The sequence below is a fragment of the Nocardia aurea genome (genome assembly GCF_003123685.1).
Lineage (GTDB): Bacteria > Actinomycetota > Actinomycetes > Mycobacteriales > Mycobacteriaceae > Nocardia > Nocardia aurea.
Map to the genome: position 1 here is coordinate 456876 of NZ_QCYJ01000021.1, position 57671 is coordinate 514546.

Sequence of the window (57671 nt, forward strand, 5' to 3'; positions counted from 1 at the left end):
GACGAGGGGGTCGTTGTCGACGTAGACGACCTTCGATTCGGGTGCGACGCTCTGCGCCACCTGGTGGGTGTTCTGCATGGTCGGCAGTCCGGTGCCGATGTCGAGGAACTGGCGGATGCCCACCTCGCCCGCGAGGTAGGTGACGGCGCGGATGAGGAACTGGCGCGACTGCACCGCCATGGTGGTGATGTCGGGGTCGACCTCGATGCCGGCATCACCTGCGATGCGGTCGATTTCGTAGTAGTCCTTGCCGCCCATCCAGTAGTTCCAGATGCGGGCCGAATGGGGAATATCGGTTCTGATCAAGGGGGCGTTGTCTTCTGGCATTCCTCTAGCTCCTCAGCAAGCGTGTTCGGCGGCACGCCGTGAAGGGTGTCGCGAATGGCTGGTACATCCGATGTGCACTGTGACAGTACAAGATTCGGGTCGCTCTAGCGGCCCGGATCGGTGACCTGAGCACGGGATTCGCGTGGCCGCATCGGAATAGCCCAACAAAGCCGACCGGTAGGTCCAATTTATTCGGTGCGCCGCGGTGAACTCCGTGCTATCGTCCTCGCGTCCGTGCGGATGCAAGAACGTTTGAGCGTGCATCTGCAAGTCCGAAAACATGATTCGTCATTACACCGGTGTGATCCGAGGAGTGGAAAATGCCCGATACATCTGTGCGCAAGATCGAAAGCGCTTGGCGCAAGAGTTCGTTCAGCGGTCCGAACGGTGGGAACTGCGTGGAGGTCGCGGAGGCGTCGGGTGGCTTGGTCGCCATGCGCAACTCGCGTGATCCCGAGGGAAGCGTGCTGTTCTATACCCGGCCGGAGATCGACGCGTTCGTTCGCGGAGCCAAGGCGGGAGAGTTCGACGATTTGACTAGCTGAAAGGTAACATTGCGGTCGGTGCGGTGTGTCCTACAGGGGTGCGTATGTGACACACTGATGGGCAACCTCGAGTATCGGAGACGAACTCCATGATCGCAGAACCCGATGACGACGGTCGTGTGCAATCAGTTGTCGCGGAACGTGGTCCGACAGTGCTTCGGATCGCGCTCGGTGGACAACTACGCAGACTCCGGGAGAGCAAGGGAATCTCCCGGGAGGATGCCGGTGAGTCCATCCGTGGATCGCACGCGAAGATCAGTCGCCTGGAATTGGGCCGCACCGGCTTCAAAGAGCGTGATATCCGCGACCTGCTGACGCTGTACGGCGTCATCGATCCGGAAGAGCGCGAAGCATTCTTGGATCTGGCGCGCAAAGCGAACGAGCCCGGGTGGTGGCACCGCTACAGCGATCTGCTGCCATCCTGGTTCAGTACCTATCTGGGGCTGGAGCAGGCGGCGGGCAAGATCCGTACCTACGAAGCGCATTTGGTGCCCGGCCTGTTGCAGACGCCCGAATACGCCAAGGCGGTTCTCACGCTGGGCACCGACGACGCGGACACCGATCGTCGCGTCGCTGTTCGCCAGCGCAGGCAGCAGCTGCTGTTCCGTCCCATCGAACCGCCCATCGTGTGGGCGGTGATCGACGAGGCGGCGCTGCACCGGCCCGTCGGCGGTGCGGCCGTGCACCGCAAGCAGATGGAACATCTCATCGACCTGGCCGACGTTCCGAATATCACCATCCAGGTACTTCCGTATTCGGCCGGTGAACATGCCGCCGCGGGAAGCTCTTTCAGCATTCTGCGTTTCGCCGAGCCGGAACTTCCGGATATCGTCTACCTGGAACATCTCACCAGCGCCCTGTATCTGGATCGCAGGCAGGATCTCGCCCAGTATCTGTCGGTGATGGATCGGTTGAGTGTGCAGGCATTGCCGCCGGACAAGTCGATCGATATGTTGCGGAAGTACGCGACCGGGCTCTGATAGCGGCCTGAAAGAATTGGGTGTTTGCCGATTGATTCGGCAAACACCCAATTTCTTTTGTCCGGTGACGACCGAGGGGTTCGTGCCACGCGTCGTCTTTCTCGGACCGTGTGGCTGCACATGGCAACGGGGACACACAACGGTCCCGCCGAAATTATCGCGGCGCTGTTCCGCGTGCCTACTGACGCGCCGATATGTCGACACGAAAAGGCTCATCGGCCTCCACGGCGGTGTGGAAGCCCGACGGCGTGCGGCGGCGTCGTTCGACGCTACTGTTTGATGAAACTGGAGGCGATGCGCCAGAACGTGGCCGGCTGCAAGGCCTTCATATCCCAGTCGTCGGCCATCGCATGCGCGATGGAGACGATCCGGTCGATATCGAAATCGTTCCGGGTGGCGGCACCGGTGGATTCGACCGCGTCGATGACGAAGGCGACCGCGGTCTCCCGCGAGTACGCGATATTTCGGTGGCCGTTGCGGGCCGCATATGTGCTCATAGTTGTCATACCGTTCGCTGGCTGGTCGGCCAGTGCGGCGTCGGCGTACCCGAGCCTGCCGCCGGAAAGTGGTCGGTCCATCTGAAAACCCCTGACATGTGGCGGCAGCAAACCATTGGCGACTCGGCCGTCGGTTCGCACACACGGCCTCCCCTGGTTGTCCCCTGTAAAGCTCTGCGGGACTGAGTTTAGGACCGTCGACCATGGGTATGCAAGTGCATCTGCACGATCGATTGCATTCGCACGAACCATTTTTCGGGGCGGATTATGAGGTCTGCTCACCCGAACCGGACGGTTCGTCGAAATATCGACTGTCGATTTGTGACATAACCCTGTCCGGCAGGGCGTGGATCATAAGGTGGGCGCCTCGCCGCCGGTGTCGACGCGACGGTCCGAACCGGACGGTGATAACCGCCCGTCGGGTGAGGTGGCGGCGTGTCACCGATGTCGGGGCATCGGCAATCCGCCGCCATCTCAACGGTTATGGCTATCTTTCAGCTAACGACCGCGGCGATCGCGTCGGCGACGGGGGTGTCGCCGCCGACGAGTTCGAGCGTTGCGCCCGCGGTCGCGGGGGTGTGCAGTAATTCCGCGAGGGTGGCGGCGACATCGGCGCGCGGTACATCGCCACGGCCGATCGGTGGCACGCCGAGCCGGACCAGTCCGGTTCCGGGGGTATCGACCAGGCGGCCGGGCCGCAGTATCGTCCAGTCGAGATCGCGGCGCCGGAGATCGTCCTCGGCCTGCGTTTTCGCGTCGATATAGGCGGCCCACACCTCGTCGGTGCCCGCGGCGGGCGGCTCGCCCGCCCCCATGGACGATATCTGCACGAATCGGCGAACACCCGCCGCCGCCGCGGCGTCCGCGAGCAGAATCGAGCCGTCGCGGTCGACGCCGTACTTACGCGCCACACCGCTGCCCGGACCGGCTCCCGCCGCGAAAACCACTGCGTCGGAACCCTTCACGAGCGCGGCGAGCTCGGGGGGAGTGGTCGATTCCAGATCTACCACGACGGGCCTGGCTCCGGTGGCGAGGACCTCGTCGGCGTGGCGTGGGTCGCGGATGAGACCGTCCACGGTGTCCCCGCGACGTGCGGCCGCCTCGGCCAGCAGCAGTGCGATCTTTCCGTGGCCGCCTGCGATGACGATATGCATCGATCGATCCTTCCTGTCGTAGGTTTCGGTGCGTGAGGTGTCCGGGGATCGACCGCGCCGTCGGGCTCAGCGTTCGGGACCGCCGGGATTGCACGACGCCGCAACGGTGCCCTGGTAACCGACGGCGGGTCGCCACGGTTCGAGATTCCAGCTCGGCTTGTTCGGCTGGACCAGCCTCGCCCAGTCCCAGTGGCAGACGAATTGATCACGCATGCCGGGGGTTTCGGCATCTGGTGATTGCGCGAGCACTTCCTGCCATGCGCGTTCCTCGTTGCCCGCCGACGTGGTGCGCCTGCCCGCGGTGGTCGGGTAGACCAGGAGACGGGGACCGTCCACGCTCTCGGTCCATTCCACGTGATCGACGAGGGGAAGGTCGGCGTACGGGTCGAATGTCGGCAGCGCGACGGTATCGGTGCCGACGGGAGGGGCGGCCGACGAGGTCGCCACGACCGTCGTTGTCGTCGGTTCCGGTGCGGCGACGGAATCGGAGGAATTCCCGGCGCCGCATCCGGCGACGACCGACGACATCGCCAGAGCGGCCGTCATCACGGCGATGGCCCGCGGGGAGCGGGTTCGGGGGGTTCCGGCTCGGTCCCGGGCTCTCGGTGTCACGTCCATCCTCTCGATCCTGGCGGTGCCTACTCGAGCGTAGCCACTCCCCGGCATACCCGTGATCGTCGACGCCGCGCCACAGTATGTGGTGGCTTGCCGAAACGGGTTCGCGGTGGTGATAGTCGATCGATGAGGTGGACTCGGAGAATTTCGGGCACTGCGGCGCTGGCGGTGACGGTCGCGCTGTCCGGCCAGGTGTCGGCGGATCCACCCGACAACCCGGGTTCGGTGGTCGAGGTGGGACCGCTGCCGGACGAGGCGTCGGTGCCGCAGGCGAGTGTCGCGCACCGCCTGATCTACCGGTCGCGCGGTCCGCGCGGTCCCATGCTGAGCGCGGGCGCGGTCTATCTGCCGACAGGAACGCCGCCACCGGGTGGATGGCCGATCGTGGCCTACGCGCACGGCACCGTCGGCATCGCCGATCATTGCGTTTTCACGCTGCGCCCGCGCGACTACTACCTGAAGTCGGTCTATCCGGCGTTGCTGGCGGCGGGATACGCCGTCGTGATCTCCGACTACGTCGGTCTCGGCACGCCGGGTACGCATCCGTACCTGGACGGTCCTTCGCAGGCGCGCAGTGTCATCGACGGGGTGCGGGCCGCCCGCGCGACCGCGCCCGAGTTGAGTACCCGCTGGGCGGTGCTCGGACAATCCCAGGGCGGCCAGACCGCCCTGTTCACCGCGCATTCCGCCGCGTCCGATGCCTCCGAACTCGATTTCCGCGGCGCGGCCGCCACCGGGGCCCCATCGAATCTGGAATTGCTCGCTCCGCTGTTCGGCCCGTGGATACCGCGACTGCCGCTGCGCAATACGACCGCGTATTTCGCCATGATCGTCGCGGGGTTACGGGCGACCGCGCCCGAATTGGATATCGATGGTTATCTGACACCCACCGGTGCCGCGGTGGTGCGCGTGGTGGAGGAGAACTGCGTCGCCGACGCGGACGCGCTGGTCCGCGATATCGCCATCGGCGACATGCTCGCGCGGCCGCTTCGCGATCCTGCCCTGCTCGAGGCGGTGCGGGCGATGCTGGAGATTCCGACGACCGGGTACACGACGCCTTTGTTCGTCGGGCAGGGGCTCACCGACCTCGAGGTCCCCGCCCCGCTCGGAGCCAAATTGATCGCCGAACTGACGGCGGGCGGTGCGGACCTGCGGGTCGGTATCTATCCGGGTGATCATCTGGGCGCGGCGCGCCAGGCCTTTCCCGACGTGCTCGCGTTCCTGCGCGGGTTGTTCGACCGGCTGTGACGCGTTCAGCGCCAGAGCGAACGGCACGGTAGTCGCCGCAGATCGGGGCGGATCATGCCGTCCACGGTGACGGTGAGGCCGGCGTGGACCGCCGCCGTGGTGAACTCCCACGCCTCGGTCCGGGTCGCCGCGTATTCCAGGACGAGGGCGTCCTCGGGGGTCGTGCCGTCGAAGTAGACGGTCACCCGTTGGGTCGGAACTTCCCGCGCGCCGTTCGTCGCCATGCCGTTCGTCGCCTCGGTTGTCGCAGTGCCGTCCATGCCACCGTCTCCCTTCCGACCAGGCGTGATATCGCCCGCTGTCTACGAAGGTAGGTCGACACCATGGTGAGGAACATGTTCCTGTTGGAGCGCTTGATAAGTCACAGCGCGCCTCCGCGAGCGCTGGGAGACTCACCAGCGGCCCTTCTTCGATCCACCCAATCGAACCGGCGGCGTCTTGTGAATTGTCAACACGTACGCGGCGAACACTGGCGTTCGGGTGGTGCCGGTACCGAGGATTGTCCACGACGTCGGCCGATGGGGAGGTACACGTCGTGCGATTCGGTGAGGTGCGCCGCGGTGGCGGTCTGCGAGCTCTGCGCGTATTCGCGCTCGGTGTGCTGCTCGTCATCGTCTCGGCGGCCCCGGGGCACGGTACGCCGTTGTATCCCGCGCCGGATCCGGATCCGTTCTACGCGGTGCCCGCGGATCTCGCGGATCGCAAACCCGGCGACGTGATCGCGGTGCGCCCGATGCCGCCCCTGTCGATCTTCCCCGATACCACCGTGACCGTCGTGCGGTTCCGTTCGACGAATTCCGAGGGCAAGCCGATCGCCGCGACCACGACGGTGCTCACACCACGCGCGCACCGCGGCGACGGTCCGCTGCTGTCGTTCCAGCACATCATCAACGGCCTCGGCGCGGAATGTTCGGTGTCGCGGGTGCTCTACACCGGTGATCCGAATCTGGTCGTCCGCGAGGCGCCCGGGTGGAACGTCCTGCTCGCGCGCGGTTGGAGTGTCGCGCTACCCGACCATCTCGGGCCCCAATTCGCCTACGGCGCGGCCAGACTCGGCGGCCAGATCACCCTCGACGGGATCAGAGCCGTCAAGCAGGTCGCCGAACTCCAGGTCGCGAAGAGTCCGGTCGCCATGGCGGGTTATTCCGGGGGCGGTATGGCGACGGCATGGGCGGCGGCCCTGGCGCCGCGCTACGCGCCGGAGTTGGAGATCGCGGGCGCGGCGATGGGGGGCGTGCCGATGAACCTCGTGAAGATGATGGAAGGTCTCGGGCTCGGCGCGCATCCGGTCTTCGGATTGGCGCTGGCCGCGGGCCTCGGACTGGAACGCGAATATCCCGAACGGTTTCCGCTCAGCGAGCAGCTCAACGAACGCGGTCTGGCCGCGCGTGACGCCATCGCGAACAGTTGCACCAACGACATCATCGCGGCCGGCGCCGGACACGGCGCACTGGATTTCGCGAAGACGACCACGATGATCGGTAACAGCACCGCCCGCGCGGTGGTGGAGGAGAACAGTCTCGAACTCTACGACGGGGTGCCGAGAACCCCGATCTTCGAATGGCATTCGCCGATCGACGCCCTCATCCCGGTCGACTCGGTGGTGAACACCGACCGGCGCTGGTGTGCCGCCGGGGTGCGGGTGCAGTCCGAACAGATTCCGGTGCCGGACCATCTCACCGCCGCCGTCATCGGCATCCCATCGGCGCTGAGCTGGTTGGACGCCAGATTCCGAGGGGAGGCGGCGCCGACCAACTGTTGAGTACGCCGCCGAGTAACTGTTGGGGACACAGATTGCGGGAATTCGGTTCTCCTTGTTGCGATTCGGCGTCGTGACACGCACAACTCGGGAACGGTCGGGCCTGCGCCCGGGCGTGTCGGGTTAGCCTGAGTGCTCTGCGACCGGCACGACAAGGGGGCATTTCGAGGTCGAAATCCGCACACGCCGGGCGCAGCGAACCCGCAATCGCACCCAGAGGCGTGTGCTATGAGATTTCTGCGTGTCCTGTTCCTGACGATGCTGCTCGCCGTCCCGGCCGTGTCCGGTCGAGCTCACGCCGAGCCGCCGCCGCCCGTGATTCCCGGATGGCCCGCGCTGCCCGATCTTTCAGGTCTGCCGCCGCTGATCGACACCTCGGGTTCGGTCCTGCCGGGCCTACAGCAGTGGATCGATGCGGTGATTCCCGCACCGCCCGTCGTCGCGGCCGCGCCACCGAATTCACCACAGCTGGAGGTGGCGGGTGTCCAACCCGAACTGGCGGCCCTGCGGGCGGCGGTGCTGCCGTCCCCGGTGCGCGATCCGATCTTCGACGAATGGCCCGCCGATCTCGACACTTTCACGCCGGGACAGTTGATCGAGGTGCGTGATGTCGGCGCCACCGCGGGCGCGCTCGTTCTGATGCCGTTCGATCGGGCACTGCTGTTGAAATTCCGTACGACCGATGTCTACGGCAGGCCCTCTTTCGCCACCGCGACATTGGTCACGCCCCAGGGCGCGTGGCCGGGGCCGGGGGGTCGACCGGTGCTGGTGAACAATCTGCCCATCAACGGACTGGGCCGGGACTGCACGCCGGGATATACGATGGCCCACGGCTGGGACAGCGATATCAGCGTGACGGACTACATTCCGCCCGCTATCCAACTCGCCCTGCTGCGCGGATACGCGGTCCTGGTTCCCGACCACGAAGGGCCGCGGATGGCCTACGCCGAACCCGTCGTCGCTGGTCACGCCATCCTCGATTCGATTCGCGCGGTACGCGGACTGCTTCCGGACGACTTCGGGGACAGCGGATTCGGACTGATCGGCTACTCCGGCGGCGCGATTGCCACGCACGGCGCGGTGAAAGTGATGCCCGACTACGCACCGGAGTTGGCCGACGTCGTGGTGGGAGCCGTCGTCGGTGGGGTGCCCGCCGACTACGAGATCCTGTCGCGCAGTATGAACGCCAATCTGGCATCGGGTGTGTTCATGGGCGCGGTGCTCGGCATCGCCCGCGAGCGTACCGAGATCCTCGGCCGGATGAACAATCTGGCGCAGTGGATCGCGACCTCCCCGGTGAAGGATCTGTGCGCCGACGTCTTCGGCGCCGCGGGCCTGCTGTTGTTGCCGATCGACGTCGCCGCGAATTTCCCCGATCCGCTGAATTCGGAATTCGCGGCGCAGATCTATCGGGAGACCAGGATGGAGGGCATCAAATCACCGGTGCCGCTGTACATCTACAACGGTGAGCAGGAGTGGTGGATCCCCGCCGAGGGCGCGCGCAACCTCTTCCGAGAGCAGTGCGCACTCGGGGTGAGCGCGGTCTATCGCAGTGTGCTGGGGGAGCACGTCATCGCGGGCGGCCTGGGTTTCCCCGAGGCGATCCTCTGGATGGACGAGCGTCTGCGAGGGGTGCCCGCGCCGAACGAGTGTTGATCGGAACGGCCGATACGGGGTGGATCGTTGCGTTCGAGCGTCGGCGCGCGATCTACCCACGTGAGCGTCTCTACCACCGTCACCCCCGCCATGACCCCGTCCGAGCAGGCCGCAGCCCTGGTCGGACGTCGCTACCGGATGGTCGATCACTACGAGGTGGGCCGGGAGAAGATCCGTGAGTTCGCCAGAGCGGTCCGCGACGAGCATCCGGCGCACCGGGACGAGGGCGCGGCCGCCGCGCTGGGTTACGACGGCCTGATCGCGCCGTTGACGTTTCCGGCGATCCTCTGGATCACCTTGCAGCGCATGTTGTTCGAGTCGGTACTCACCGGCTACGACCTCGGCCAAGTGCTCCACACCGAACAGCGGATACGGATGCGGCGACCGCTCGTCGCGGGTGATCGGCTGCGTTGCGATTCCCACGTCGAGTCGTTCCGGCGATTCGGCGACAAGGATTTCATGGTCGTCGAGAACCTTCTCACCGACCACTACGGTGAACCGGTGCAATCCGCGCACACGACCGTGGTCGCGCAGACCGGGGCGACCGTGGCCGGCGAGTTGGCCCGCGCCGTCGACGGGGTGATCCTGAGCGGCGGATCGTCGAGCGACCGGCGCGAGGCGCGAGCCGATATCGATCCGCTGAGCGCGGCGGGTCTGCTCGAGTATCACGAGCAGGTCGACACGGATCGGCTGTTCACGCTGCCACCCGGTCGCCGCTCACGCAGTGTGCCCACGTTCGAGGATCTCGCCGTCGGCACCGAGTTGCCACCGTTGCGGGTGCGACTCACCCGTGGCGACTTGGTTAACTACGCCGGCGTCTCCGGTGATGCCAACCCGATCCATTTCAGCGACGAGGTCGCCCAGGCGGCCGGACTGCCCGCGGTGATCTCGCACGGTCTGCTCACCATGGGGCTCGGCGCGGGTTACCTCACCTCCTGGCTCGGCGACCCGGCCGCGGTCACCGGGTACGCGGTGCGGTTCGCCGGATTCGTTCCCGTCGAGTCGAACCGGCACAGCACCATCGAATTCGGCGGCAGGGTGAAGGCGGTCGACGTCGGCAGGCGTTCGGCCACCATCGCACTGACGGCGACGTGTGAACAGCGCAAACTGTTCGGGCGTGCCACCGCCGAAGTCCTGCTGCGCTGATCCCGGCCCGATCAGGGCAGGACGGGAACCAGTACCTCGGCGGTCCGCGTCAACAGATCGCAGGCCGGAGCGGCGGTCACCGGATCGGGTCGCACGTCCAGCCGCAACCGGATCTGACCGCCCGCGGCCGTAGTGAAGGCCAGACCGCAGTCCACGGTGGCGTCGGCGTAATCCGGCCGATAGCGCACCCCGGCGCGTCCGGCCACCGTGACGTCGGCGAAGTCGTGCGCGCCGGGCGCCTCGCGGACATCGCGCGCCGACTCGCGGTCGGCCGCGAAGATCCGCAGCGCCGTACTCGCGCCGCTCCAACCGCACCCCGCCCACTTCGGTCCCGGCGCGATGGCGATATCCCTGCGCTCGGAGGCCGGGTCCAGTCCGATCCGACTGATCATCGCGTCGGGGATCTCGGCGCACGGATCCCAGGACAGACCGGCGCCGGAGGCGGCGGTCGGTGCGGTGGCGGCGCCGCAACCGGCGAGCGCGACGCAGCCGATCAGCAGCGCGACGCGAAATACCTGCTGCGCTAAGGAGGTACGCAACCGCACGCCGATCAGGTCATGATCGTGAGCGGCAGTTGCCCGGACCAGCCGCACGGCAGATCGCAGGTGGCCGACACGGTCGCGCGCAGCGGGCCGTCGGTCCGTACGCTCCTGGCGTCGCTCGCTCGCGCGGGATATCCGCACGCCGGGCATTTGCCGAAGAAATTGAGTATCTCGTTGCTCCGGACGATGATGCCCGGTGAACTGTGCGCGTTCATGTTTCGAGCTGTTCGAGGGCTGACATACTTCGAGATTAAGGCCGGTTCCGTCGAATCGGCGCTGTTCGGGACCGCTTTCGTCGTACTCACAGCGACGCCGCCGCAGCGTCATGAAATCTACAGTAGCGCAAGGGATGCCGGGTGCCGTGGCATGCGCGCGTCGGTCCCGTCGCTCAGGGTGTGCCGGGCGCGACCGTGCCGATGACCGGTGGGTCGGTGGCGCCGGGACCGATGAGCAACCGCTTGAGGATCTTGCCGGTCTCCCCGCGCGGCAGCGAACTGAGGAATGTGACATCGCGCGGCACGGAGAATCGGCTCAACCGATGCCGGATGTAACTGCGGACCATATCCGAATCCAGGCCCGAACCCTCGTGTTTGACGACGAACGCGGCCAGGCGTTGGCCGTACTCCTGGTCGGGAACGCCGACCACCGCGACTTCGCTCACCTGGGGCAGGTAGGCGAGCGCTTCCTCCACCGGTCGCGGAAAGACGTTCTCGCCGCCGGAGATGATCATCTCGTCGTCGCGGCCGTCGATGTAGAGCCGACCCGTGGCGTCGAGGTAGCCGAGGTCGCCGGTGTCGATCATGCCGTCCGCCTCGTTCGGCGGCGCCGAGTTGACGTAGCCGTCGAAGAGCATGTGGTTGCTCACGAAGATATGTCCGGTCGCGCCGACCGGGAGCGGCTTCAGATCGGGGCCGAGTACCGCGACCCTGGTGCCGAGCGGCGGTCTGCCCGCCGTGGTCGGGGCGGTGCGCAGATCGGACGGGTCCGCGACGGTAGCCCACGACACCTCGGTGGAGCCGTAGACGTTGTAGAGGATGTCGCCGAAGCCGTCCATGAAACGCAGCACCGTGTTCGCCGCCAGCGGCGCACCGCAACTGGCGACCACCCGCAGACTCGACGTGTCGTAGCGCTCTCGGATGTGCACCGGCAGTTCGAGAATGCGGTGCACCATGATCGGCACCGCGATGAAGGTGGTGACCCGATGTTCGGCGATGAGCCGCAGGCAGTCCTCGGCATCGAACTGGGCGGGCAGGACCACCGTGGCGCGCAACGCGGTACTCAGTTGCAACGCGGCCAGACCCCAGGTGTGGAACAGCGGGGCCGGGATGAGCATGGTGTCGTCGATGCGCATCGGTATGCGCGACAACAGGGCGGCCACCGTGGCGAATCCTTTGGGATGCGGCCTGCGCGCGCCCTTCGGGGTGCCCGATGTACCCGAGGTCAGCACGATCAACTTGCCGGGGTGCGTCGGCCGGGGGAAGGTCTCGTGTCGCTGTTCGATCAGGTCGTCCACGGTGATGTGGCCGGCGCCGGGGGCCCTGATATCGCTGGCGTAGCGCGCGATATCGGAATGCAGGTATTGCACGAGGTGGTCGAATTCGGCGTCGACGAACAGCGCGGACAGTTTGTCGCGTTGAACGACTTCCTCGATGCGGCGGGTGGGCAGACCGGTGTTGAGCAGGGCGACATCGACGCCGAGTTTGCCCGCCGCGACCATCACCTCGACCATGCCGCCGTGATTCCTGGCCAGCAGGCCGATCGCGTCGCCCGCGGCGAGCCCGTTCGCGTGCATGGCGGCGGCGAGCGCGTTCGTGCGACGGTGCATCTCGTCGAAAGTCCTGCTGACATGTCCGTCGACCACCGCGGCACGCGCGGGGGAGTAGGCCGCCGCGGCCGCATAGCCGCCCGCGAGATTGAAACCCCACTCCGACAGTCGCCGCAGCTGTTTGATGCCGCGATCGATCCGGTAGGCGCGCATCACCCCGCTCGACACGATCTGCTTGGCGACCTCGGCACGCCTGCGCACCGGCGAATCCTCGCCGTTGACCACGACGGAGGTGTTCGCGCCGAGCACCAGATCCTCGATCCGCTGCAAGCCGTTGTGGGTCCAGTCGGCGACGACGGCGTTGGACATGTCGGCCAGCGCCGGATGCATGCGGGTCGGCGCGAAGAAGGTGATGATCACGCGGGTGCGCCGGTCATCCCCGAGCAGTCGCACGGAGGCGAAACTGCCCTCGGCGGGGCATTGCAGTTCGAACCCGTCGCGGATGCGGCCGATCACGACCCGCACGGTGTGCGTGCGGATGCCGAGTTCGGCGGTGCCGACCCGGAAGCGCAGCATCGTGTGTCCGTCGACGCTCTCCAGCGGTTCGCACGCTCCGATGCCGGGGAAAATCCTGGGATAGGTCTGCGGCTCCAGCAACAGATCCCATACTGCGGTGCGATCGATCGCGAACTCCGCGACCACGTCGATGACATCGGTAACCACTGGCGTGCAATTCTCGTCGGCCGGTTCGAACAGCTCGGGTCGGCGGAGAATTCATTTGTAACCCTGGATTCAACTGCGGTCAAGCAGCCATGATCGGGGCTGGTGGAAGGCTTGTCGGCGGTCACGACGCGACTCGAATCGAACTGTGCTCGGACACTATTCGCTTTCTCCGGTCGTTCCGCGCCGGGATTTACATCGAACTTTCCTCGGGGGTCGTCGCCCGCATTTCCGCGACAATTCGTGACAACTCACAAACCTCGCGGCGGATCCGTCCGTTTCACCACGATGTCGTGCGGCTATCCGTCCTGTATGAGGGTGCCGGCGGGGCCGGAGCGCGGAGCCGGCGTGATCGTCGTCGGTGACCGCACCGCGAATCAAATGTCTCATTGGGACAATAGTTGTAGGATGGTGGCATGGGTACCGACGATGACGTCGACCATGGGTGACGTCGATCTGGACGGTCGCAGGCTGCGGACCCGCCGCAGCCGCGAGGCCATGTCGCGCGCGGCGTTCGACCTGCTGGCCGAACGCGGCTTCGGTGCGCTCGGTGTCGAGGAGATCGCCGAACGCGCCGGCGTGACCCGGCGGACCTTCAGCAGGCATTTCTGTTCCATCGAGGAAGCCGTCCTCGGCGATGTCGACCAGGACGTGCACCGGCTCAACGCCGCGTTGTCGCGTCGTCCGTCCGCCGAATCGCCCCTGGTCGCCTTCCGCGGCGCGGTCGACGATTGGCTGACCGCGGAGTACGGCGGAGCCAACGCCTCACGGTTGATCCGTCGGTGGGAGCTGTTCCGGCGGATCGAGTCCGAACCCGCGCTGTTCGCGGGCTATCAACGGATCAGGGCAGAGGGCGGGCAGGAGTCGGTGCGCATCATCGCCGCACGTCTCGGTGTCGACGCGGTATCGGATCTGCGTCCTGCCGCCGCGGTCGCCGCGGGATCGGGCATGCTGCTCGCCGCGTCGAGGGCATGGGCGGACGGCGAAGATCCCGCGGCGCTGCCCCGGCTCGTCGACCGATTCTTCGCGACCCTCGACGCGCTGGTCACCGAAATCCGATTCGAGGAGTCGCGGTCATGACGATCGGGTCTGTCGATATCGTCCGCCGGACCTGCCGCCGCGTCGGCCTGGACCGCAATCCGATGCGCAGGCGCGAGGACCGATGGCAAGCGGTCGTCGCCCTGTTGCTCACGGTGGCGGCCGTCGCGGTCGTGCCGCTGGCGGTACTGCTCATCGGGAGGCCGATCTACGACACGGACATCCGCGCGGTGCACCAGGAGACCGCTCGGCTGCATCGGGTCGACGCGACGGTCACCGAGGTCGGCAAGGCGCCGCTGTACGCGCCGATCACCCCGGTGCGGGTGTCGTGGCGCGATCCCGACGGGACCGAACACACCGGTGACCACCACAGCGACGTCATGGTGAAAGTCGGTGCCGTGGTACCGATCTGGTTGAACGATACCGGCCGACCGGTGCAGCCGCCGTCGCCGACGCGACCGTTGAGCCGCGCGGTGCTCACCTGTGGCGCCGTCGTCGCGACGACGGTATTCGCCTGCGCCGCGGCCTATCTGCTGGTGCGTCGCGGTCTGGATCGACGACGGGTCCGGCTCTGGGAAACCGAATGGGAGACCGTCGGAATCAACTGGGGCGGTCGCGGCGCGAACTGATCGCGCGCGACCGGCCGGTCGACGGTCAGACGGGGAAGAGGCTGTGCTTGCGCGGATTGTGCTTGCGCACCGAGTCCTTGTCACGCAGCAACCGCAGTGCCTTACGGATCTCGAGCCGGGTCTGGGACGGCTCGATCACCGCGTCGATGTAGCCACGTTCGGCGGCGATCCACGGGGTGGCCATGGTGGCGTTGTAGAAGTCGATCATCTGCTGACGTACCGCGGGCCGCTGCTCGGCGGGGGCGGCCTCCAGTTGCTTGCGCCCGATGATGCCCACCATGCTCTCGGCGCCCATGACCGCGATGCGGGCCGTCGGCCAGGCCAGGCTGATGTCGGCGCCGAGCTGCTTGCAGCCCATGACCGCGTAGCCGCCGCCGTAGGCCTTTCGGGTCACGATGGTCACGATGGGCACGGTCGCCTCGATGACGGCCCGGAAGAAACGTCCACCGCGCTTGATGACCCCCGCCTTCTCCTCCTCGACACCGGGCAGGACGCCCGGGGTGTCGACGACGAAGATGATCGGCAGGCCGTAGGCGTTGCAGAGCCGGATGAAATGGGTCGCCTTGTCCGAGCACTGCGCGTCGAGCGCGCCGCCGAGCACCTGCGGCTGGTTGGCGACGACGCCGACACTGCGCCCGTCGACGCGAGCGAAACCGGTGATCAGGTTCTGCGCGGTCGCCGCGGCGATCTCGTGGAACGCCCCGTCGTCGAAGATCCGCAGCAGGATCTCGTGCATGTCGTAGCCGACCTTGTCGGCGTCGGGAATGATCGAGTCGAGTTCCAGATCGTGCGCGGTCAGCTCCGGCTCCAGCCCCGGGTTGACGACGGGCGGCTGTTCGAGGCAACTCGACGGCAGGTAGCTCAAGTACGACCGAACCCAGTCGAAGGCCGCCTGCTCGTCGGGCGCGACATGATGGATGGTGCCGATCTCGGCCTGTACGGCGGCGCCGCCGAGTTCCTCGGCGGTGACGGCGTGGCCGGTGACCGCCTTGATGACCTCGGGGCCGGTGACGAACATGTAGGACTTCTCGGTCGCGACCAGCACGTCCATGTTGACCGGGCCGTACACCGAGCCCGCGGCGCATTTGCCGAGCATGACCGCGACCATCGGCACGAAACCCGACAGATCGCCCTGGCGCACGCACATCAGCGCGTACCAGGCCAGCGAAGCCACCGCATCCTGGATGCGGGCGCCGCCCGAATCGTTGATCGCCACCACCGGGCAGGCGTTCTCTTGGGCGAATTCCATCGCGGCGGCGACCTTGCGGCCGAACATCTCGCCGACCGAGCCGCCGTGCACCGTCTGATCGTGGGCGATCACGACCACCGGCCTGCCGTCGATCGATCCCCGGCCGGTCACGACGCCGTCGCCGTACATCGCGCCGGTGGTGCCGGGCATACGCATGAGTGCGCCCATTTCCACGAACGACCCGGGATCCAACAGCGCGCGAACGCGCTCCCGAGCGCTGGGTATGCCCTTGCTCTTGCGTTTCGCGATGCCGGTCTCGCCAGCGGGTTCCTCGGCGAGCTCCAGGATGTCCCGGAGTTCCTCCAGCTTTTCTCGCGTACCGCTCATGTGTTCTGCGTTGTCCTTCGAACTCGGTGTTGCTGCCCGTCCGCCGGCGTGAAGCCGTTTTCGGGTGCGGCGCTCGATGCTAGTCGTGATGACACGCACAGCACAGCTGTACAGGGAAACTGATGCGACAGCTCACGGCGGTGTGCGCTCCACTCACTTCAGGGTAGCGGCGCGTGCCCGCGCCGTTCCGGATGGTCCTTGTGCTCGATCCCGATAGATCGGCCTCCCGCTGGTGACTGTTACAGAGCATGCCGCCGACGCCGGTCCCGAGTTCTACCGTTGCTGCTGCGCGGCGCCGGAATCTGCGCGGCCGGCGCCGCGCACCCGCCGTCTCGGACGCGCTGGAGAAATGTCGCGAGGTCGTGAACGTACCGCGCCGAGGTGGCTGTCGAGTTGCTCGTGAATTCCCGAAAACTATTGCATATTCCGGTATCGGACGATTACCTGAGACAGTTGCGAACGCGATCGGGCGAAACGTCGTGATCTGCTTGTGATTTCGCCCAAGGTCGGGTGTAAAGCCTGATGAGATACCAAGTTCGGGCTGTGCGGAGTGTAATTCGTGGCGATGGTGGCTAGTCTTCGGTAGTCATGGTGGGTATGAAGACCGGGTCCGGAATCAAGACCTTGGAGAGCAGACTCGTCGAACATCTGGCATCTCGTCCACGTGGCGCCGCGCACGGTGATCCGACGGGTGACCTGACAAGAGTCACGCGCAACTGTCTGGCCGCGGCGGTACGGACGCTCGGTCCACGGTCGACCCCGGTCAGGCAACCGGACGAGATAGCCGGATCCGCCGTGCGATGGGCGCGCGAGGGTATCGCGCTCGAATCGGTACTCGGCGCCTATCACGACGGCATTCGCTCCGGCCTCGAATTCCTGGCCGCCGCGGCGGCCGACGGTGACGCGGAACAGGTGGTCGCGGGCACCCGGCTCATCGTGCAGGCGCTGGAAATGGTGACGGTGGCCGCGTCGGCGGCCTATGTCGAGGAGCACCGGCTCGTCGCCAAGGAGCACCAGACCGCGGCCCAGACCCTGGTCTCGGCTCTGCTCGGCGGGCACGGCGTCGCCCAGCTGGCCAGACAGACCGGTATCACGATTGCCCCGGCCTACCAGGTGGTCGCGGTATCGATACCCCGGCATCCGGACGAGAAGCGGCCCGGCAGCGGTCACGCGGCCGCCCGCAGGAAATTGCGCAGGGTCCAGTCGGCCCTCGCGGACCCGTTCGGCTCCCGCGCGCTGGCACTGCTGTCCACCGACGGGGGGACCGTGCTGGTGCCGAGCGAGACCGCGAGCGCGCTGACCCCGCTCGCGATGACGGCCGAAGTACTGGAGTTGGTCAGCTCGGTGGCCGAGGTGCCGCTGACCGCAGCGGTCGTCGCGGGCCGCACCGAGCGCATCCCCGAACTGGCCGCCCGCGCGCACGAGTTGCTCGATCGGGTCAGAAAGGACCGAAGACCGCCAGGACTGTATCCGGTCGAATCCGCCGACGCCGTGGTCGACGCCGACGCCGTGGAGATCGGCGACCGCTGAACCGGCCGGTTGTGACCGGTCGACCCCTCCGAACTCCGCGATTGTGATACCGACCAGCAGCTGGGTAATCGTCTTTCGAGACGGCCTCGGCCGACCTAGTCTCACAGTGTGCCCGGACTCCACGTCAGGCAGAAGGAGTTGCGAGTGAGTACCCCGTCGACCAGCGTCGACGTGCCGTGCGTGCGGAAATCCGACACATGGCGCGGCACGGACGTTTCCTGTCCCGAAGTCCTTACGCCGCACGATGTTCCGCGCCGCGACCGCGAGAATCCCACCGCCGGGACCGGCGCGGTTCGGCACCGGGGAACAGCACGCGTCGCCCGGGTGGCACAACGTCGGCCGGTAGCGCACACTGCCTTCGTGATCACACTGCTCGACGAGGGCGCCGCGCCCTCCTGCCGCCGGGATATCGCGGGTTCCCGCCGCGCGAATCGGACCGCCCGCGTCTCATGAGCACACGAGTACCGATCACCACCGCCGCCGTCATGGCCGCCGCCGTCGCGGCCTCGGTCGCCTTCGTCGGCGCGCAGGTCAGCGATGCCGAACCGACCAATCCGGTCCCCTCGGTCACGCCTCCGCCGCCGGTCGACCCGAAGATGACCCGCACCGGGCTGCTGAGCAGCGAGAACATGGGCGGCAGGCACGAGCGTCTGCATATCGCGTCCGCGGCCATGCGTCGTGTGATCGACGTCGACGTCCTGCGCGGTGCGGGTGATCAGCCGCGACCGACCCTCTACCTGCTCGACGGCGTGGACGGCGATCCCGTCTCCGGGTGGCTCACCAAGGGGGGCGCCGCCGAATTCTTCGCGGACAAACCGGTCGACGTGGTGCTGACCAGCGGCGGCACCGGCAGTATGTACAGCGACTGGGAGCGCCACGACGCCGCGCTCGGGCTCAATCGCTGGGAGACCTTCCTGACCACCGAATTGCCGCCCATCGTGGAATCGCTGCTGCGATCCGACGGGGATCGCGCGATCGCGGGCGTATCGATGGGCGCCCAGGCCGCCATGATGCTGGCGCAGCGCCATCCGGGACAGTACCGCGCGGTCGCGGGGATGAGCGGCTGTTATTCGACGGCGGACCCGCTCGGCCACGCCGTCACCAGTATCACCGTGGCGTCACGCGGCGGGAACGCGGACAACCTGTGGGGTCCGGCCAATTCCCCGGAATGGGTGGCCCACGACACCGTGCTCAACGCCGAGCGGTTGCGCGGGACCGCGGTGTACCTGTCCGCGGCCTCCGGTGCGCCGACCCACGCCGACCTCGTCGCGGTGGCCCAGTCGCCCGATATCGTCGACGCGCTGACCGTCGCTGGTGGTGGCGTCGCGCTCGAGGCGGGTGCGCGGGCGTGTACCGAGCGGCTCGTCGCGCGACTCGGCGAATTGCGTATTCCCGCGACCGTCGACTACTCCGACGCGGGAATGCACACCTGGGTCGATTTCCAGGCGCAGCTGCCGCGCGCGTGGAAGGTGCTCTCGACGGCATTGGGGTTACCGGGAGCACAGTGACCCGTCGCGGCGGAATCAGCCGGGACGCACCGCGTTGACACAGGTATGACCTCGGCACCGCGGGATGTCCGCTTCTCGATACTGGACCGTTCCCGGGTGCGCGGCGGCCAGAGCCATCCCGAGGCGCTGCGCGAGACGGTCGAATTCGCCCGACTCGCGCAGGAATGGGGATACCACCGATTCTGGGTCTCGGAACATCACGGTGTGCCCGGCGTCGCGGGATCGGCGCCCACCGTGCTCGCGGCGGCCGTCGCGGCCGCGACCTCGCGAATCCGGGTGGGCACCGGCGGCGTGATGCTGCCGAACCATCAACCGCTGGTGGTCGCGGAGCAGTTCGGAGTGCTGGAATCGCTGTTTCCGGGCCGGATCGATATGGGTCTGGGCCGCTCGGTCGGCTTCACCGACGGCGTGCGTCGCGCGCTCGGTCACGGAAAGGCCGACGCCGACGATTTCGACGCACGCTTGGCCGAGGTGCTCGAATATTTCACGCGCGGACGGGCGGGTGTGCACGCCTGGCCCGCCGAAGGTCTGCGGGTGCCGACTTTTCTGCTCGCCACCGGTTCCGGTGCGCAGCGTGCCGCCCGCTTCGGTCTGCCCCTGGTGATCGCTCCCGTCGCGGGGACCGCGGCGATGGCGGCGGCGATCGAGGGGTACCGTCGCGACTTTCGTGAAAGTTCTTGGGGCGCGGAGCCGTACGTCGTGATCTCGGCCGCCGTGGTCATCGCCGACACTGTCGAGGAAGCCCACCGGCTGCTGCTGCCCGAAGCGTGGTCGTATGTCTACTCGCGCACACGCGGTGAGTTCCCCGCGCTGATGGCGCCGGAGGAGATCGAGCGACTGGAGTTCACCGAACGCGAACGCCGCCTCTACGACGACGCGCTGCGCGATCACATCCACGGCACCGAGGAACAGGTGGCGGATGCCGTGGAGGAGTTGATCTCTCGGACCGGCGCCGACGAAATCCTGGTACACACCAGCACATACGATCGTCGCGCCCGGCTGGAATCACATCGGCGCCTGGCGCGCCTGGTCGGTCTCGCCGCATCCGAACCGGTCTCTCGCGCGGGCTAATCCGGGAGGCGGAGATCGGCGGCGGCGTAGCTGAACAGCCCGCGATCATCGGCGCGCACGGTGACGGCGACCGACGCGCGCCGGTGTTTGACGTCGACGGCGGTGACGTGGCCGTGGAATCGCAGTGTCGTCGAGTCCGGGGCGGGCAGGCCGAGATAGTGGGTGTGGCGCGCGGCCTGGGTACGCAGCCGGGTGATTCCGGTGTCGCCGCCGACGGCGTTGCCGAGATAGGTGGAGACCAGGGCGAGTTCGATCGTGCTCGGAGTGGCGTCGGTGGCCCCGGTGAGCCGTGCGTACCGGGTGAGGTCGTCGCGGGTCAATTCGACATCCCAGCGCGGCAGTTCGGATCCCACGGTGAGTCCGTCGAGCGTGATCGGCCTGGGCTTCGCCGCCGATTCGTGCGTCCGCGCCGCGCAGACGTGGCCACGGACGACCCTGCGCTCGGATGGGTGCCCGCTCGCGCCGCCCATCCGCGTCAGCAGCGAGGTGGTCGCGGTCTGCTTGACCGCACCCTGCCGATCGACGAGGACGGATTTGATCGACAGCACGTGGTAGTCGGCGAAATGCCGGAACGCCTCGACGGCGGTGCGGCACGTCAGCCGATCGCCTTCGACGACCGGTCGCCGGAACTCGATCACCTGATCGACGTGCAGGATGCGATCCGCCGCACCGTCGGGAACGAATTCGGCGAGGATATCGCGCAGTACCGGAGTGAGTACGGTCGCGGTATACGAGGGCGGGGCGACGAGGGTGGGTGAGTCGTACCCGTCGGGAAGTCCGCTGCGCCGTGTCGTCGGCACATGTCGCACCGCGCGCGAGAATTCGCGGATCGGATCACCGTGTATCGGATGCGGCCCGGTGGTGAGGTGGCGGTACACGACCGGCGACGGCACCACCTCGGCGGCGCGCGCCGAGCGGAGGGCATGCGTCCGGCGCAGGCCGGGGATGGTCTCCGACATCGCGACTCCCGTCGATCGGCCGTGGCATGGCTACCGCGGTGAAAATCTGTCTGCCCATGCTGTTCCCGATACGGCGGCAGGTGAACAGGATCGATCGAACGTGAGGACAACTCACCGTTCGGCGGCAGCGGTTTTGGTAGAACAGTGCGCTCGGTGTGCCGACCCGGTGCCGATGGGTGACTTGTGCGCCGTACCTAGCGCGTGTCGGTGTCGTTGATGAGCTGTCCAGACGGCGGTTCGTTGTCTGGGAGAACGCGGTGGTGCGGACCTAGCGTTCGGTGCAGTTTCGGTCCCTTCGACCGAAGTCGTGGCCCACCGGGCCCGGAACACCGATGTTCTCCAGGAAGGCAATCGAATGAAACGACGTATCCGCCGTCGTGGTTCGACAGTTCGGACCAGTGCCGCTGTCATGATGGGCGTCTGCGTCCTCGCCATGAACTTCACCGCCGCCTCGGTGCGAGCCGAGCCGCAGCCCGCGCCCACCGAACAGAATCTGGCCGACTACATCGCCGCGGGCCGCAAGGCGGCGCCGGTGGCGGGTTCGGGGTCCGCGTGCAACTCCGGTAGCGGGGCGGGTTCGGGAAACGGCTCGGGAGACTGCTACGGCGGTTCCGGGAGCAGCTCCGGCCTGTCCGGTGGATATGCCAGTGACACAGTCGGTTACGGCCCACCGCAGACAGCCTGGCTGTCGGCCTTCGCCTACGGTACGAGTCATCCCGATGTCGCGCCGCCCGGCACCAACGACTGGAACTGCAAGACCACCGATCCCGACCGTCGACCGGTCGTCGCGCTGCACGGTACCTGGATGAACGCCTACAACGGTTTCGCCTACATGGGGCAGCCGATGAAGGACGCGGGCTTCTGTGTGTTCACCTTCAACTACGGAAGGTCGTCGCTGATACAGGGTGGCGGAGTCGGCGCGCTCATTCCCGGAGTGATGGGCACCGGCTACATCCAGGACGCGGCGAAACAACTCGCTGTCTTCGTGGACCGGGTGCGCGCCGCGACCGGTGCCTCCGAGGTCGACATCGTCGCCCATTCCCAGGGCGGCTCGATGGCGAATTGGTACACGAAGTACGAAGGCGGCGCGGACAAGGTTCGCAAACTGGTCACCTTCGGCGCGACACATCACGGCACGACTCTCGACGGCATCGGCGCGCTCGGCCGTGCCATCAACAACTTCGGCATCGACGTCCTCGGCTTCGTCGAATTGTTCGTCGGGCACGCGGGAATTCAGCAGACCGTCGGTTCGGATTTCACGAACCGCTTGAACGCGGCCGGCGATACCGTGCCCGGTATCGATTACACCGTCGTCGGTACCAGGTACGACGAGGTCACCACCCCGTTCGACTCGACCTTCCTGAAGGCGGGCCCCGGATCGACGGTCGACAACATCGTCCTGCAGGACGGATGCGATGCCGATATCTCCGACCACCTGACGCTGATGTATTCGCCCCGAGCGCTCTCCATCGCGCTGCGTGCGCTCGATCCCGTCGGGCACCCGCAGTTGACGTGCACGTTCAATCCGTGGCTGATCGGCGGTGGCGGTTCACTCTGACCTCACGCAAGACCTGCGTCACGCCGTCGGGATCGAGACCACTCTCCGCGATCCCGACGGCGTGACGCATCGCCCATCGGCACGGCCCCGGACGGCTGTCGGTTCCCCGACCGCTCCCGCCCCCGGCCCGTCCGATGGAGATGCCCACCGAGCGGACTCCGCACCGTCGCTCGGTGGGCATCGGGCATTTTCCGGGCGGTCCACAATGGATTGTGCGCGGGACCGGCGTTCAGCGAACGGCGGTCCGGCGGATTCGACAGGGGATGCGCGGCCGGATTTGTCCGGTCCGTGCGGAGAGGGCACTCTCGACCATTTGTGAAAATCTTTCTACTCACAGATGCGTGAAACAGGGTGTCGAATCAACGGCTGATTTCTTCCGATCCAAACACCTTTTCGCTCCGAATAGATACTTCCCAATCGAGTAAAAGCAACCGGTTGGTCTGAACTGTTCTCCCCGCTCACTCGAGCAGTACAGCAAACTATGGTCAAACCCCTCCGTGCGCTCGGAGGTATCGGGTGATGACAAAAGCCGTTCTGCGCTGCGGGTATGGTGTCGGCGAGACGAACGGCATCCCGGCGATGCGCTGCTGTAACGCCTCGACCACTCGAAACGAACACGGTGTGAACGGTATTCCCGTCGCAACCGTGTCGTAGGGTGCGTCTACACTGACGGAATCCGGCCGGTTCTCCGGTGCTTCACGAGCTCGAACGCTTCATGCACGTAAAAATTGCGCGTTTCAAACAGGGATGTCGGCAATATTTGGGCAATGGAGGTGGGGAGTCGCTGTAGCTAGGCCGATCAGGACGCGATCAGGCGTCCAATTGCGGGCGTACAGGTTATACGCGGTTCGAGATCGGCGCTTCGAGAGCAGGGGTGGCGCCGCGTCAAACGGATGAACTCGCGTACTCGGGGAAATTCGGATGCGGAACGCACGGGTATCGCGCTGTGCTTCTGTGCCTCCGAATATGATTAAGGGGTCACACGAATGAATCAGAAGTCCGACGTTTCCGGTGGCACGATCGTGGATCTCATTCCACTGTCGAGGGCGCAGTACGGCATGTGGCTGGCCGATACTCTGCCCGGCGGCCCCCCGGTCAATATCGCGCACTACCTGGAGATCGAGGGCCCGATCGACCTCGACGCGTTCGCACGCGCCGTGAACGACGCCGGCCACGAGATGGAATCGCTCCTGGTGCGCGTCATCGAGTCGGACGGTCGCCCTTATCAATTCGTCGACCACACCATGGAGTACGACGAGCCGGTACTCGATTTCAGCGGCGACGCCGATCCTGTCGCGGCGGCGCTGGAGTGGATGAGCGCCGACTACAGCACCAAGGCGCTGGATCTGAGCCGCGATCAACTCGCCGTCACGCGACTCATCCGGGTCGGACCGGATCGGTACTTCTGGTACGCGCGCGCTCACCATCTCGTCGTGGACGGATACGGCGCGTTCAATTCGTTGACCCGCTGCGCCGAGCACTACAACGCCCTACTCGAAGGCCGAGCGCCCGCGCCGCTGGTGGCGGCGACACTGCACGACGTCGCCGAGGCCGAGCGCGCCTATCGCGAAAGTCCCAGATTCGAAGCGGACAGGGCATATTGGCTCGACAAGGTGTCCGGCCTGCCGAAACCGGCCAGCCTGTCGGGTCGCACCGCGCGCTGGGCCAAGGACGACCGCGTCGCCGGTCAGGAACTCCCGTCGCACCTGTCCGACGCGCTCGATCGCTTCGCCGAGGATCTGCACGCCTCCGAAGCGCAGGTCGTGATCGCCGCTTTCGCCGCGTTCCTCGCCAGGATGACGGGCACCGACGATGTCGTGCTCTCGATGCCGGTCTCGGGGCGGGTCACCAAACGCCTGCGCAACGCCGCCGCGATGCTGGCGAACATGGTGCCGATCCGCTTCGCCGTCGGCGCGAGCACCACGGTCGAGGACATCGTGCGCGCCTCGGTGTCCGAACTGGTCGCGGCAATGCGGCACCAGCTGTACCGCTTCGAGGATCTGCGCCGCGAATCGGACGCGCTCGACGCCTCGGCGAACTCGTTCGGTCCGATCGTCAACATCCTGTTCTTCGACTCCGAGATCCGGATGGGATCGGCACTGGGCCGATACCGCGCGCTCACCTCGGGCACGCTCGACGACCTGCAACTGAACATGTATCGCTCGGGCGCCGACGCGCCCCTGCTGATCGAACTGCACGGCAACGGAAACCTGTACGGGCAGGAAGAACTCGAGACCCACGCCGCCCGATTCATCGAATTCCTGCGCAGGCTGCTGGAATCGCCGCGCGACACCCCCATCGCCGCCATCGATCTGCTCGACACCGCCGAGCGGGGCCGTATCGTGGGCGATCTCGCGGGCCGCGACGGCGCGAGGCCGTCGGCGACGCTGGTCGAGCTGCTGGCACGGCAGGCGGCCGCGACGCCCGAGGCGATCGCCGTCACCTCGGGCGACATCTCCCTGACCTATCGCGAGCTGGACGAACGGTCGAACCGGTTCGCCCGCAGACTCATCGCGCGCGGCGCAGGCCCGGAATCACTCGTCGCCATCGCGATGCCGCGCGGGGTCGAGGTCGTCGCCGCCACCCTCGGTGTGCTGAAAACCGGTGCGGGATATCTGCCGCTGGATCTCGCGCATCCGGCCGACCGGCTCGAATACATTCTGGCCGACGCCGATCCGATCCTCACGGTGACCAGCGGTGATGTCCGGGACCGGGTGCCGGGCGATCCGGCCAGGGTCGTGCTCTTCGACGGGACGGGTCGCGCCGACGGTGATTTCGTCGCTCGCCCGATCATCGATACCGATCGGATCGCGCCGCTGCGCTCGGATCAGCTCGCCTATGTCATCTACACCTCCGGCTCGACCGGACGTCCCAAGGGTGTCGCGATCACCCACCGCAGCGTTTCCACATACCTGGTGAATTCCTGCGCCGAGGCCGGAATCCGGGCCCAGGACGTCTGGACCTTCTTCCATTCCTATGCCTTCGACTATTCGATCTGGGAGATCTTCGGACCACTCGTCACGGGTGGACGTGTCGTGGTCGTGGACAGTCGGACCACCCGGTCACCGGAGGATGTCGTACGCCTGGTCGCGCGGGAAGGGGTGACGGTTTTCAGCCAGACCCCCTCGGCGTTCTACCAATTCGCGGCCGCGCGACAGCGGTACGCGGACGCGGGCGAGCCGGACGGTCCGCTGTCGCTGCGGCTGGTCCTGCTCAGCGGTGAGGCGCTGCAACCGGCGCTGCTCGCGAACTGGTACGACCGGAACCCGGCCCTTCCGGTGCTGGTCAACAGTTACGGGATCACCGAGACCACGGTCTTCGTGACCTATCTCGGTTTGTCGTCGAATATCGCCGTCGCGGGCGCGCCGAGCGCGATCGGTCCCGCGCTGCCGGGCTTGCGCACCTACGTGCTCGACCAGCGGTTGCAGCCGGTGCCGCTGGGGGCGTGGGGTGAAATCTATGTCGCGGGCGAACAACTCGCCCGCGGCTACCTGAACCGCCCGTCGTTGAGCGCGAGCCGGTTCGTCGCCGACCCGTTCGGGGAACCCGGCGGTCGGCTCTACCGCTCCGGGGATATCGTGCGCTGGAACAACCTCGGTGAGCTCGAGTACCGGGGTCGCGGTGATCAGCAGGTGCAGCTGCGCGGGTTCCGGATCGAACTCGACGAGATCCGCAACGCGCTGACCGGGCACGACAGTGTCGCCTCGGCCGCGGTCATCGTCCGCCATCCCGATACCGAGGCCGCCGGACTCGTCGGATATGTCGTGCCGGAACCGGGCGCGACATGCGACGCGGAAACCCTGCGCGCGCACGTCGGTTCGGTGCTGCCGGAATACATGATCCCGGTGGCGATCGTGACATTGGACGAATTGCCGCTCACCGTCAACGGAAAACTCGATCTGCGCGCACTGCCCGAGCCGGTCTTCGAATCCGCCGCACCCTATGTCGAGCCACGGACCGTCGCCGAGGGGCTGATCGCCGACGTCTTCGCCGAAGTGCTCGGCGCCGACCGCGTCGGGGTGCTAGACAGTTTCTTCGACCTCGGCGGCAACTCGATCACCGCGACCAGCGCGGTCGTGCGCATCGCGGAGGTGATGGGCTGCGAGGTCTCCGTGCGCGATCTTTTCGGCCATCCGACCGTCGCCCGCCTGGCCACGCGACTGAGCGAGGCCGAGCGCACGACCCGGCCACCGCTGCGCGCGGTACACCGGGTAGATCCCGTCCCGCTCGCGCCCGCGCAGAACCGGATATGGATGCTCAACCAGGCCGACCCGACCTCGGGCGCCTACAACATTCCCCTGGTCCTGCGGTTGACCGGCACACTCGATATCGCCGCGTTGCGCGCGGCGCTGACGGATGTGATCGAACGCCACGAGACTCTGCGCACGGTGTATCCGGTCGTGAACGGGCAAGGCGCACAGGTCATCCTGCCCGCCGACGCCGTGGTCGCCGAGCTGACGCCGATGGTGGGCCCCGCCGATCCCGACGAGATGAAAGCCCTCATCGGCACACTGGTCTCCGCGGGTACCGACCTGCGCACCGATCCGCCGATCCGGATCACCCTGTTGTCGACACCGGACCGTGCCGGGCACGTCCTCGTCGTCGTCCTGCATCACATCTGCTGCGACGGATGGTCGTTGCGTCCGCTCGCGGCCGATGTGGCGGGTGCCTACGCGGCGAGGATGGAGGGCAAGGCGCCGGAGTGGCGTCCGCTCGATGTGCACTACGCCGACTACAGCATCTGGCATCGCGAACTGCTCGGCGACGAGAACGATCCGGCCTCGCTGTCCTATCGCCAGCTCGACTACTGGACCAGGCGACTGGCCGGAAAGCCTCCGCTGCTGGAGATTCCCACCGACCGTCCGAGGCCCGCGCGCCCGTCGCTGCGCGGCGAGGTCGTCACCGCCGCGATCGACGCGGAGACCTTCTCGGGGATCGAGCGGCTCGCGCGCGCGTCGAACGTGACCACTTTCGTCGTCGTGCACGCCGCGCTGGCGGTGTTGCTCGCCCGGCTGTCGGGGGAGCAGGACATCACCATCGGCACGCCCGTCGCGGGCCGCGGTGAACGCGCGCTCGAACCGCTGGTCGGCATGTTCGTCAACACCGTTCCGCTGCGCACCGAGATCCGTTCCGACGAGAGTTTCGCCGCGTTCCTGACGCGGGTCGGCAACGACGACGTCGACGCGTTCGCCCATGGCGATCTGCCGTACGAGCAGATCGTCGACGCCGTCGAACCGCGCCGGTCGATGGCCTACGCGCCGCTGTGCCAGGTGTATCTCGTGCTGGAGAACACGGGTCGCGCGAAGGTGGAACTGTCGGATCTCACGGTCGAGGTGCTCGACCGTGACGCGGAGCCCGCGAAGGTCGACCTGATCGTCACCGTCGCCGAGAACGTCTCGGACGGTGGCGATGTCGCGGTGCGGATCAATTACGCGACCGACCTGTTCGACCGGGATTCGATGGAGGTCTTCGCCGAACGCTGGACTCGTATCCTCGCGGAATTCGTCGCCGACCCGCGGCGGCCGGTGGGTGCGGTGAACGTCCTGTCCGCGTGGGAGCGGCGGACATTGGTGCCCGCGTCGGGTGTGGCGGGTGTGGGTTCACACGTGCTGAGCGACATGCTGTGTGTGCGTGACGCCGACGCGGTGGCGGTGGTCTCGGGTTCGCGGTCGGTGTCCTACGGCGAATTGGACGGGTGGTCGTCGCGGTTGGCGCGATTGCTGATGTCGGAGGGCATCGGTGCGGGCGACGTCGTCGGCCTGGTGATGGGCCGTTCCGCGGAGTTGGTGGCGGGGATGTGGGCGGTGACGAAATCGGGTGCCGGTTTCGTCCTGGTCGATCCCCGGTATCCGGTGGAGCGCGTGGCCGGGATGCTGGCCGACGCCGGTGTCGGTATCGCGCTGTCGGTATCGGCATCCCGCGCGGTCGTGCCGGGCGGGGTTCGGGTCGTGGTGCTGGACGGACCGGACGCGCGGGAGAACCTCGCGGATTACTCGCCCGAGCCGGTGACCGATCTGGATCGGGTGCGTCCTTCGCGGGTTTCCGATGTGGCCTATGTGCTGTTCACTTCGGGGTCCACGGGTGTCCCCAAGGGCGTGATGGTGACCCACGAGGGTCTGGCGAATTTCGCGGCGGAGCAGGCGGTTCGGTACAGCGTCGACGTATCGTCACGGGTGCTCGCGGTGGCGGCGCCCGGATTCGACGCGGTCGTACTGGAATTGCTGATGGCGCACGCGTGCGGCGCCGCGCTGGTCGTCGCGCCGCCCGAGGTCTTCGCGGGTGCGGAGCTGGCGGAATTGATCGCCGGTGAGCGGGTGTCGCACGCCTTCCTGACGCCCAGCGTGCTGGCGACCATGTCGCCCGAGAGGTTGGATTGCCTGCGGGTACTGGTCGCGGGCGGCGAGGCCGTGTCGGCGGAACTGGTCGAGGTGTGGGGAACCGGCCGGTCGTTGTTCAACGGGTACGGCCCGACCGAGACCACGATCATGGTGGCGATCTCGGACGAACTGCGCCCGGGGCAGCGAGTGGTGCTCGGCGGGCCGGTCCGCGGTGTCGACTGCGTGGTCCTCGACCGGCGGCTGCGGCCGGTTCCGGCGGGCGCCACGGGCGAGTTGTATGTCTCGGGGCCGGGTTTGGCGCGCGGGTACATCGGACGTGGCGGTTCGACCGCAGCCGTGTTCGTCGCCGCGCCGTTCGGCACGGGGGCCCGGATGTACCGAACCGGCGATCTGGTGCGGTGGGTCGACGGTGGGGTGCTCGAGTTCATCGGGCGCGGCGATTTCCAGGTGAAGGTGCGTGGCCAGCGGGTAGAACTCGGCGAGATCGAGGCTGTGCTCGCCACTCACCCCGGCGTCGCCACCGCGATCGTCGTCGGCGTCGCGACCGAGGCCGGAACCAGGCTCGCCGCCTACGTGCTGCCCGCCGACGGCGCCGTGGACACCGCGGAACTGCTCGGCTATGCGGGTGACCGCCTGCCGTCGCACATGGTGCCCGACGCGGTGCTCGTACTCGACGAGATGCCGCTGACCTCGGTCGGCAAGATCGATCGTGCCGCGCTGCCCGCACCGGTTTTCACCGGTGCGGCCGAATATGTGGCGCCGCGCGACGCCGCCGAGCGGATGGTGGCGCGGATCTGCGCCGAGGTACTCGGCGTCGAGCGCGTCGGAATTCTGGACAGCTTCTTCGAACTCGGCGGCAACTCGTTGACAGCCACCAGGTTCGCCGCTCGGCTGGGCGCCGAATTCGGTGCCGAGGTCGCGTTGCGCGCGATCTTCGAGGCGCCGACGGTCGCGGATCTCGCGCGTCACCTGCGCACCGCGTCCGCCCCTGCCCGTGAACCACTCGAGCCGCAGCACCGACCGGATCGGATTCCGCTGTCGCCCGCACAGGCGCGCATGTGGTTCTTCAACCGGTTCGACCCCACCTCGGCCGTCTACAACGTGCCGATCGTCGTCCGCATGTCCGGCGAACTCGATATCGCCGCGATGCGCGCCACGATCGGCGACATCCTCGATCGCCACGAATCGCTGCGGACCGTCTACCCGGACAGCGACAGCGGCCCGCACCAGGTCGTCCTCGCCGTCGACGAGGTGCTGCCGGATCTCGAGCCGGTCGGCGTCGCGGACAGCGAACTCGAGGCGTCCATCGCCGCGGCGGCGACGATCGGTTTCGATGTCACCGCCGAGGTGCCCTGCCGGATCACGTTGCTGCGCAGCGCGCCGGAGGTGCACACGCTGGTCATGGTGGTGCACCACATCAGCATCGACGGTTCCTCGCTCGCACCGCTCGCGACGGATCTGATGACCGCCTACCGCGCGCGGGTCCGGAACTCCGCGCCGCAGTGGCCGCCGCTGCCCGTGCAGTACGCGGACTACGCACTGTGGCAACGAAAGCTGCTCGGCGCCGACAACGATCCCGACAGCCCGACCGCCTCGCAGACCGCCTACTGGCTGTCGGCTCTCGCCGATCTGCCCGAGGTACTCGATCTGCCGACCGATCGTCCGCGGCCCGCCACGCAGTCGTTCCGCGGTGCCACCGTCACGGTGGCACTGCCGGCCGACCTGCACCGCGCCGTGGTCGCGCTGGCACGTCGCCACGACGCGACGGTTTTCATGGTGATGCACGCGGCGTTCGCCGCGCTGTTGGCACGACTCTCCGGCACCGGCGATATCGCCGTCGGCACCCCCATCGCGGGCCGTGGCGAGCCGGGGCTCGACGGTCTGGTCGGCATGTTCGTCAACACCCTCGTGCTGCGTACCCGGATCGAACCCGACGCGACCTTCCTCGGGATCATGAACCGGGTACGCGAGGCGGATCTGTCGGCGTTCGAGAATGCCGACATCCCCTTCGAACGTCTCGTCGAGGTGCTCAATCCGCCGCGCACGACATCCCACGCTCCGCTGACACAGGTGGGATTCTCCTTCCAGAACATCGAGATCCCGACCGTGAGTTTCGAGGGGATGACGGTCTCGGCCCACATGGCCGATCCCAGCGTGGCGAAATACGATCTGCACCTGAGCCTGGTCGACAGCATGGGGCCCAACGGTGAACCGGCGGAAATGGCCGTCGAATTCAGCTATGCCACCGATCTTTTCGGCGAGGCCACGATCCGTTCGATGTTCGACAGGTACGCGCGGCTGCTGCACGCCGTCGTCGCCGAACCCGGTCGGGTGGTCGGCGATATCGACCTGCTGACCGCCGAGGAGACCGGCGCGCTGGTCGCGCACTCGACCGGCCCGATCACCGACGAGTCGCCGTCGACGATCGCCGAACTGTTCGCCGCGCAGGTCGACGCCCGCCCCGACGCCACGGCGGTGATCGACGCCGATACCGGCGAAAGGTTCACCTACCGTGAATTCGGCGCGCAGGTCGACGCGTTGGCTCGGCGGCTGAACGGCCGCGGTGTCGGCCGGGGTTCGGTGATCGCGGTGGCGATGCATCGGTCCGTGGATCTGCTGCGGACGCTCTACGCGATCCACCGTGCGGGCGCGGCCTACCTGCCGCTCGACCCGGACCACCCGGTCGAGCGGATCAGGACCGTGCTCACCGCCGCGCGGCCCGACCGGATCATCGTCCGCGCGGCCGATGCGGTGCATCTGCCCGACGACGTGGCGCCGTGGACGCTGGAGGAACTCACCGTCGCCGACGCGACCGCCTCGGCGACGGGCGGAAGCGAGTTCGGCCTGCCGCCGCATCCGCTCGATCTCGCCTACGTCATCTACACCTCTGGTTCGACCGGCGTCCCCAAGGGCGTCGCGGTGCCACACGGCGCGGTGGTGAACCAGTTGCGCTGGCTGCGGAATCACTACGGGCTCGGCGGCGACGATGTGATGGTGTTGCGCACCCCGGTCACCTTCGACCTCTCGGTCTGGGAACTGTTCTCCGCGTTGACCTGTGGCGCGGCTCTGGTCGTCGCCGGTCCGGCCGCCCACACCGACCCCACCGCCGTCGTCGCGCTGATGAACGAATACCGCATCACCACGGTCGATTTCGTGCCGTCGCTGCTCGCGGCCTTCCTGGAGACCGCGGGCCCGGACACCGTTCCCGACAACTGCCGGGTGCTCTGCATCGGCGAGGCGCTTCCCGTCGAGACCGTTCGCCGTTTCCGCGAACTCAGCGGCGCCCGCATCGACAATCTGTACGGCCCGACCGAGGCCGCGGTCAGCGTCACCGCGCACCGGATCGACTCGCTCGACGGCACCGCCGTGCCCATCGGCGTTCCCGAAGCCAATGTGACCGTGCACGTGATGGATTCGCGCCTGCGGCCGGTTCCGGTCGGGGTGACGGGTGAGCTGTACCTCGGCGGCGCGCAGTTGGCACGCGGATATCACGGACGGCCCGGCGTGACGGCCGCGGCGTTCGTGGCCGACCCGTTCGCGGACGGGGGCGCGGCCCGGATGTACCGCACGGGCGACCTGGTCCGCCGGGACGGCGCGGGTGTCCTGCACTACGTCGGCCGCGCCGACACCCAGGTCAAGGTGCGCGGTCTGCGGGTCGAGCTCGGTGATATCGAAGCCGCCCTCGTCGCCGTCGACGGTATCGACGCGGCCGTGGCACTGGTCCGCGCCGCGGGCGGCGAACAACGACTGATCGCCTACGCGGTAGCGGGAGAGTCGTTCGACGCCAAGAAGATTCGCGGCGAGCTGATGTCGATGCTGCCGGCCTACATGGTGCCGTCCCTCGTCATCAGGATCGACGCGGTACCGCTGACGGTGAACGGCAAACTCGACTACCGCGCGCTGCCGACGCCGGACCCGAGCCATTTCGCCTCCGAGTACCGGGCACCGTCGGGTGTGGTCGAGCAGAGTATCGCCCGGGTCTTCGGCGAACTCTTCGACCGGCCCGAGGTCGGCGCGGAGGACAGCTTCTTCGAACTCGGCGGCAATTCGCTGATCGCGACCCGCGCGCTCAGCCGCATCGGCGAAATGGTCGACGTCGCGATTCCGGTTCGGGCGATCTTCGAGGCCCCGACCGTCGCCGGTCTGGCCGAACGGATCGCACACCTGCGTTCGGTGCCCAACCTGCCCGCACCCACCCGCAGGAAGCGGCCGGCGCGGGTGCCGCTGTCACAGGCGCAGACCAGGATGTGGTTCCTCAACCAGTTCGAACCGGAATCGGCCGGATACGTCGTGCCGCTGGCGATCCGGCTCACCGGCGAGCTCGATGTGGCGGCCTTCGCCGCCGCGTTCGGCGATGTCGTCGAACGGCACGAGAGCCTGCGCACCGTCTACCCCGCGATCGACGGCGTACCGTCGCAGGTCGTCCTCGACGCGGCGGAGGTCGTCGGGCGATACGACCTCACGCCGATCGTGCTCGACGAGCACGATCTGCCCGCCAGGTTGGCAGAATTCTTGGCCGCCGGATTCGAGGTCTCGGCCGAGGTCCCGCTGCGCGCGGTGCTGTACCGGCTCTCGGACCGGGAATGGTTCGTCGCGATGGCGATGCATCACATCAGCTGCGACGGCTTCTCGGTCGCGCCGCTCGCGACCGACGTGATGACCGCGTACCAGGCCCGCGCACTCGGCAGACCGCCGCAATGGGCTCCGCTCGCCGTGCAATTCGCCGATTACGCACTGTGGCAGCTCGACGTCCTCGGTGCCGCGAACGACCCGGCATCGCCGGTCGCGCGCGATCTCGCCTACTGGCGGTCCCGGCTCGCGGGTGTGCCCGATCTGCTCGAGTTGCCGTCGGACCGACCGCGGCCCATCGAGCGGACCCAGCGCGGCGCGGTACTGCGCGCGACGATCCCCGCCGATCTCCAGGGGCGGATCGAAGCGCTGGCGCGGCGCTCGGGATCGACGACGTTCATGGTCGTCCACACCGCGCTCGCGGTGCTGCTGTCGCGGTTGTCGGGCAGTGACGACATCACGATCGGCGTGCCGCACGCGGGCCGAGGCGATCGGTCGCTGGACAACCTGGTCGGCATGTTCGTCAACACGTTGGTGATGCGAACCCGGGTCGATCTCGACGATTCGTTCACCGAGGTGCTCGAGCAGGTTCGCCATGCCGCCCTCGAGGCGTTCGACCACGCCTCGGTGCCCTTCGAGCAGGTGGTCGACGCGGTGAAACCCGCACGCTCGACCTCGCACACGCCGCTGTTCCAGGTGATGCTGGCCTACCAGAACATGGCGCGCGCCCGACTCGAACTGCCGGGACTCACCGTGGAGAACGTCGATCCGGGCGACAGCGCCGCGATCTACGACCTGCTGTTGATGGTGGCCGAGGAACACGGACCGCACAACGAGCCCGCGGGCATCTCCGTGCGGGCGACCTACTCCACCGACCTCTTCGACGAACACACGGTGCGCCGCTTCACCGAACGTCTGATCCGGATACTCGACGCCGTGGCGACCGACAGCGAGTCGGCGGTCGGCGCGGTGACGTTGCTCGACGAGCAGGAGCGGTCGCGGGTTCTGGAGCGTTGGAACGACACCGGGGGCTCGTGCGCTCCCGGCGTGACCCTGGTGGACGCCTTCGACGCGCAGGTGGCACGGACACCCGACGCCGTGGCGCTGCGCGTTCCCGGCGGTATCACCTGGACCTACCGGGAGTTCGACGCGCGGGTGAATCGCCTGGCCCGTCTGCTCATCGCGCGCGGCGCGGAGCCGGAGCGGGTCGTCGCGGTGGCGATCGGCCGGTCGGCCGAACTCGTGACGGCGTTGTACGCGGTGATCAAGGCGGGCGCGGCGTTCCTGCCGATCGATCCCGGCCATCCCGCCGCCAGGATCGCGCACGTGCTCGACACCGCGAAACCACTGATCGTGCTGACCACCTCCGTGGACGGCACCGACCTGCCGGAAGGTGTCGACACCGTCCCTGTCGACGGGCTCGACCTGCGCGAGCTGTCGGACGCGCCGATCGCCGACGGCGAGCGCCGGGCCCCGCTGCGGCCGGACAACACCGCCTACGTGTTGTTCACCTCCGGCTCCACCGGAGTCCCGAAGGGCGTCGCCCTCACCCACGCCGCGACCGCGAGCCAACTGGAGTGGGCCCAGCGCCGGTGGCCGCACGACACCTCCGATGTCGTACTCCACAAGACCCCGATCACGTTCGATATCGCCGTCTGGGAGTTGTTCTGGCCCTTGCGGACCGGTGCGCGGATCGTCGTGGCCGAGCCCGACGGGCACCGCGACCCCGCCTACCTGGCGCGGGTGATCGCCGACCACCGGATAACGACGGCGCATTTCGTGCCGTCCATGCTCGAGGTGTTCACCGAATTCGTCGGTGCCGCCGCGCTCGCGGCGATGCGCCGGGTGTTCGTCTCGGGTGAGGCGCTCTCGCGCCGCGTCGCCGACGACGCGGCCGCGGTGTTCACGCGCGCGGACACGGTGAACTGGTACGGCCCGGCCGAGGCGGAGGTCGTCACGTCGGTGCGGCTCGCCGAGGACGCGGGGGAGTCGAGGGATTCGAGCACCGGTGCGATGGTGCCGATCGGTGCGCCGATCTCGGGTATGCGCGTCTACGTTCTCGATGCCGGGCTGCGTCCGGTGCCGGTCGGCGTCGTCGGCGAATTGTATGTCGCCGGTGTGCAATTGGCGCGCGGGTACCAGGGCAGGCCCGCGCTCACCGCGGGCGCGTTCGTGGCGAATTCCTTCGGTGCGCCCGGACAGCGTCTGTACCGCACGGGTGACCGCGTGCGGTGGACCGAGTCCGGCACGCTGGAATACCGTGGCCGCAGCGATTTCCAGGTGAAGGTGCGCGGTCAGCGTGTCGAACCCGGCGATATCGAAGCCGCGATGCGCGCCATCGACGACGTCGCCCGCGCGGTGGCGATCGTGACCGCCGAGCGGATCGTCGGGTACGTCACCCTGGTTCCCGGGGCGCGCGTCGACGGCCGCGAGATCCGCGACCGCCTCACCCGTTCGCTGCCCGGCTATCTCGTTCCGGCCGGTGTGCAGGTTCTGGAGTCGATGCCGCTCAACGCGAACGGAAAGCTCGATCGGTCCGCCCTGCCGCGACCGGTATTCGACGACCGCGAGGAATTCGTGCCGCCGCGTACCGACCACGAAGAGGTACTGGCGGGGGCGGTCGCCGAGCTCACGGGCGCCGATCGGGTGAGCGTGCGCGCGAATCTGTTCGAGATCGGCGTCAATTCGCTCTCCGCCGCCCGGCTCGCGGCGCGCGCGCAGACGGCACTCGGCGTCGATGTGGGTATCCGTGACATCTTCGACGCCCCCACCGTCGCCGGACTGACCGAACTGCTGGCGACGCGGTCGGCGTCGACGGAGGCGCCACTGGTCGCGCGACCGCGTCCGGCCGTCGTGCCGCTCGCGAACGCCCAGCGGCGGATGTGGCTGCTCAACCAGCTCGATACGTCCTCACCGGCCTACAACATCTGCTTCGCCGCACGACTGACCGGGCGACTGGATATCGACGCGTTCCGCGCGGCCTTCCTGGACGTCATCGGCCGACACGAACCGTTGCGGACGGTCTACCCGGTCGTGGACGGTGAGCCGTGCCAACTGGTGCGGGAACTCTCGGGTATCGGCGCCGAATTGGTGCCCGCACCGCTCGAGGTCGCCGACGAGGCCGAACTGACGGCCCGGATCGGTGAGACCGTACGGGCGGGATTCGATGTCGCGCAGGCGGTCCCGCTGCGCGTCCGCCTCCTGCGGACCTCCGAGCAGGAGTACGTGCTGGTCGTGGTGGTCCATCACATCGCGGCGGACGGCGCGTCGATGCCGCCGCTGGCCCGTGATGTGTTCTCCGCCTACGCGGCTCGTACGGCGGGCCGTGCGCCGGGCTGGGAACCGTTGGCGGTCCAGTACGCCGATTACGCCCTGTGGCAGCGGGATTCGCTCGGCGCGGAGGACGATCCGGCCTCGCGGCTCAGCAAGCAGATCGAATACTGGTCCCGCACCCTGCGCGACGCGCCGGAACTGCTCGATCTGCCGACCGATCGGCCGCGCCCGGCCACCATGTCGATGGTCGGCGGCAGTGTGCGCTTCGACATTCCCGCACGGCTGCACGACGAGATCGTGCGGGTGGCCCATCGCGAGGGCGTGACGGTCTTCGTCGTCCTGCACGCGGCGCTGGCGATCCTGTTGGCGCGCACGGCGCACACGTCCGACATCTCGATCGGCACCCCGGTCGCGGGGCGTGGGCGGCGTGAACTCGACGATCTGGTCGGCATGTTCGTCAACACGGTCGTCCTGCGTACCCCGATCCGCGAGGACCGGACCTTCGCACAACTGCTGTCGGAGATCCGCGATATCGATCTGGAAGCCCTCGCGCACGCGGATCTGCCCTACGAGCGACTGGTCGAAATCCTCGATCGGCCCCGATCGGCGGCGTACTCCCCGCTGTTCCAGGTGATGTTGGGGTGGCAGCACGCCTCGGCGTCGCGCTTCGAATTGCCCGAGATCGCGGTGGAACCTGTCGATCCCGGCATCGCGCAGGCCAAGACCGATCTCACCGTCCTGGTCACCGAACGTCTCGAGGGTGACCGTGCCGCGGGGATCGGCGGCGAGATCGTCTACGCCGAGGATATTTTCGATGCCGCGACCGCGCACGCCTTCGCGGACCGGTTCCTTCGCGTCCTCGACGGCCTCATCGGCGATCCGACGCGTCTCGTCGGTGCGGTGTCGCTGCTCGGCGACGAGGAAACGGCACGGCTCGTGCCCGCGTCCGGTGGTTCGGTCGGACCCGCGCGGCTCTACCCCGATCTGCTCGCGGATTCGGTCGCGGCGGCACCCGACGCGATCGCCCTCATCGGCGTCACCGAAACACTGACCTACGCCGAAGTCGAGGACAGGGCCAATCGGCTCGCCCGCCACCTGCTGACCATGGGACTCGGGCCGGACGATTTCGTCGCGCTCGCCGTCCCACGCTCGGTCGACTATCACATCGCCATGTGGGCCATCGCGAAGACCGGTGCGGCCTTCGTCCCGGTGGACCTGCGGTACCCGGCGCGTCGTATCGACCACATGGTGCGGGATTCCGGCACGCGCGTCGGTCTCACGCTGACCGCGTCGCTGGCGGCGTTGCCGGACGGCTTCCGATGGGTGGCCCTCGACGATCCGGACACGGCCGCTGAGATCGCCGCATGCCGCGCGACCGCCGTCACCGACGCCGAGCGCACCAGGGCGCCGCGGATCCAGGACGCGGCGTACGTGGTCTACACCTCCGGGTCGACCGGCACCCCCAAGGGCGTCGTCGTCACCCACCAGGGTCTCGCGGGTTTCGCCGCCGAACAGCGCGATCGTTACCGGGTCGAGCGCGATTCCCGGGTCCTGCACGTGTCGGCGCCCGCGTTCGACGCGGTACTGCTCGAATCGCTGATGGCATCGCAGGCGTCCGCGGCGCTGGTGATCTCACCGCCGGATATCTTCGGCGGCGCCGAACTGGACGACCTGATCCGCCGACACGGGGTGACGCACGCCTTCCTCACCCCCGGTGTCCTCGCGACGATTCCGGCGACCGGTCTCGCATCGGTGCGGATGCTCGCGGTCGGCGGCGAGAAGGTCGGTGTCGACGCCATCGCGCCGTGGGCGGCGGGGCGGCGACTGCACAATATCTACGGGCCGACCGAGACGACGATCGTCATCACCATCAGTGACCCGATGTTGCCCACCGACTCCATCACCATCGGCGGTCCGATCCGCGGTGCGGCGGCGGTCGTTCTGGACGCGGGGTTGCGTCCGGTGCCGGTCGGCGTCGCGGGTGAGTTGTACCTGGCGGGCCCGCAGCTGGCGCGCGGGTACCTGAACCGGTCCGCGCCGACCGCCGGTGCCTTCGTCGCGAATCCGTTCGGCGACTCGGGTTCTCGCATGTATCGGACCGGCGACATCGTGCGTTGGACGCGCGGCGGAGCCCTGGAATACATCGGACGCGTCGACTTCCAGATCAAGATCAGGGGTCAGCGCATCGAACTGGGTGAGATCGACGCCGCGCTGATCGCCTATCCGACGGTGTCCGCCGCGGTGACGGTGGTCCGCGGCGGGCCGGGCGGTCAGCCCGCGCTCGCGGCCTACGTGGTGGCGGAGACCGGAAGCACCGTCGACCCGGTCGACCTGCGCGCCCGGGTGTCGACCGTGCTGCCCGCGCATATGGTGCCCGCCGTGATCACGGTGCTGGACACGATGCCGCTCGCCTCGACCGGCAAGGTGGATCGCAAGGCCTTGCCCGAACCCGATTTCGACAGTGCCGTCACCGATCTCGTCGCGCTGTCGGGCGAACTGGAACACACCGTGGCCGCCGCGTTCGCCGAGGTGCTCGGCATCTCCGCGGTGGGCGCGACCACGTCGTTCTTCGCGCACGGCGGCGATTCCATCATGGTGATCCAGCTGGCGTCGCGGTTGAAGTCGGCCGGTGTGCTCGTGACGGCCAGGGATATCTTCGAGCGCAAGACGGTGCGGGAGCTGGCGCGGGTGGCGGGCGCCGCTGAGCGTCGCGCGCTCGAGGAGTTGCCGGGCGGCGGTATCGGCGAGATTCCGGCGACACCGATCGTGTCCTGGTACCTCGAACGACTCGGTACCGCGGACCGGTTCGCGCAATCGGTCCTGGTCCGGCTGCCCGGTGCGGCCCGCGTCGAAGACGTGACGGCCGTCGTACAAGCGGTGCTCGACCAGCACGACATGTTGCGGGCCAGACTGCGCGACGGGCGTCTCGAGGTCCTGCCCGCCGCCGATGCCGCGGGCTCGGTGCTGGTCCGGACGTTCGGCGAGGCGCAGGCTCCCGGTGGGGATGCCTTCACCGCCGTACTCGAGACCGCGGCCGCCGAGGCGGCCGGACGTCTGGATCCGGCGGCGGGACGGATGGCGCAGGTCGTCTGCCTGCTGCCCGAACCGGGTGTCGATTCCGACGGCCGCGCCCTGATCGTCATCCACCACTTGGCCGTGGACGGCGTCTCGTGGCGAATCCTGGTGCCGGACTTCATGACCGCGTGGCAGCAGCACACGCTCGGCCAGGGCATCTCGCTGCCCGCGCAGGGCACATCCATGCGCCGCTGGGCGCACGCTCTCGTCGAGGCCGCCACCGCGCGAGCGGGCGAGATCGACCTGTGGGAGCGCACGAGCGGCGCCGTCGATCCGCAGCTGGGTTCGGCCGCGTTCGACCCGGCACTCGATATCCAGTCCACGGTCCGCCAGGTGACGATATCCGTGCCGACGACGGTGACCTCGGCCCTGTTGCACGCGGTGCCGGAAGCCGTCCACGGCAGTGTCGACGACGCGTTGCTCGCCGGACTGGCGGTCGCCGTGGCACGCTGGCGCGCTCGGCGCGGCGTCACGCACACCGGCCTCAAGGTGCTCGTGGAGGGCCACGGACGTGAGGAGCGGATCGCCGAAGGCGCCGACCTGTCGCGCACCGTCGGCTGGTTCACCAACGCCTACCCCGTCGCGCTGGAAGTGGGCGACACCGGAACCGATATCCGCGCGACGGTGAAATCGGTGAAGGAGCAGTTGCGCGCGATCCCGGACAAGGGGATCGGGTACGGCCTGTTGCGGTACCTGAATCCGGACACCGCGGGCAGGCTCGCGGCGGCGGCCGAGCCGCAGATCAGTTTCAACAATCTCGGTCGGGTCGGCGTCGACGTGACGACCCTGTCCGAATACGCCTGGAGTCCCGCGGACGAGGAATTCGACCGCAGGGCGGCGTTCGACCAGGACATGCCCGCCGCGGCGGCCGTCACGATCGACGTCCACGTCGAGGAGACCGAATCGGGTCCGCGACTGTCCGCCTACGTCGGTTACGCCTCGCGTCTGTTCGAGCACGACGACGTGGTGGCACTCGCCGACGAGTGGGTCGCCGCGCTGACCGCGATCGCCGCCGAATCGGAACTGGACCGCGATTGGGGTCTGTCTCCGGCCGACGTCCCGCTCATCGAACTCGCTCAATCCGATCTCGACATCTTCGCGGACAGGTACGGTCCGCTCGCCGACGTGTGGTCACCCGCCCCGCTCCAGGCGGGCCTGCTGTTCCACGCCGACCTCGCCGTGGGCGGGCTCGACGTGTACACGGCGCAGTCGGTGCTCACGCTGGAGGGCGCGCTCGATCAGGACCGGCTCGAGCGCGCGGTGTCCGCCTTGCTCGGGCGCTATCCGAATCTGCGGGCGGCCTTCACCCGGACGACGCAGGGCGTCGCCGCGCAGATCGTTCCCGCCGACATCGCGATCTGCTGCGCCAAGGCGGACGCGAGCGGGGACGAGGCGGCGGTGCGGGCGCTGGTCGAGACCGAGCGCACCCGCGCGTTCGATCCCGCGCGGCCGCCGTTGCTGCGGTTGCTGACGGTCACCGCCGGACCGCGTGACTTCCGTCTGGTGCTGACAGCACACCATCTCCTGCTCGACGGTTGGTCGTTGCCGCTGCTGTGGCGAGAGTTGATCGGGCTGTACGCGGTCGACGCTCGGCACGAACTGCTCCCCGCCCCGGCGAGCTACCGCGACTACCTGGCCTGGCTCGACGGTCGCGACCTGTCGGAAAGCCTCGACGTGTGGCGCGAGATGTTGCGCGATGTCGACGAGCCGACGCTGGTGTCGGATTCGGCGATCGGGACGACGGCGGATGTCCCCGTCGATCTCGAGGTCGTCCTCGATCGCCGCGTCACCGCGGAACTGGAGGAATTCGCCCGTTCCCGCTCGGTGACGATGGCGACGATGGTGCAGTTCGCGTGGGCGGTCGTCCTCGGGAACCTGCTCGGCGTGGAGCGAGTGGTGTTCGGCAGCACCGTATCCGGGCGTCCCGCCGAGCTGCCCGGCGTGGAATCCATGATCGGTCTGTTCATCAATACGGTGCCGGTGGCGGTGCGGGTTCGTCGCGACCGGACGATCGAGCAGTCGCTGGCGGACCTGCAGGCCGACAACACCCGTCTGCTCGATCACCACTACGTCGAACTCTCGCGAATCATGTCGGCCACCGGCGCGGCGGCGCTGTTCGACACCCTCGTCGTTTTCGAGTCGTACCCGGTCGACAGCAGCGGGCTGGGCGAGGTCGATATCGACGGCATACGGGTGGTCGGCGCGACGGGAACCGACGCCGCGCACTACCCGATCACCGTGCAGGCGCATCTGCTCGAAGAACTGCACCTGCGGGTCCGCTATCAGCGCGCGTCCGTCGATGACGGCACGGCCGCGGGTCTCGCCGCGCGTCTGGAAACCGTATTGCGCGCCGTCACCACCGATCCCTCGGCACTGCTCCGCGAGGTCGACCTGCTGTCGGCCGACGAGCGCCGCGCATCGGTTCCCGCGTCGGGCGCCGACGGTGTGGCGCCGCGCGTGCTCGGCGATGTGTTGCGCGCGGGTGATCCGCAGGCTCCCGCGATCGTGTCGGAGTCGCGGACGGTGTCGTTCGACGAGTTGGACGGATGGTCGTCACGACTGTCGCGTTTGTTGATCTCGGAGGGTGTCGGACCCGGCGACGTGGTCGGCCTCGTGATGGGCCGCGGCGTGGAACTGGTCACCGGCATGTGGGCGGTCGCGAAGGCGGGCGCGGGTTTCGTCCTCGTCGATCCCCGGTATCCGATGGATCGCGTCGCGGGGATGCTGCGGGACGCGGACGTGCGCACGGTGCTGTCGGCGTCGGTGGACGCGAGTGCGGTGCCACAGGACGTTCGGGTGGTGGTGCTGGACGATCCGGCCCTGGAATCGGAATTGGACAGGTACTCACCCGCTCCGGTGTCCGATGCCGACCGGGTGCGACCCTGCCGGGTCTCCGACGTGGCGTACGTGCTGTTCACCTCCGGATCGACCGGTGTGCCGAAGGGGGTGATGGTGACACACGAGGGTTTGGCGAATTTCGCTGTCGAACAGCGTGATCGGTACGGCATCGACAGTTCCGCGCGGGTTCTCGCCGTCGCCGCTCCCGGTTTCGACGCGGTGGTGCTGGAACTGTTGATGGCGCACGCGTGTGGCGCGGCGCTCGTGGTCGCGCCCCCGCAGGTGTTCGCGGGTGTCGAACTGGCCGAACTGATCGCCCGCGAGCGGGTGTCACACGCCTTCGTGACGCCCAGCGTGCTGGCGACGATGTCGCCGGAGGGGCTGGACTGCCTTCGGGTGCTCGTCGCCGGCGGCGAGGCGGTGACGGCCGAACTGGTGGCGGCATGGGGTGTCGGTCGGTCGCTGTTCAACGGATACGGGCCGACCGAGACCACGATCATGGCGATGATCTCGGATCGACTGTCCCCGGCGGACCGCGTCGTGATCGGTGGTCCCGTTCGCGGCATGCGCTGTGTGGTCCTGGATCGGTGGTTGCGTCCGGTTCCCGAGGGCGTGGTCGGCGAGTTGTACGTCTCGGGGCCGGGTACGGCACGCGGGTACGCGGGCCGCGGCGGGGCGACGGCGGCCGCGTTCGTCGCGGCGCCGTTCGGCCACGGCGAGCGGATGTACCGCACCGGTGACGTCGTCCGGTGGTGTGACGGCGGAGTACTGGAATTCGTCGGGCGCGGCGACTTCCAGGTGAAGGTACGCGGTCAGCGGGTGGAGCCCGGTGAGATCGAAGCGACCCTGCTCGACCACCCCGCGGTGCGTCAGGCCGTGGTCGTGCTCCGTGCGGACGACCGCGGTGTCGACCGGTTGGCCGCCTATCTCGTGGCCGACGCCGACACCGATACCGCCGAGGTGGCGGCCGCCGCGCGGACGCGACTGCCCGGACACATGGTTCCCGAGGTCTTCGTCGTCCTGGCGGCGCTTCCGCTGACCAACACCGGCAAACTCGATCGCCGATCGCTGCCCGCACCGGATTTCGTGGATCGCCGCGAGTGGGTCGCTCCGCGCACCGATGTCGAATGCGTGGTGGCCCAGGTGTTCGAGGACGTGCTCGGCGTCGAGAGGGTCGGCGTGCTCGACGGCTTCTTCGAACTCGGCGGCAATTCGCTGTCGGCGACGCGGGCGGCCGCTCGGCTGGGTGCGGCCCTCGGGACGCGCGTGGGCGTGCGCGACCTGTTCGAAGCGCCGTCGGTCGGCGTGCTCGCCACGCGCCTGGCCACCCTCGACCGGGTCGAGCGGGCGCCACTGACCAGGCGTGCGCGCCCGGATCTGATTCCGCTTTCCCCCGCGCAGCAACGCATGTGGTTCTTCAACCAGTTCGACACCTCGGTGGCGGCCTACAACGTGCCGCTGCTGGTTCGGCTGCGAGGCGAACTCGATATTGACGCGATGCGGCGCGCGTGCGACATGGTCGTCGCGCGGCACGAATCGCTGCGCACCAGGTACCCGATGACGGGGGGAACCCCGCACCAGGTGATCGTCGACGCGGCGGAGATCACGCACGTGCTCGACCCGGTCGTCGTGGACGAAACGCAATTGATGGCACGGGCCGCGGCCGCGGTCTCGGTGAGTTTCGATGTGACCCAGGCGCCCCCGGTCCGGCTGGATCTGTTCACCCTGAGCGCGACCGATCACGTCCTGGCGATCACCGTGCACCACATCTGCGCGGACGGGCAGTCGATGATGCCGCTCGCCCGGGATGTGGCCGCGGCCTATGTGGCGAGCACGCACGGCACCGAACCCCTGTGGCCCGAACTCGCGGTGCAGTACGCGGACTACTCGATGTGGCGTCGGGAAATGCTCGGCGACGAGAACGATCCCGATTCGGTGATCTCCGACCAACTGCGGTATTGGCGGGACACGCTCGCCGGCCTGCCCGAACTGCTCGAGCTGCCGACCGACCTGCCCCGTCCGGCGATCGCCTCCATGCGCGGTGAAGCGGTCGACTTCGAGATCTCCTCGGCGCTGTGGTCGCGGATCGACGGAATCGCGCGGCAGGCGAACGCGACGGTGTTCATGGTGCTGCACGCCGCGCTCACCGTCCTGCTGTCGCGGCTCGCCGGTGTCGACGACATCGCCGTCGGCACACCGGTTTCCGGCCGCGGTGAACGCGAACTCGACGATCTCGTCGGTATGTTCGTGAACACCGTCGTGCTGCGGTCGCGGGTCGCGTCGCGGCAGCCGTTCGCGGAGTTGCTCGCCGCGACGCGCGATGCCGACCTGGCCGCGTTCGCCCATGCGGACGTGACTTTCGACCAGGTGGTGGAGATGCTCAATCCGCCTCGGTCGACGGCGCACCTGCCGGTGTACCAGGTGACCTTGGACGTGCAGAATCTGCGCGCCGCCGCGCTGACGCTGCCCGACCTGGTCATCGAGCCGATCGAGCACGGATACGAACAGGCCCAGGCGGATCTGAACGTCAAACTGGTCGATCGCTACGACGACAACGGCGCCCGGGCGGGGATGTCGGGCCGTCTGACCTACGCCAGTGATCTGTTCGTCGAGGAGACGATGCATCGCTTCGTCGACGCGTTCGTCCGGATCCTGGAGACCGTGACCGAGGATCCGACCGTCGTCGTCGGTGATATAGGCCTGGTCGACACCGCGCAACAGCTCGAGATCCTCGGTGCGGCGGGCACCGACGGCATCGCGGTGCCGGAAGTGACTCTGGCGCGGCTGTTCTCGGACAGCGTCGGCGCGCACCCGGATGCGGTCGCGGTGAGCGACGGCGTCGCGCGGCTGACCTACGCGGAGCTGGATCGTCGTGCCGAGGCCGTGGCCGCGCGGTTGACCGAATGCGGCGCGGGACCGGAAACGCTGGTGGCCGTGGCGCTGTCGCGCTCGGTGGATCTGGTCGTCGGACTGCTCGGCGTGATCAAGGCGGGAGCGGGATATCTGCCGCTCGATCTCGCCTACCCGCGCGAGCGGGTGCGGTTCGTCCTCGACGACGCCGCGCCCGTGGTGGTGCTCACCGCCGCGGCGACGGCGTCGGACGTGCCGGAATACTCGGCTCCGGTGGTGTTGGTCGAGGACTGCGTGGAGGTCGGACCGCGGACACGGCGCGCCGCCGCGCCCGAGGCCGGACCGGACAATGTCGCCTACGTCATCTACACCTCGGGATCGACGGGCAGGCCGAAGGGGGTCGTGGTGAGCCACCGCCAGGCGGTCACCCTGTTCACCAGGGCCGCCGAGCGATTCGATCTCGGTCGCGACGACGTGTGGACGATGTTCCATTCGTACGCCTTCGATTTCGCGGTCTGGGAGATGTGGGGGCCGCTGGTCTCCGGCGGCCGCGTGGTGGTCGTCGACCACGACACCTCGCGGGCGCCGGACGCGCTGGTCCGGATACTGGTGCGGGAGCGGGTGACGGTGCTGAGCCAGACGCCGTCGGCGTTCTACGGTTTCGCCGACGCCGAGCGTCGCTACCGGGAATCCGGCAGCGCGGCGGGAGAACTCGCGCTGCGGTACGTGGTGCTCGGTGGCGAGGCGCTCGACACGTCGAGGCTCACCGAATGGTTCGCCGCGCACGAGCCGGACGCGCCGCGCGTGGTGAATATGTACGGAATCACCGAGACCACCGTGCACGTCACCTATTCCGAACTCGGCGGCGCGAACTCGGCCGCGGTGGATTATTCGGCGGCGGACGGTCCGGCGGCGGACAACGCGGGAATCGGCACGCCCCTGCCGGGCCTGCGCGCCTACGTGCTCGACGATCGGCTCCGTCCCACCCCGATCGGGGTCGTGGGGGAGATGTACATCGCGGGTGACCAACTCTCCCGCGGCTACCTCGGCGCCCGCTCGTTGAGTGCGAGCCGTTTCGTGGCGAATCCGTTCGGGCCCGCGGGCTCCCGGCTGTACCGTTCCGGCGACACCGCGCGTTGGCGACGTGCGGCGGACGGACTGGAGTTGTCCTACGCGGGGCGCGCGGACGCGCAGGTGCAGTTGCGCGGCTTCCGTATCGAATTGGGTGAGGTGGAATCGGCGCTGCTGCGCCATCCCGCCGTGACCCAGGCCGCGGCCGCGGTGCATCGTCACGAACTCGGCGTGGATCAGTTGATCGGTTACGCGGTGGTGGACGGGCACGACATCGATCCCGGCGAGATCCGCGCGACGGCGGCGCGGGTGCTGACGAGTTACATGGTGCCGTCGGTGGTGATGGTGCTGCCCGAACTGCCGCTGACGATCAACGGCAAACTCGATCGCAAGGCATTGCCCGGACCCGATTTCGGCGAGTCGGTCATCGAATTCGTCGCTCCGCGTACCCGGACCGAGAAGGTGCTCTGCGAGGTCTACGAGAAGGTGCTCGGTGTCGCGCGGGTCGGGGCGACGAACGGATTCTTCGATCTGGGCGGTAATTCGCTGCTCGCGACGAGCGTGGTGATCGAATTGCGCTCGCGCGGCGTGACGATCTCGCTGCCGTGGATGTTCGACGACGCCACGCCGGAGGCACTGGCGCGCAGGGCGGACGAGGCGGAGGGCGGTTCCGGCCTCCAGGTGCTGCTTCCGCTGCGCGCAGGCGGGTCCAAGCCCGCCATCTTCGGTGTCCACCCCGCGGGCGGCCTCGCCTGGTTCTACGGCGGCGTGGTCGAACACCTGGACCGGGACCGGCCGGTGTTCGGGTTGCAGGATCCGCACGTCGTCGCGGGCGAACCGTGCGCGGATTCGGTGGACGCGCTCGCCGAGCGGTATGTGGCCGAGATTCGCCGGGCGCAGCCGAACGGGCCGTATCACCTGCTCGGCTGGTCGCTCGGCGGTGAGATCGCCCATGCCATGGCGGTGCGGCTGCAGCGCGAGGGCGACCAGGTCGGCACCCTGGCCGTGCTCGACAGTGTCGTCGGCTGGGCCGACGGGCAGCCCGACCCCGCCATCGTCGCCACCAACGGCCACGCGCCGGGCGAGCTGATGGCGGACCTGCTCGGCGGCTGGCGGGAACTGTTCGACCTCGGTGACGCGGTGTCGGCACAGACCCACGAGCAGGCGTGGGGCGTCATCCGCGATCAGATCGTCGCCACCGGGATGTTCACCGCCGACCAAGTGGATCGGTTGATGACCAGTTTCGAGACGGCGAGCGACATCGCGCGCGATTACCGTCCCGAGGTCTTCGACGGCGACATGGTCGTATTCACAGCGGGCCGGGACCGCGGCGACCACGACGCGATCGCCAGGACGTGGCGGCCCTACGCCACCGGCGAGGTCCATAACACGGTGGTGGACGCGCGCCACCTCGAACTGACCCACCCGGCCGCGCTGGCCGTCGTCGGCCCGATCCTGGAGCGGTTCATGACGGGCGTCGAGGAGGCGGCGATGTCCGCGACATCACGGGAGTAGCGCCCGGCGACGAGAAGCCGGGTCGCCCGCACCGTTATGCGCGATAGGTGCGGGCGACCAGGGCCGATCGTAGGTACCAGAGTCCGGACGGCTGTGACGGGTCGAATCCGGTCAACTGGCCGATCCGTTTGAGCCGGTAGTCGACGGTGTTGGTGTGCACATGCAGGACCCGGGCGGTGCGCTGCCGGTTGAGGTTGTTGGCGATGTGGCGCTGCAAGGTCTCGAGGAGTTCGGGGTGCGCGTCCAGCGGATCGAGGAGGGAGCCGAGATATTCGCGGCCGGGGCCGGGGCGGGTCAGCTGGTATTCGAGCGCCAACTCGTCGAAGCGGTACATACCGGGCACGGCTTGGAGTCGCTGCACCATGTCGAGGAGTTCGTGCGCCTGGTCCGCGGCATCGGGGATCTGCGCGGGGGCCGCGTCGATCATCGTCGCGGTGATGCCGACCTGGGCCGCGTGCGACAACTGGGTGATCAGCGCGTCGAGTTCGGCGCTGTCGAAGGTGGCCGACGGTACGAGTACGGTGCCGCCGTCCACGCTGAGCAACGACAACGCGTTGTTACCGCACCGGGTCGCGAGTTCGGCCTGTACCCGCCGGAGTTTGCGGCGTGCGACCACCTGGCTGTCCACCGCCGGATTGTGTTCCTCGCGATGCGGCGGAATCGCCACCGCAACCACCGCGTAGGAATCCGCGATGGCGATGCCGCATTCGCGTGCCATGGTCGATGTGCTGTGTCCCCCGAGCAGCGCCGAGGTCAGCGTGTGCACCGCGGTGTGGTGTTCGCTGACGACCGAGCGCAGTTCGCGCACGTAGGCCACCGAGATGGCGGAGGTGATCTGGTCGAGCATCTCCAGCACGGCCTTGGCGCCGACGACGAGGTTGTCGTAGTCCTTGATCGAGGCGCCCGAGACGACGAGGTCGAGCCCCATCTTGAACCCCTCGTGGATCGAGTGGTGGATGGTGTCGATCGGTACACCTTCGCGTGCCCATCCCGCCGCGGCGTCCTGGAGCCGCTGGAGTTTGGTGGGGATGTCCTTGCCGTCGAGCATGCTGATCGCGAACTCCAGGCAGACCCGGGTGATCGCGGTGACGTCGCCGGTGATGGCGTCTCCGGGTAGCGTTCCGCAGGGCACCACGTTCTCCACGAAGTGGCCCACCATCTGGCGTGACAGCGTGCGTATGTCCTGCAGCGGTGACGACATCGGCTTACCCGACAGGGTAAGACTCGGTCGCGCCGAGCTATCGACGGCCATTGACGACTCCTTCCGCCCCCTGAAATTAGTGTGCAACGCATTCACACTAACTGTGGCGAGGGGGGAATGGATCGATTCGGGTGGTTCTGAGAGTCCGAGAGTGGAACTGTCTCGAGGAGTCTTCGTCCGCGTCGACGCGCCCCTGTCTACCGATCGGTAATGAGAGGCGTCACATTTGCCTGCCGGACACATGGTTTGCCGCCTGTTTCGAACCGCTCCGGAACCCTCTTCTCGATAGTAAAAACACCGTTAACAAATTGTAATTCCCCTGGTAGCTGTGGTACCTCCAATTTTCTGATTTAAATACCGAGGAGTTGGTTTTTGGTATCCACCCTACGGTGCGATGAACTGACCGTGAACAGCGCGGTTTCCGATAATCGGAACTCCTCGCGTCCTCGGGTGCTTGGTGTCCCGAAATAAAGATGCCCCCAATTCATTGGGGAGAGTGTCTGGGACGCGTTGCGTCCATGTGTCCGACGCAAAGTGATGGCGTGACGCATCACATTCGGTCGAAAAGATAGCCACACACTTGCTTCTCGTTGAGAGATGCTGTCCGCCAGCACATTTGGAATTGCAGACATTTGATCTGCGGTGTACAGATTGGGACATGGCGCAACTGTGATCGCTGACAGGTGCGTGAAGTGACGAGATATGACGCATGACAGTCTCGGTTGTTGATTCCGGAGGGCAAGTGATCGCAGTCTCGAGTGGCGTTGAATCATGCATCGACCAGGGATTATTCGTGTTTCTTCCCGCGTCGGGCACCGCCGTCGCAGGTGTAGTGCCCGCCGCGGAATCGGTGGGCTCCGAGGTAGCCGGAGGGGGAAAATAATCGTGTCCGATGAAATTACCGAGCGCGTCGGGGAACTCTTCCGCGCCGGACTTCAGGTGGCATACATAGATGTCGACACGCCATTGCTGGACTATGGCCTGGACTCCGTGCGATCCGCCGAAATCGTGATCGAACTCGAGCGCGCCTTCGGTGTCGAGCTGCTCGACGAAGAGGTCGCCACGCTCCATACCGCGCGTGACGTGATCGACTGTGTTTCGGCGAAGTACCGCAGTCCCACCGAGGTCGGGGCATAGGGTCCGTGGCATCGATAGCGCGACAGATCACGGCCCGAGTCCCCGGGGAACCGGACGTGACGCGGGAACTGTTCGACGATTTCGCCCGGCACAATCGTCCCGGGCTGGCGCGGTTGCTTCGCGCGTGTCACCTGGACGTGGTGTACGCGGGCGCGGAGGGCGATCACCTGATCGGGGTCGACGGCACCCGCGTCCTCGACCTGGTCGGAGGCTTCGGAGCTGCGCTTTTCGGCCATAATCACCCGGCGCTGGTGCGTGTGGCGACGGCCCGGTTGAACCAACAGCACCCCTTCGTGTCCCAGGGCAGCATTCGGCCGGGGGCCGCGCGTCTGGCCAGAAGACTCTCCGAACTGGTGGGGTCGACGACCGGTCGGGACTACGTGGTGACCCTCGGATCGACCGGTGCCGACGCGGTCGAGGCCGCGGTGCGACATGCCGCGGTGGCACACGCGCGACGTCTCGCCGACCTCAGGACCGAACTGCGGCGGGCGCTGCGCCGGGTACGTCGCGACGGCCTGGACACGGTGCGTCCGTTCACGGCGACTGGGACGGTGCCCGCGCTCGGCGATGTCGCGAACCTGTCGACCGCGGAAATCCTCGAGGATTCGCTGCGTGTCATCGATGCGGTCGAGGCCAGGGGACCGGTGTACCTTTCGCTGGCCAACGCGTTCCACGGGAAGTCCGCGGGCGCCTTCGCGTTGACCGAACAGGCCGACACACCTGCGGATCTCATCGTTCCCGGCCCGGAACGACACCGGCTCGCGGACTGGTCGCCCGACGCTGTCGGGCGCGCGTTCGCCGCGGAACTGCGCACCGTGTATCGAATCACGGTGGACGGCGCGGGCAGGCCCTCGATGTCTCAGACATCGGTCTCGCCGATCGCCGCGGTCTTCGCCGAGCCGATCCAGGGCGAGGGCGGCGTGCGCGAAGTTCCCGTCGAAACCTTGGCCGCGTTGCGCGCGCTGGCCGACCGGCATTCGGCGGCGCTGGTCTTCGACGAGATCCAGTGCGGTATGGGACGGACGGGAACTTTTCTCGCCTCGGCGCCCTCGGGGGTCACGGCGGATTACTACCTGCTGTCGAAATCGCTCGGCGGTGGCTTGATGAAGATCTCGGCCCTGCTGGTCGACCGGGCCGCGTCGGTCTCCGATTTCGGTCGCTATCACACGTCCACGTTCGCCGACGACGAACTGTCCTGCGCGGTCGCCGAAGCCGCGCTCGACCTGTTGCACGACAACCAGATCCGCATCTCCGATGCCGGTGCGCGGCTGCGTGCGCGGCTCGACGCGATCGCGAGCCGGTGGCCGCGTGTCATCGCGGGCGTGCGTGGACGCGGCCTGCTCCAGGGCATCGAAATCCTGCCGCCGACACCGGAATCGGCACTGCTGCGCGAGATCTGCGACCCCGACATGTTCGGCTACGTGGTGGCGGGCTATCTGCTGCACACCCATCGGATCCGCATGCTGCCGACGCTGTCCGCGCCGACCACCCTGCGTATCCAGCCTTCGGCCTTCCTGTCCGAAGCGGATATGGTCCGGGTCGAGAACGCGCTCGACGAACTCGCCGCCCTGCTGCACCGTGGCGATCTGGCCACTCTGCTCGCGCATCTCGCGGTGCCCGCCGAGACGAGTTGGCCGGTGCCGGAGGAGAAATCGCCGTCGCCACGGCGGCTGCCGGAGGTCGCCAGAGCGTGGGACGCGCCGAACCGGGTCGTCTTCCTGGCCAATCTGCCCGAAGCGGCGGACCTGCGCAGATTCGCGCCCGAACTCGCCGAATGGTCCGACGAGCAGTTCGCGGCGCTGTTCGAGCGATTGCGCGGCGTGGCCGAACCGTTCGAACTCACCAGGCAACTGGTCACCTCGCCGACCGGCGCTACCGTCGAGGTCTGCCTGATCGCGGTTCCGATCTCGGCCGAGCAGATCATCGAATGCCAACGGGCCGGGCACCGGGCCTGGCTGCGCGATCTGGTGCTGGAAGGCGTCGAACAGGCGATCACCCTCGGCGCGTCGGTCATCGGACTCGGCGGCTACACCTCGATCGTCACCAACGCCTCCCGCGATGTGGTCGAGGACGCCGTCACGGTGACGTCGGGAAACTCGCTCACCGCCGCGTGCGCCTTCGAGGTGGTGCGCAGTGAGCTGGAACGACTGGCGCCGGGGCAGCGCCGCGTCGGAATACTCGGCGCGCTCGGCAATATCGGCGCGGTGATGGCGGAATTGATCGCGCCGCTCGCCGATTCGGTGGTCCTGGTCGGCAGGCCGGGATCGGCCAGGCGGTTGCGCAAGGTCGCCGCCGACCTCGCGGGCGTGACCGGCCCCGGTGTGCTGGAGATCAGCGAGGACCTCACCGTGCTGCGCGAATGCCATATCGTGCTGACCGCGACGAATTCCGCTGTGCCACCGCTGACTCCGGATCTGCTCGCCACCGATCACTCGGTGCTGGTCTACGATCTGGCCGTCCCGGGTGACGTGCATCCGGACGTCGCCGATCTGCCCGGCGTCACGCTGGTCTCCGGCGGCCGCATGGCGCTTCCGCTCGGCCAGACCCCTCCCTTTCCCGAAACCGGTCTGCCCGCCGGTGTCGTCTACGCGTGCATGGCCGAAACCCTGCTTCTCGGTTTCGAGCCGGGGACGGTCAGTCCCTCCTACGGCGGACTGACCGTCGCGGGTGTCAGGGCGGCCCGCGAGTTGGCGGCACGCCACGAGGTACGCCCGGTTCTGCTTCCGACAGGAGCCCCCATCGTGTCCGACAGTCCGATACTCGCGCCGATGTTTCTCGGCGCGCCCGATTTCGTCCCCGAACGAGCCGGCGGCAAGGCCGCTACCCTGCACGAACTCGTCGCGGCGGGTTTCGAGGTGCCGCCGGGGTTCGTCCTGCCCGCCGATCTGGACCTCGACGAGGTCACCGACGACGACCTCACCCGCTGGGTGCAGGCGGTCGGCGGTTTCCCGGTCGCCGCGCGCTCGAGCGGGGTGCTGGAAGATCTCGACGACGCCAGTTTCGCCGGACAATACGAGTCGTACCTGGACATCGCCGACGTGACCGCGCTGCGCGGCCACATCACCGAGTGCCGGGATTCGGTGCACAACGACCGTGTCCGGACCTATCTGGCCAAACACGGCTACACCGAGGCGACGGCGTCGGTGGCCGTGCTCGTGCAGCGCATGGTCGATGCCCGTTACGCCGGTGTGGGTTTCAGCATCGACGCGCTCAGCGGCAACGAGGACCAGGCGATCGTGGAATCCTGTGCCGGACTGGGGGAGCGACTGGTCTCGGGCCACGTGACGCCGACGCGGTACACGCTGCGGCTGGTCGACGGCAGTGTCGTCGATCGGGACGCGGGCGGTGAGGATATCGACCTCGAGCCGACGGCGACGACCGGATTGGCCGCCCTGATGCTGGCGGTGCAGGCCTTCCGGCACCGGCCCCAGGACATCGAATGGGCCATCGACGGCGCGGGCAAGTTGTGGTTGCTCCAGTCCCGTGCCATCACCGCCATCGGTTGGCGCACCGATATCGATCAGTTCTCCGACGCCGATCTGCGCGACGGCGGCGTCTCGGCCCGCGTCTGCACCCCGCTGATGTTCTCCCTGTACGACAACGCCTTCCAGTATTCGATGCAGGCGTTCTTCCAGCGGCTCAAACTGGCCGATCCCGGAGTCGAACCGGACTGGATGGCCATGTACTACGGCCGCGCCTACTGGAATGTCAGTGCGGTCAAGCAGTGCTTCTTCAAGATTCCCGGTTTCGACGAACAGCATTTCGACGACGACCTCGGCGTGCTGAACGAATACGGCGCCGACGGTCCGCACCGCACGCCGACCAACGCCAAGACCATCGCCAGGGCGCTGCCCGCGGCGGTCGCGGTGCAGCAGAGCTACCGCGATCAGCTCGCGGCGGTCGACGCGTTCGCGGCGGAATGGCCCGCGAAATACGCGGGATGGCGGACCCGGGTGCGCGATCTGGCACAGACCGACGAGGCGACTTTCGCCACCGACCTCGCCGACTGCCTGCTGACCTTCCACGCCGTCACCGAACGCACCTACTTCACCACCATCTACAACAACTCCAGTGTGCAAACCGATTTCAAGCAGGCGCTGGACAAGGTCGACGCCGCGACCGGCGGTACGACATCGGCCATCGACCTGATGGGCGGACTGGCCGATATCAGCCACATGCAGTTGCAGCGGGCGATCGTCGTCCTGCACGGTGTGGCCCGTGACCACGGCCTCGACAGCGCCGAATGGGATGCTGCGCTGGCGGAATTCCTCGCCGAACAGGGCTTCCACGCCGACGCCGAACTGGATCTGACCTGCCCGCGCTGGTCGGAATCGCCCGAGCGAGTGCGCTCGATGATCTCGATCATGCTCGATCACGGCACCCCGCCCGCGGATCCCGATGTGTCGCTGGTGGATCAGCGCAAACGCTACGAGGACGAATTCGCGGCGGTCCGGGCCAGGGTGCGGGCCAAGCCGCTGGTGCGGATGAAATTCGCCAAGGGCCTGGACAAGAACGTCGACCGGATGCGGCGGTATCTGGTCGCGCGGGAACGGATGCGCGAATTCTCCTCGCAGTGCTACGCGATCGTGCGCGCCTATGTCGTCGAGGCCGGTGTCCGCCTCGCCGCGGCGGGCACGCTCGACAGCGCCGACGACGTATTCCAGCTGACCATCCACGAACTGAGCGATCTGGTCTCGGGTCGGGTCGAAGTGGCCGAACTGGCCGACGCCATCGCCTATCGCGGCGCGATGTACGCCGGCTACCGCGATCTCGTCCCGCCGCACGAACTCGGCGGTGGCGTGACGGTCGGTGCGGTCCGTGACATCGGCGACGGCGATCTGACCGGACTCGGGTGCAGCCCGGGCGTCGCCGAGGGCACCGCGCGGGTGATCACCTCGCTGGCCGATATCGAACAATTGCGCGAGGGCGATATCCTCGTCACCCGCTTCACCGATCCCGGATGGACACCCGCCCTGGGCCTGGTGGCCGCCGTGGTGACCGAGGTCGGCGGCATGCTGTCCCACGCCGCGGTGATCGGCCGCGAGTACGGCATCCCCGCCGTGCTGAACGTCGCGGGCGCGACGACGGCGATCCGCTCCGGACAACGCGTCCGCGTCGACGGCCGCGCCGGTGTGATCTCGGTACTGGAAACCACGGATCCTCCGGAATCCCCGGAAGACGTTGTCCCACAGCAGAGCAGGATCGAATCGCGATCCGCACCGACCCGGGCTCCGGACGGGCCACCGGAGGAGACGACAGGCACCGGTCTCACCGCGCCGACCTCCGACACTGTGGAAGAACTTGCGGCGGAACGTGTTCCCGCCATGGCGGGTAGCGCCGCCGCCGCGTCGACCGTTACCGCGCGGACCACGACGCGACCGGTGACGGCACTACCCGAACCCGCCCCCGCGTCCTCGGGAGACGCCGTCCGACCGGCACCGAGAAGGGATGAGAAACTGACCGCACGCAAGCGCCTGATCTGCATCGCGGGGGCCGACGGCTCCGGCAAGACCACGCAGGTCGCCAGGATCGCCGCGGAATTCGAGGCACAGGGCCAGAGTGTCGCCGCGGTGACCATCTGGGACGCTTTCCTCGATCCGAAGGTCTCCTCGAAACTGCCGTGGCGCAACCCCTCGGAGATCTACGGCTACCTCAAGATCCTGTCGCCGCTGAGCCGGGCGCACTTCCTTTTCCACGCGATGCAGCTGTCCTTCGACCTCGCCTCGGCGCGCGGCGTCGACATCATGCTCGCCAACGCCTACTGGTACAAGTACTACGCCACCGAGGTCGCCCACGGCGGCGATCCGACGGTGCTGCGTCAGCTCACCGCGGGATTCCCGGAACCGGATCGCACCTTCTATCTGACCCTCAGTCCGCAGGACGCGTTGGGCCGCAAGCAATTGCGCAGCGACTACGAGAGCGGCTACGGCGACGAGAAGGCGTTCCTGGACTTCCAGCAGCAGAGCCACGAGGCGCTGGAGGCGCTGTCCTCGGAACTGGGCTGGGTGCGGCTGGACGGCACCGACGCGCCCGCCGCCATCACCAAGGACATCCTCGCGCAGTTGCGGGAGGACGACCGATGACCCGCCGCGTCGCCATCGTCGGTATCGACGGCGCGGGCAAGTCCTCGGTCATGGCCCGGTTGCGTGAACTCGCACCGACCGGGGATCCCGATGCCTTCGCCGCCATGACCTGCCCGGATTTCCACAACACCCGTGATGTCCCGCTCACCGAGTTGTCCACGCAGCTCAAGGCCTTCAGCGTCGGATGCGACGAGATCTCCAGCCTGGAGATGAAGGCGACGGCCATGTATTTGCAGATGACGCTGTTCGGTCCGGTGGAGCGGCATTTCCTCGATACCTGGTCTCCGGATGTGCTGGTGTTCGAACGTCATCCGCTGATCGAACTCCAGGTCTACGGACCGCTGTACGTGGCGCTGGCCGGGCCGGATTGGAACGGTCACGACCGCGAACACGAGATCGCGGCGGTGCTGGAGCGGCATCGACCAGGAACATTCGACGACATTCTGGCCTGGCAGCACAGCCAGGCGGCGCGATTGGGCAGCGCGCGCGACATCTGGTCGCTGCTGTCGGAGATCGCCGATCTGGTCGGACGCGATATCACGGCGTCGGTCGCCGGATTCGCGGCCCGGTTCCGCACGACCCTGCCCGATGCCGTGCTCTGGCTCGATGTTCCGCCCGAGCAGGCCGCGGTCCGATGCGCGCGGCGATCCGGCGAGGGCATGGAGGAGGCGCACGAGACGGCGGAGCGTCTGGCGATGCTGCGCGAGGGATACCTGCGGGTTCGCGACACCCTGGCCTCGGCATTCCCCGAGATCGGATTCCATCGCATCGACACCGCAGACGGCGTCGATCTGGACGAGTCGGTTCGCGCCTGCGTGAGGGAAGGAAAACTCTTCGGATGAGTGCACAAACCCGTTCCACCGCCGAGATCGAGTCACGGGTCCGTGCCATCGTCGGC

Annotated in this window: 28 protein-coding genes (2 of these 28 cut by a window edge); 17 read left to right on the plus strand and 11 right to left on the minus strand. The window is 67.8% G+C overall.

The window, feature by feature from the left end; genetic code table 11:
• Positions 1-327: the beginning of an SAM-dependent methyltransferase gene (locus tag DAT37_RS09715; protein ID WP_109524351.1), read on the minus strand. It extends 471 nt beyond the left edge of the window; only the first 327 of its 798 coding nucleotides appear in the window; the start codon lies at positions 325-327; its stop codon lies off the left edge, out of view.
• 320 nt (positions 328-647) lie between these two features.
• Here DAT37_RS09715 and DAT37_RS09720 point away from each other — a divergent pair, with 320 nt between their 5' ends.
• Both DAT37_RS09720 and DAT37_RS09725 read left to right on the plus strand, forming a co-directional pair.
• The gene (locus DAT37_RS09720) at positions 648-872 is read left to right on the plus strand and encodes a DUF397 domain-containing protein (RefSeq protein ID WP_109524352.1); all 225 of its coding nucleotides are present in this window, start codon (positions 648-650) and stop codon (positions 870-872) included.
• An 89-nt stretch (positions 873-961) separates the two neighbouring features.
• Positions 962-1852, plus strand: coding sequence for a helix-turn-helix domain-containing protein (locus DAT37_RS09725; RefSeq protein WP_109524353.1), 891 nt, complete (start codon positions 962-964; stop codon positions 1850-1852).
• Between the two features lie 269 nt (positions 1853-2121).
• On the opposite strand, the gene DAT37_RS09730 is transcribed toward DAT37_RS09725, so the two are convergent.
• From DAT37_RS09730 to DAT37_RS09740, 3 genes are all read right to left on the minus strand, one after another.
• Positions 2122-2430, minus strand: a complete 309-nt coding sequence (locus DAT37_RS09730; RefSeq protein WP_109524354.1) for a hypothetical protein — start codon at positions 2428-2430, stop codon at positions 2122-2124.
• Between the two features lie 413 nt (positions 2431-2843).
• Complete coding sequence (locus DAT37_RS09735) at positions 2844-3503, minus strand: SDR family oxidoreductase (protein ID WP_109524355.1); 660 nt, start codon at positions 3501-3503, stop codon at positions 2844-2846.
• A 66-nt stretch (positions 3504-3569) separates the two neighbouring features.
• Complete coding sequence (locus DAT37_RS09740) at positions 3570-4049, minus strand: DUF2599 domain-containing protein (protein ID WP_109524356.1); 480 nt, start codon at positions 4047-4049, stop codon at positions 3570-3572.
• Between the two features lie 195 nt (positions 4050-4244).
• On the opposite strand from DAT37_RS09740, the gene DAT37_RS09745 reads away from it, so the two are divergent.
• Positions 4245-5366: a lipase family protein gene (locus DAT37_RS09745; RefSeq protein WP_109524357.1), complete on the plus strand. Its 1122-nt coding sequence runs from the start codon at positions 4245-4247 to the stop codon at positions 5364-5366.
• 5 nt (positions 5367-5371) lie between these two features.
• Here DAT37_RS09745 and DAT37_RS09750 read toward each other — a convergent pair whose 3' ends face one another.
• On the minus strand, positions 5372-5626 hold the full coding sequence (locus DAT37_RS09750) for a hypothetical protein (protein ID WP_232839613.1): 255 nt from the start codon (positions 5624-5626) through the stop codon (positions 5372-5374).
• A gap of 275 nt (positions 5627-5901) precedes the next feature.
• On the opposite strand from DAT37_RS09750, the gene DAT37_RS09755 reads away from it, so the two are divergent.
• The 3 genes from DAT37_RS09755 (at position 5902) to DAT37_RS09765 (ending at position 9927) form a co-directional block, all read left to right on the plus strand.
• Entirely contained in the window at positions 5902-7128 is a 1227-nt protein-coding gene (locus tag DAT37_RS09755) for a lipase family protein (RefSeq protein ID WP_408637385.1), read from the plus strand.
• A 225-nt stretch (positions 7129-7353) separates the two neighbouring features.
• Positions 7354-8781 carry a lipase family protein gene (locus DAT37_RS09760; protein ID WP_109524358.1) on the plus strand — a complete coding sequence of 476 codons (1428 nt, stop codon included), beginning with the start codon at positions 7354-7356 and terminating at the stop codon, positions 8779-8781.
• A 60-nt stretch (positions 8782-8841) separates the two neighbouring features.
• Positions 8842-9927 (plus strand): fused (3R)-hydroxyacyl-ACP dehydratase subunits HadA/HadB, encoded by a 1086-nt coding sequence (locus DAT37_RS09765; RefSeq protein WP_232839614.1) that lies wholly within the window; start codon positions 8842-8844, stop codon positions 9925-9927.
• 11 nt (positions 9928-9938) lie between these two features.
• On the opposite strand, the gene DAT37_RS43965 is transcribed toward DAT37_RS09765, so the two are convergent.
• The 3 genes from DAT37_RS43965 to DAT37_RS09775 all read right to left on the minus strand — a co-directional run bounded on the left by DAT37_RS43965 (position 9939) and on the right by DAT37_RS09775 (position 12957).
• On the minus strand, positions 9939-10466 hold the full coding sequence (locus tag DAT37_RS43965; protein WP_157978371.1) for a DUF3558 domain-containing protein: 528 nt from the start codon (positions 10464-10466) through the stop codon (positions 9939-9941).
• 11 nt (positions 10467-10477) lie between these two features.
• On the minus strand, positions 10478-10684 hold the full coding sequence (locus DAT37_RS43970; RefSeq protein ID WP_157978372.1) for a hypothetical protein: 207 nt from the start codon (positions 10682-10684) through the stop codon (positions 10478-10480).
• A 173-nt stretch (positions 10685-10857) separates the two neighbouring features.
• The gene (locus tag DAT37_RS09775; protein ID WP_109524360.1) at positions 10858-12957 is read right to left on the minus strand and encodes an AMP-binding protein; all 2100 of its coding nucleotides are present in this window, start codon (positions 12955-12957) and stop codon (positions 10858-10860) included.
• Positions 12958-13362: 405 nt separating this feature from the next.
• On the opposite strand from DAT37_RS09775, the gene DAT37_RS09780 reads away from it, so the two are divergent.
• Both DAT37_RS09780 and DAT37_RS09785 read left to right on the plus strand, forming a co-directional pair.
• A complete protein-coding gene (locus tag DAT37_RS09780) occupies positions 13363-14034 on the plus strand; it encodes a TetR family transcriptional regulator (RefSeq protein ID WP_198654163.1) in 672 nt (223 codons plus the stop codon).
• Positions 14031-14621, plus strand: a complete 591-nt coding sequence (locus DAT37_RS09785) for an Rv1733c family protein (RefSeq protein WP_109524362.1) — start codon at positions 14031-14033, stop codon at positions 14619-14621. The genes DAT37_RS09780 and DAT37_RS09785 overlap by 4 nt, the downstream gene beginning before the upstream one ends.
• Positions 14622-14646: 25 nt before the next feature.
• On the opposite strand, the gene DAT37_RS09790 is transcribed toward DAT37_RS09785, so the two are convergent.
• A complete protein-coding gene (locus DAT37_RS09790; protein ID WP_109524363.1) occupies positions 14647-16197 on the minus strand; it encodes an acyl-CoA carboxylase subunit beta in 1551 nt (516 codons plus the stop codon).
• Between the two features lie 588 nt (positions 16198-16785).
• On the opposite strand from DAT37_RS09790, the gene DAT37_RS09795 reads away from it, so the two are divergent.
• From DAT37_RS09795 to DAT37_RS09810, 3 genes are all read left to right on the plus strand, one after another.
• Complete coding sequence (locus DAT37_RS09795) at positions 16786-17727, plus strand: transcriptional regulator (protein WP_232839615.1); 942 nt, start codon at positions 16786-16788, stop codon at positions 17725-17727.
• Between the two features lie 449 nt (positions 17728-18176).
• Positions 18177-19235: an alpha/beta hydrolase gene (locus tag DAT37_RS09805; RefSeq protein ID WP_109524365.1), complete on the plus strand. Its 1059-nt coding sequence runs from the start codon at positions 18177-18179 to the stop codon at positions 19233-19235.
• A 45-nt stretch (positions 19236-19280) separates the two neighbouring features.
• Positions 19281-20306, plus strand: coding sequence for an LLM class flavin-dependent oxidoreductase (locus tag DAT37_RS09810; protein WP_109524366.1), 1026 nt, complete (start codon positions 19281-19283; stop codon positions 20304-20306).
• Here the strand turns inward: DAT37_RS09810 and DAT37_RS09815 are convergent.
• A complete protein-coding gene (locus DAT37_RS09815) occupies positions 20303-21265 on the minus strand; it encodes an FAS1-like dehydratase domain-containing protein (RefSeq protein ID WP_109524367.1) in 963 nt (320 codons plus the stop codon). The genes DAT37_RS09810 and DAT37_RS09815 overlap by 4 nt on opposite strands.
• Positions 21266-21620: 355 nt before the next feature.
• On the opposite strand from DAT37_RS09815, the gene DAT37_RS09820 reads away from it, so the two are divergent.
• Positions 21621-22823 (plus strand): esterase/lipase family protein, encoded by a 1203-nt coding sequence (locus tag DAT37_RS09820; RefSeq protein WP_408637386.1) that lies wholly within the window; start codon positions 21621-21623, stop codon positions 22821-22823.
• Between the two features lie 986 nt (positions 22824-23809).
• The gene (locus tag DAT37_RS09825; protein ID WP_109524369.1) at positions 23810-48352 is read left to right on the plus strand and encodes a non-ribosomal peptide synthetase; all 24543 of its coding nucleotides are present in this window, start codon (positions 23810-23812) and stop codon (positions 48350-48352) included.
• Between the two features lie 34 nt (positions 48353-48386).
• Here the strand turns inward: DAT37_RS09825 and DAT37_RS09830 are convergent, their stop codons facing one another.
• Positions 48387-49604 (minus strand): PucR family transcriptional regulator, encoded by a 1218-nt coding sequence (locus DAT37_RS09830; RefSeq protein ID WP_109524370.1) that lies wholly within the window; start codon positions 49602-49604, stop codon positions 48387-48389.
• Between the two features lie 834 nt (positions 49605-50438).
• On the opposite strand from DAT37_RS09830, the gene DAT37_RS09835 reads away from it, so the two are divergent.
• The 4 genes in view from DAT37_RS09835 to DAT37_RS43980 are tightly spaced (at most 56 nt apart) and all read left to right on the plus strand, a layout consistent with a single transcriptional unit that may run on beyond the window.
• Positions 50439-50690 (plus strand): acyl carrier protein, encoded by a 252-nt coding sequence (locus tag DAT37_RS09835; protein WP_157978374.1) that lies wholly within the window; start codon positions 50439-50441, stop codon positions 50688-50690.
• 56 nt (positions 50691-50746) lie between these two features.
• Positions 50747-56773 (plus strand): aminotransferase class III-fold pyridoxal phosphate-dependent enzyme, encoded by a 6027-nt coding sequence (locus DAT37_RS09840; protein WP_157978375.1) that lies wholly within the window; start codon positions 50747-50749, stop codon positions 56771-56773.
• On the plus strand, positions 56770-57615 hold the full coding sequence (locus tag DAT37_RS43975) for a hypothetical protein (protein ID WP_157978376.1): 846 nt from the start codon (positions 56770-56772) through the stop codon (positions 57613-57615). The genes DAT37_RS09840 and DAT37_RS43975 overlap by 4 nt, the downstream gene beginning before the upstream one ends.
• Positions 57612-57671, plus strand: the beginning of a protein-coding gene (locus tag DAT37_RS43980) for an acyl carrier protein (protein WP_157978377.1). Its footprint extends 192 nt past the window's final position; 60 of the gene's 252 nt are visible here — the first part of the coding sequence; it begins with the start codon at positions 57612-57614; the stop codon falls past the right edge of the window. Before DAT37_RS43975 ends, DAT37_RS43980 begins: the two co-directional genes overlap by 4 nt.

Bases quoted from the DNA above. Each gene is read 5' to 3' on its own strand.
- DAT37_RS09720 (WP_109524352.1), top strand. From the start codon at position 648: ATGCCCGATACATCTGTGCGCAAGATCGAAAGCGCTTGGCGCAAGAGT.
- DAT37_RS09725 (WP_109524353.1), top strand. From the start codon at position 962: ATGATCGCAGAACCCGATGACGACGGTCGTGTGCAATCAGTTGTCGCG.
- DAT37_RS09730 (WP_109524354.1), bottom strand. From the start codon at position 2,430: ATGGACCGACCACTTTCCGGCGGCAGGCTCGGGTACGCCGACGCCGCA.
- DAT37_RS09735 (WP_109524355.1), bottom strand. From the start codon at position 3,503: ATGCATATCGTCATCGCAGGCGGCCACGGAAAGATCGCACTGCTGCTG.
- DAT37_RS09740 (WP_109524356.1), bottom strand. From the start codon at position 4,049: ATGACGGCCGCTCTGGCGATGTCGTCGGTCGTCGCCGGATGCGGCGCC.
- DAT37_RS09745 (WP_109524357.1), top strand. From the start codon at position 4,245: ATGAGGTGGACTCGGAGAATTTCGGGCACTGCGGCGCTGGCGGTGACG.
- DAT37_RS09750 (WP_232839613.1), bottom strand. From the start codon at position 5,626: ATGGACGGCACTGCGACAACCGAGGCGACGAACGGCATGGCGACGAAC.
- DAT37_RS09760 (WP_109524358.1), top strand. From the start codon at position 7,354: ATGAGATTTCTGCGTGTCCTGTTCCTGACGATGCTGCTCGCCGTCCCG.
- DAT37_RS43970 (WP_157978372.1), bottom strand. From the start codon at position 10,684: ATGAACGCGCACAGTTCACCGGGCATCATCGTCCGGAGCAACGAGATA.
- DAT37_RS09780 (WP_198654163.1), top strand. From the start codon at position 13,363: ATGGTGGCATGGGTACCGACGATGACGTCGACCATGGGTGACGTCGAT.
- DAT37_RS09785 (WP_109524362.1), top strand. From the start codon at position 14,031: ATGACGATCGGGTCTGTCGATATCGTCCGCCGGACCTGCCGCCGCGTC.
- DAT37_RS09790 (WP_109524363.1), bottom strand. From the start codon at position 16,197: ATGAGCGGTACGCGAGAAAAGCTGGAGGAACTCCGGGACATCCTGGAG.
- DAT37_RS09795 (WP_232839615.1), top strand. From the start codon at position 16,786: ATGGTGGGTATGAAGACCGGGTCCGGAATCAAGACCTTGGAGAGCAGA.
- DAT37_RS09805 (WP_109524365.1), top strand. From the start codon at position 18,177: ATGAGCACACGAGTACCGATCACCACCGCCGCCGTCATGGCCGCCGCC.
- DAT37_RS09810 (WP_109524366.1), top strand. From the start codon at position 19,281: ATGACCTCGGCACCGCGGGATGTCCGCTTCTCGATACTGGACCGTTCC.
- DAT37_RS09815 (WP_109524367.1), bottom strand. From the start codon at position 21,265: ATGTCGGAGACCATCCCCGGCCTGCGCCGGACGCATGCCCTCCGCTCG.
- DAT37_RS09820 (WP_408637386.1), top strand. From the start codon at position 21,621: ATGAAACGACGTATCCGCCGTCGTGGTTCGACAGTTCGGACCAGTGCC.
- DAT37_RS09825 (WP_109524369.1), top strand. From the start codon at position 23,810: ATGAATCAGAAGTCCGACGTTTCCGGTGGCACGATCGTGGATCTCATT.
- DAT37_RS09830 (WP_109524370.1), bottom strand. From the start codon at position 49,604: ATGGCCGTCGATAGCTCGGCGCGACCGAGTCTTACCCTGTCGGGTAAG.
- DAT37_RS43975 (WP_157978376.1), top strand. From the start codon at position 56,770: ATGACCCGCCGCGTCGCCATCGTCGGTATCGACGGCGCGGGCAAGTCC.